This window comes from Vogesella alkaliphila (assembly GCF_014652475.1).
Taxonomy (GTDB): Bacteria; Pseudomonadota; Gammaproteobacteria; order Burkholderiales; family Chromobacteriaceae; genus Vogesella; species Vogesella alkaliphila.
The window spans coordinates 375,148-432,818 of sequence record NZ_BMYW01000002.1 but is presented as its reverse complement, the minus strand read 5'-3'; the positions used below and the strand labels follow the sequence as shown (position 1 = coordinate 432,818).

Here is a 57,671-nt window from a genome sequence, read left to right as displayed (position 1 = left end):
GCGCATTTGTTTAATTCTGGAATTGTTTTGCCGCCAAAAACGGTTGTTAGTTTGAGAGATAATAATATTATTTTTGATAATCCGTTTTTCAATTTGGAACTGCAATTTTTCTTTGCTAGTGGCGCTACTTTAGGTACGCCGGTTTTGTATGATAGTGGAAAGCTTTCTTTGCTTGTTGGTGGTGAAAATTCATGTTTGAATATTGATTCGAAAATTGTTGCTAGGGTTTTGTATAAAAAATTGAATGCAGGTAACTTTGATAGAGATAAATATACTAAATGGGTTGATGCTGTTTTGAGTGGCTTGCGAAAGGGTTTTGATCTGAAGTGATTGCATCTTTATATTTGGCATTATCCCTGATGTTTGGGTGTACGTTTGAAACGTTGGCCGCAAGCGGCTACCGCATTGCTGCCAACGTTGGCTCGTTAACTCCGCATAAATGACGAGCACAAGCCTTGATCCTGGTCGCGATGGCGCCGACCGATCCGTGCTGCAATGGCCGTCTCCGTGCCGCTGACATTGCCGATACAATCATGTCATCGAACATCGCCACCTGCGCCGCTTGCGGCCAACCTTGCAAAGGATCGCCCCATGTTTGAATCCGCCGAGATCGGCCACGCCATCGACAAGAACACCTACAAGGCCGAGGAGGCCGCGCTGCGCGAGGCGCTGCTGGACGTGCAGTACGAGCTGAAGCAGCGCGGCGAATTCCCGCTCTTGCTGCTGATCCACGGCATGGACGGCGCCGGCCGCGGCGAGACGCTGAGCCAGATCAACGAGTGGCTGGACCCGCGCCTGATCCACACCGCGGCCTTCGACAAGCCCAACGACGACGCGCGCGAGCGGCCGTGGATGTGGCGCTACTGGCGCGAGCTGCCGGCCAAGGGCCGCATCGGCATGTTCTTCGGCTCCTACTATTCCGATGCGCTGTTCGACCGCGTCGACGGTAAGACCAACCGTGACGCCTTCGACAGGCAGCTGTTCGACATCCTGCGCTTCGAGCGCATGCTGGCCAACGACGGCGTGCTGGTGCTGAAGTTCTGGCTGCACCTGACCGAGGACAAGCAGAAGAAGCGCCTGAAGACGCTGGAGAAGGACCCGGCCACCGCGTGGCGGGTGAGCGAGGCCGACTGGAAGCACCACGGCCAGTACGGCCGCATCAAGAACAATGCCGAACACATGATGCGGCTGACCAATACCGCCTACGCGCCGTGGCTGGTGGTGGACGGCGAGGATGCCAACTACCGCAGCCTGACCGTCGGCCGCGCGCTGTTGCAGGCGCTGCAGCAGCGGCTGGCGCTGGATCATGCGTGGCAGGCGCGTTCCGACGTGGCCGCGATCACGCCGCCGGCGGACAACAAGCTGCTGCTGGAGTCGCTGCAGCTGGATCAGGAACTGTCCAAGGGCGACTACCAGCGGCAGCTGGAGGTGCTGCAGGGGCGGCTGAACGGGCTGACGCGGCATCCGAAGTTCGCCGAGCACTCGCTGGTGCTGGTCTTCGAGGGCAACGACGCCGCCGGCAAGGGCGGCGCCATCCGCCGCATCACCCAGGCGCTGGACGCGCGGCGTTACCGCATCGTGCCGGTGGCTGCGCCGACCGAGGAGGAACGCGCGCAGCCGTGGCTGTGGCGCTTCTGGCGTCACGTGCCGGGCAAGGGCAAGGTCACCATCTTCGACCGCAGCTGGTACGGCCGCGTGCTGGTGGAGCGGGTGGAGGGCTTCGCCAGCACCGCCGACTGGATGCGCGGCTACTACGAGATCAACGACTTCGAGCACCAGCTGCGCGACAACAACGCCATCGTGCTCAAGTTCTGGCTGGCGATCAGCGCCGACGAGCAGCTGGCGCGCTTCAAGTCGCGCGAGGAAACCGGCTTCAAGCGCTTCAAGATCACCGAGGAAGACTGGCGCAACCGCGACAAGTGGGACGACTACAAGGTGGCGGTGTGCGACATGATCGACCGCACCAGCACCAGCGCCGTGCCGTGGACTCTGGTGCCGGCCAACAACAAGTACTACGCGCGCATCAAGATCCTGAGCACCATCTGCGAGGCGCTGGAGGCCAAGCTGGGCGCCTGAGCGCGCCGTGCGGTATCGTGAGCGGGTTCTAACGTCCGTTACCAGGTTTGCCCATGACTGCCACTGTCAGCGACAGCTTTCTTCCCGACCAGCTTGCGCGCCTGTTCGCGCGGCTGGACCCCGAGCACGGCCCGGCGCTGCAGCCCCTGCTGCAACGGCTGCTGGCGGCGGTGGCCGGCGGCCACGTCTGCCTGGCCGGCCTGTCCGGCGACGACTACGCGCGGCTGCGGCGCAGCCCGCTGGCTGGTCGCGCCGGCGACTACACGCCGCTGGTGCTGGACGAGGGCGGGCGGCTGTACCTCGCGCGGCACTGGCAGGACGAGACGCAGCTGGTGGCGGCGCTGACGCTGCTGGCGCGCGACCCGCAGCCGCTGGGTGGCGATATCGAGCCGGTGCTTGACGCGCTGTTCGGGCCGGCCGCTGCCGGCGACTGGCAAAGGTTGGCCGCGCGGCTGGCCACCGAGCGCCGCTTCATGGTGATCTCCGGTGGCCCCGGCACCGGCAAGACCACCACCGTGGTGCGGCTGCTGGCGGCGCTGGCGGCGTTGTCGCCACGGCCGCTGGTGATGGCGATGGCGGCGCCGACCGGCAAGGCGGCGGCGCGGCTGACCGACTCGGTGCGCGCCGCGCGCGATGCGCTGCCGGTGGCCGACGGGGTGCGCGCGCAGCTGCCGGACAAGGCGCAGACGCTGCACCGCCTGATCGGTCTGATCCCCGGCACCGCGCGGCCGCGTCAGCATGCGGCCAACCCGCTGCCGCTGGACGTGCTGGTGGTGGACGAGGCGTCGATGGTGGATCTCAGCCTGATGGCGCAGACGGTGGCGGCGCTGCCGTCGCACGCGCGGCTGATCCTGCTCGGCGACCGCGACCAGCTGGCCTCGGTGGAGGCCGGCGCGGTGCTGGGCGACATCTGCAGCCGGCAGGCGTGGCGCAGCGACACGGCGCAAAGCCTGCTTGCTGCCGGCGTCAGCCTGCCCGGCGTGATCGACGACAGCGCCATCCTCGCCGACAGCGTGGTGGTGCTGCAGAAAAGCCACCGCTTCGGCGCCGACTCCGGCATCGGCCGCCTGGCGCGCGCGGTCAATGCCGCGGCGCTGGACGAGGTGCACGCGCTGCTGGCGCAGCCCGAGCTGGCCGACATCCGGCTGCAGCCGGCGCTGCCCGACGCCGCCGGCCTGCTGGCACAGCGCGCCGACTACTGGCAGGCGCTGGCGCAGCTGGATGAGGGCGACACCGACTGGGCGCCGCTGTTTGCCGCCTTCCACCGCTTCATGCTGCTGGCGGCGGAGCGGCACACGGTGGCGGCCATCAACGCGCAGCTCGAGGCCGAGCTGGAAAAGCTTGGCCGCAAGGCCGCCGGCAGCGACTGGTATGCCGGTCGCCCGGTGATGGTGACGCGCAACGACTACGGCATCGGCCTGTTCAACGGCGACATAGGCCTCACCGTGGCGCGTGGCGGGCGCTTGCGGGTGGTGTTCCCCACCAGCGACGGCGGCTGGCGCGAGGTGGCACCGGCGCGGCTGCCGGAGCACGACACCGTGTACGCGATGACGGTGCACAAGTCGCAGGGCTCGGAGTTCGCCAGCGTGTGGCTGGCGCTGCCGGCGGCGCCAAGCGCGGTGCTGACCCGCGCGCTGGTGTACACCGCGATTACCCGCGCCCGCGACCTGTTCGTGCTGGCCGGCAACCCGGCGGTGCTGGAGGCCGGCGTGCTCAACGCGCCGCCGCGGCAATCCGGCCTCGCGCAGCGGCTGTGGCCGCAGCCGGGGGCGTGAGCATCGGTCTGTTACAGGCCTGGCAGACTGGCTGCCGGTACCCTGCTGCCGGAGCCTTGCCTGTTGAGCGCGCGCGGCGCGGAACGGCGCCGCCGCATTTTTTGGGGGGAACACCTTGACAGAGTAGGGGGTGTCGTCTACAATCCGCTCCACTTCTTCGGAAGTGACGGAGTGTAGCACAGCCCGGTAGTGCGCCTGCTTTGGGAGCAGGAGGTCCAAGGTTCGAATCCTTGTACTCCGACCAACATGAAAGCCAGTTATCCTCGCGATAACTGGCTTTTGCGTATTCTACGCCCCGCCGGATGAGTCCGGCGGGCCGTGCCGTTTCCGCGCGCCCTCGCCGTGCGCCGGCGCCGCCCGTGTCGCGCCACGCCACCATCGTCCCCGCCGCTGTCAGAACTTCCCCATCGTGCCGCCGTTTAGCTGCGCCCCTCGGACCGTGCCGTGGCGGTATGGCCGCCTGCGCCGGCTTATCCACAGTGACTGGCCTGCGCTGCAAGTTATCCACAATCGACACGCCATGCCCGGCGCGCCAACACGCGCGGGCGGGCGCCAACAGCAAAACACCCCGCACGCGGCGGGGTGTGTGACGGGCTGGCCGCAAGCGGCAGGGCCGGTATTACTTTTCGACGAAGGCGCGTTCGATCGCGTAGTGGCCAGGCTCACCCATGCGTGGCGACTCGACGAAGCCGAGGCCGTCCAGCATCTTGCAGGTGTCTTCCAGCATCGCCGGGCTGCCGCACAGCAGCGCGCGGTCGGTCTGCGGGTTCAGCTGCGGCAGGCCGATGTCGCTGGCCAGCTTGCCGTTGAGGATCAGGTCGGTCAGGCGGCCCTGGTTGCGGAACGGCTCGCGCGTCACGGTCGGGTAGTAGATCAGCTTTTCGCGGATCATCTCGCCCAGGAACTCGTGCTCGGCCAGTTCCTTGGTGATGTAGTCCTGGTAGCCCAGCTCGCTGACCCAGCGTACGCCGTGGATCAGCACGATCTTCTCGTAGCGGTCGTACACGTCCGGATCCTTGATGATGGACATGAACGGGGCGAGGCCGGTGCCGGTGGACAGCAGGTACAGGTTCTTGGCGTCCGGCAGCAGGTTGTCTTGCACCAGGGTGCCGGTCGGCTTGCCGGAGATCACCACCTTGTCGCCCGGCTGGATGTTCTGCAGGCGCGAGGTCAGCGGGCCGTTCGGCACCTTGATCGAATAGAACTCAAGGTGCTCTTCCCAGTTGGCGCTGGCCACCGAGTAGGCACGGATCAGCGGTTTGCCGTTCACTTCCAGACCGATCATCACGAACTGGCCGTTGATGAAGCGCAGACCCGGATCGCGGGTGCAGGTGAAGCTGAACAGGGTGTCGTTCCAGTGATGGACGGACAGGACGGTTTCGGAGGAAAGAGTAGCCATGAGTGTCGTCTTTATCAAACGGGCAAATTCAACAAGCGCGTATTCTAACCCGACTTCCAAATAACTGCTTGGATGTAAAGGTTCTGTCTTTATTGCTTTTTTGATTTATATCAGGGGATAGAATGATAGCCGTTCTCGAATGGCCCGCCGTGGCGGGCTGGCCGGCGCGGATGGCGGCGTCGCTTGCCCTGCCGCCGGCGGCGCGATATGTTGCCATGCAACAACAAGCGGGAGGGATCGGGGCATGAAACTGTGCGTGATAAACGGCGACGGCATCGGTCGCGAGGTGGTGCCGCAGGCGGTACGGGTGTTGCGCCGGCTGCTGCCGGATCTGCAGATCGTCGAGGCCGAGGCCGGCTGGGACACCTTCCGGCAGCAGGGCACGGCGCTGCCGGCGGCGACGCTGGCGGCGGCGCGTGAGTGCGGCGCGGTGCTGTTCGGCGCAGTCAGCTCGCCGGCGTATCCGGTGGCCGGCTACCGCTCGCCCATCGTGCAGCTGCGGCGCGAGCTGGGCTGCCACGCCAATGTGCGGCCAACCCTGAGCCTGCCCGGCAGCGGCGCGGCCGAGGGCGTCGACCTGCTGATCGTGCGCGAGAACACCGAAGACCTCTACGTCGGCGAGGAGCAGTCCGACGGCGAAACCGCCACCGCCATCAAGCGCATCACCCGTGCCGCCTCGCGCCGCGTCGCCGAGACCGCGTTCCGGCTGGCGCAGGACGGCGGCCGCCGGCGCGTGACCATCGTGCACAAGGCCAACATCATGCCGCTCACCGACGGCCTGTTCCGCGACGCGGCGCGCGACGTGGCGGCGGATTATCCGCAGATCGCGGTGGACGAGCTGCTGGTCGACACCGCCGCGCTGAAGCTGGCGCAGGCGCCGCAAAGTTTCGACGTGCTGCTGGCGCCCAATCTCTACGGCGACATCCTGTCCGATCTGGCGGCGGCGTTCGGCGGCGGGCTGGGCGTGGCGGCATCGCTGAACCTGGGCGCCGAGGCGGCGATCGCCGAGCCGGTGCACGGCTCGGCGCCGGACATCGCCGGGCGCGGCATCGCCAACCCGGTGGCAGCGCTGCTGTCGCTGGCGCTGCTGCTGCGCCACTGGTGGGCGCGGCCAACGTTGGCCGCAACGCTGGAGCTGGCGGTGCGGCGCACGCTGGCCGACAGCATCGCCACGCCCGACCTCGGCGGGGATGCGGGTACGGCGGCGTTTTGCGATGCGGTGCTGCGACGGCTGGATCTGGATCGGCTGGATCTGGATTAACTACAGCGGGACAGGCTGCGACAAGATGCCGCATTCCGCCGCCGCCGGCCCTTGGCTATAGTCGGGCGTGGCGGGGAGGCGTCTTCGCCAGGCGAACTGGAACCGGCCGTCCGCAGCAGCGGGCGGCCTTTTCTTTACGTGCGGGCGCGCAAACAAAAAAGCCCTGACGCGGTTGCGCAGGGCTTTGATGAGTCTTGTGGTGGGGGGAGAAGGATTCGAACCTTCGAAGGCTGAGCCGTCAGATTTACAGTCTGATCCCTTTGACCGCTCGGGAATCCCCCCGACAAGAGCCGCGCATATTAGCCGCCTGTTTTGCGCCTGTCAAGCGGGGACCCGGCAAAAGGCGCGGCCGGCCGCTGCGACAAATCGTCGCAGCCTGCCGTGGCGGGCGACGGCGATGCTAAAGTAGCCGCCATGATGACTTCCACCTTCCCGCTGCTGTTTGCGGCCAACCTTGGGCCGGTGGCGCAGGCGGTGCGGCGTTTGCGCTGGCTGATGCTGGGCGCGGCGCTGCTGACCCTGCTGCTGGCCGCGGTGCTGGCGCTGCGGCTGCCGTGGCTGCTGCTGGCGCAGGCGCTGGCGACGCTGGCGCTGCTCAACTTCGCGCTGCGGCACTGGCCGCTGCCGCCACGGCGGCAGCTGGCGCTGGGCCTGTTCGGCGACGTGCTGGTGCTCTCCGAGGTGCTGGCCTTCAGCGGCGGCGCCGCCAATCCGCTGGCCTCGCTGTACCTGCCGCCGGTGCTGCTGGCGGCGCTGCTGTTGCCGCCGCGCCAGGCGTGGCTGCTGGCGCTGTCGAGCCTGGCGAGCTACGCGCTGCTGTTTGGCTGGCACCTGCCGTGGCCGCTGGCCGGCGACGATGCCGCCTACGCCTTCCGCCTGCATCTGGTCGGCATGTGGCTGACCTTTGCCGTGTCGGTGCTGCTGCTGACCGGCTTCGTGTCGTCGCTGGCGCGGCAGCTGGCGCAGCGCGAGGCGGCGCTGGCGCAGGCGCGCGAGGCGCAGCTGCGCGACGAGCAGCTGGTGGCGCTGGGCGTGCAGGCGGCCGGCACCGCGCACAGCCTGTCGACGCCGCTCAACACGCTGACCCTGCTGTGCGACGAGCTGTGCGCCAGCCACGCCGCCGATGCCGATCTGCAGCCCGACCTGCAGCTGATGCGGCAGCAGCTGGCGCTGTGCCGCCAGTCGCTGGTGCAGCTGAAGGCCGGCGCCGAGAGCCGGCCGCCACCGCAGCCGATAGGCGACGCGCTGGCGCAGCAGTTGCAGGGCTGGCAGGCGACGCGGCCGGGGGTGCGGCTGCAGCGCGACGGCCTGCTGCACGGCGGGCCGGCGATGGCGCCGGACCCGCGCTTCTGGCCGGCGCTGTTCAACCTGCTCAACAACGCGGCGGAGGCCGGCGGCGGCGAGGTGGAGCTGGACGCCGCCATCGTCGCCGGCCAGCTGCAACTGCGCATCCGCAACCGTCGCGGCCGCCTCAGCGCCGCGCAGCTGGCGCGGGCCGGGCTGGCGCCGCTGGACAGCGACAAGCCGGCCGGCCTCGGCATCGGCGTGATGCTGTCGCACGTGACGCTGTCGCACCTGGGCGGCGAATTGCGACTGGAAAACGATGCCGCCGGCGGCGTGTGCGCCACGCTGCGGCTGCCGCTGGAGGGCGACGCATGATGGACATCCTGCTGGTGGAGGACGACGCGGCCTTCGCCGCGATGCTGGCGCGCAGCCTGCAGCGCCGCGGCCATGCGGTACGCCATGCGGCCAACGTGGCGGCGGCGCTGCAGGAAGTGGCCCGCGCGCCGCAGGCGATCATCCTCGACCTCAATCTTGGCGGCGACAGCGGCCTGCGCCTGCTGCCGCAACTGCTGGCTGCGGCGCCGCAGGCGCGGCTGCTGGTGCTGACCGGCTACGCCAGCATCGCCACCGCGGTGGAGGCGGTGAAGCTGGGCGCGGTCAACTACCTGGCCAAGCCGGCCGGCGCCGACGAGATCCTCGCCGCGCTAGGCGCGCCGGCGGCGAACCCGGAGTGCGCACTGCCCGCCGCACCGATGTCGCTGAAGCGCGTCAGCTGGGAGCACCTGCAACGGGTGCTGGCCGAACACGACGGCAATGTCTCGGCCACCGCCCGCGCGCTGAACATGCACCGCCGCAGCGTGCAGCGCATGCTGGCCAAGCGTCCGGTGCGCGATTGAGGTGCCGGTCTCGCGGGGTGCGAAAACGGCGTGTCCGCGGCTAAGCCCCTGATAAAGCAGTGGACAAATTAGAGCAATTGCCTTAAATTGTGCGCTGCACTCAAGCCGAAAGGTTTTTGTGGTGTTAGCCCCTCGAAGCATCCGTCGGCCCCGTGCCGGTGTGGTGTTTCTTCCTCGTGTTGGCCCCTGTGGAAACCCTCAGGGGATTTTTTTTGCCTGCTCGCCGTGACCTGCCGGCAGCGGCGCCGGATACGACAATGCGGCCAACCTTGAGACAAGGTTGGCCGCATCGTTTTGGGGACGGACGGTTGCAAGGGCGCTGCTTAGACCTGCAGCAGCCGCAGCACGTGCTGGCCCTGGCTGTTGGCCTGCGCCAGCATCGCGGTGCCGGCCTGCTGCAGCACGCTTTGCCGCGTCTGGTTGGCGGTTTCCTGCGCGTAGTCGGCGTCCATGATGCGCGAGCGCGCGGTGCTGGCGTTCTCGGTCGAGCTCTGCAGGTTCTGGCTGGCACTGTCCAGCCGCGACATCATGCCGCCGATCTTGGCCCGCTCCTGCGAGACGTAGTCCAGTGCCTGGTCGAGGTGGAAGATGGCGAACTTGGCCAGCTTGTCGAGATCGAGATCCTGTAGCCCGAGCGAGGCCACGTTCACCGCGCCGACCGAGCCTTGCAGCGTGTCGCCGGCATTGCTGCCGCTCTGTACGGTGAAGAAGTTCTGCCCGGTGGCGCCGGCAATGTCGGGGAAGTCCAGCTTGAAGCCCTGCAGCACGTTGGCGCCGGACAGCGAGGCGTTGTTGTCGTCCAGCGCGGTTTCTGCGGTCAATATCGTGCCGCCGTCGGCATCGGCGCCGCCGACCGCGCCGGTGTCGGCATTGCTCAGGTCCATACCGCCGATGAAGGCCGCGCCGTTGGTGTTCCATGAGGCGATGAAGGCGGCGCTAGTGGCCAGGTTGCCCTTGGTGGCGCTGTTGATGGCGGCATCGAGGGTGGCGCCGCCATTCAGCGCCTGCATCACGTCCTTGATGCCGCTGCCGCCGGCCTGTTTCACCTGCTGGTGCAGGTAGCGGGTGGCGGCGTAGGCGGCGGAATAGTGCGCCGAGTCGCTGGCCCAGGCGCCGAGCGCGTTGCTGCTGACCAGGTTGGCGGCCCCGCCGGCCGCCGCCACGTCGCCGGCCAGCCGCTCGTCGGCACCATGGATGAATTCGGCGGTGCCCTCCATGAACCAGGTGGGCAGCGTGGTGATGTTCATGCTGCGCCCCATCACCGCGTGCACCATCTCGTGGGCGATCACGCGGTCGTTGTAGAACGGGGCGCTGCCACCGTTGGGCAGGTTGGCCGGGGTGAAGTCGGCCATCTCGACATTGAGCGCCACGCCCAGCATCCTGCCGCCGCCGTCGGTGCCGGTGTAGCTGACCGAGGCCAGCGTGCCGCCCGGGGTGCCCGGATCCAGGTTCACCGTCATGGTGGCGCCGTCGCCCTGGATGCCGTAGAACTGCTTGATGCGGCGCTCCGAGGCCTCCAGCCAGCCCAGCTGCAGGCCGTCCATCACCGCGCGCTTGTCGGCATCGCCGCCGAGGCTGGTGGTGGATTGCGAAAACACCTGCTGGCCGTTGAATTCGGTCTCGCGCCCGATCTGGTCTATGCCCTGCAACAGCTGGTTGGCTTCCGCCTGCAGTGCCTGCCGGTCGGGGCTGCTCAGCGTGCCGTTGGCGGCCTGCACCGACAGCTCGCGCATGCGCTGCAGCATGTCGCTGACCTTGGCCAGCGCGCCTTCGGTGACCTGCAGCATCGAGGCGTTGTCGGTGAGGTTGCGCAGGCCCTGGCGCTCGCCGCGGATTTTCGCATCCATGCGGCTGGCGCTGGCCTGGCCGGCGGCGTCGTCCATCGCGCTGTTGATGCGCAAGCCGGAAGACAGCCGCGCGAGGGTCCGCGTCAGGCTGTTGCTCGACTTTTCCAGTTGTCGCTGCGCCTGCATGGCCAGCGTATTGGTATTGATTTGCACGAAGCGCGATCTCGCAGAACGATGCGGGTGGCAAGGGATGATCCCTTATCGGCGCGGCGCGCGTGTTCTTGAGGGCTTTTGTTGCCGGATTATGGTGGTTTTGTATTGCCATGCCATTGTTTTTTATAGAAATACAAATGCATGACCGATGCGCTTGCTGCCAACCTTGGGACAAGGTTGGCAGCATCGTTCAGGGCGGGGACTGGTGCGTTACAGCCACTTGCCCGGGTTCATGAGGTGTTGCGGATCGAGTGCCTGTTTCACCGCGCGCATCACCGCCAGCGCCGCCGGGTCCTTGTAGCGCTGCAGCCAGTGGCCCTTGAGCTGGCCGACGCCGTGCTCGGCCGCCAGCGTGCCGCGCAGGCGGTGGACCTGTTCGTAGACGATGGCGTTGACCGCGTCCTCGTCGGCAAACAGCTCGGCATTGCCGGGGCGGGTGTGGCTGATGTTGTAGTGCAGGTTGCCGTCGCCGGCGTGGCCGAAGGCGACGATGCGCACGCCGGGGAAGGCGGCCTGCAGCGCCGTGCCGCAGGCGTCGAGAAAGGCCGGGATCGCCGAGGTCGGCACGCCGATGTCGTGCTTGATGCTGGGGCCGTCGCGCTTTTGCAGCGCCGACATCTGTTCGCGCAGCTGCCACAGCCGCGCGCGTTCGCTGTCGTTCTGCGCCAGCACGCCGTCGCCGAGGCCGCGCGCGGCCAGCCACTGCAGCAGCCGCTCCTGCAGGCTGGTGTTGTCGCCGCTGTCGGACAGCTCGACCAGCAGCGCCCACGGCGCCCGGAACGGCAGCGCGCCCGGCTGGTACTTGTCGACCAGCTGCTGGCACACCTCGGACATCATCTCGAAGCTGGTCAGCCGGTCGCCGAACGCCGCCTGCAGCGCGTTGAGGGTGGCGATGGCTTCGTCGGCGCCGGCGACGCCGAGCAGCGCGGTGGCGTGCGCGGTGGGCTGCGGGAACAGCTTCAGCGTGGCGGCGGTGATCAGCCCGAGCTGGCCCTCGGCGCCGATGAACAGCTGCTTCACGTCCAGGCCGCTGGTGTCCTTGCGCAGCGCGGTCAGCGCGTCCAGCAGCTGGCCGTCCGGCAGCACCACCTCCAGCCCCAGCGTCAGCTCGCGCATGGTGCCGAAGCGCAGCACGGCGAGGCCGCCGGCGTTGGTGGACAGGTTGCCGCCGATCTGGCAGCTGCCCTCGCTCGCCAGCGACAGCGGGAACAGCAGCCCGGCATCGGCCGCCGCCGCCTGCACCGCCGCCAGCGTGCAGCCGGCCTCGACGGTGATGGTCTGGTTGGCCGCGTCGACGGCACGGATGCGGTTCAGGCGCCGAAAGGCGATCAGCAGCTGCCGGCCGCTGCCGTCCGGCGTCGCCGCGCCGCAGGTGGAGGTGTTGCCGCCCTGCGGCACGATGGCGATGCGGTGGGCGGCGCAGAAGCGCACCAGCGCCGCCACCTCGTCGCGGCTGGCCGGCAGCGCCACCGCCAGTGGCGCCCCGTGGTAGCGGCCGCGGTAATCGGTAATGAAGGGCGCGATGTCGTGCGGTGCGGTCAGCAAGTTGGCGGCGCCGACAATGGCGGCCAGTGGCGCAAGCAGATCGGTCATGGGGTGGTTTCCGGTTCGGCGCTGGTGTCGGAGTCGCAGCCGGCGCCGATCGCCAGATAGCGTCGCGCCAGTCGCGCGAACAGCGGCACGGCGACGGCGGGCAGCCAGCGCAGGTAGTGGGTGGGGGCGGCGAGCAGGCCGCAGTGGTAGCGCGCGGCCGCCGCCTGCCAGTGCAGCGCCGGGCAGGCGCTGCCACGGTGGCGCAGCAGCAGGGTCGACAGCGGGCAGGGCGCGGCCGCGCAGCACACGCCGCAGCCGTTGCAGGCGGCGCCGAGCGCCGGTTTGGCCGGCGCGGCGCGGGCCAGCCAGATGCGCTGCGGCGCGCTCATGTCAGTTCTCCGGCGCCATCAGCGCATCCGGATGCTGCCAGCCGGGCTGGGCGGCGATGCGCGCCAGCCAAGCGCCGACCTGCGGCCAAGCTTGCAGGTCGATGCCGGCGTCGGCGGCCCACCACAGGTAGGCGCTGGCCGACAGGTCGGCAACCGACAGGCCGCCGGCGAGCAGGTAGTCCTGCGTCGCCAGTTGCGCGTCCAGCACGTCGAGGTCGGCACGGCAGCGCTGTTCCAGCCAGGCTTCGACTGCCGCCGGCTGCGACTCGAAGCGGCGCGCATAGCGCAGATTGGGCAGCGACAGGCCGATGCGGTTGCTCTCCCAGCTCAGCCATTCGCGCAGCGCCTGGCGCTCGCCGGGCTGGCCGGCGAGCACGCCCTGGCTCTCTGCTAGCCATTGCAGGATGGCGTTGGACTGCACCATCGCCACGCCGTCGACCACCAGTGCCGGCACCTCGTCCCAGCGGCTGGCGGCGCGGAATTCGGCCGGGCGCGCGGCGCGCGGCGTGGACAGCGCAACGTTGCGGTATTGGTGTGCGACCTTGCCCAGCACCAGCGCCAGCCTGATTTTGTAGCTGTGGCCGGACAGACGGTTGCCGTAGAGGACGAGACTGTTCATCGGGGAAATCCTGTGCCAGACGGGCGCGGCCCGCTCAAGCCCTTGATGATACGCGCAAGCGGCGGCTTAACCCAGCCAGTCGCCCTGCAGCAGGCGGTAGCCCCAGGCCAGGATTTCGGCGCCGGCCCACCACAGCAGCGCGACGTAGGCCCACGCCAGCACGGTGACGACGTAGCCGGCCAGCAGCAGCGCGCCGTCGCGCAGCCGCAGTCCCCACGCCAGCAGCGCTACCGCGGCGGCGGGCACCATGTTGTCGAAGGAGATCACCGGCACCGGCACCATCATCGACAGCCCGGCCAGCGCCAGCATGCCGCCATTGAGATGGCGGTAGCGCGGCGAGCTGAGCCGCAACAGTCGCGGCCGGCTGCGTGCCAGCAGGCGCTGGTTGAGCCGGGCCAGCAGCCCTTGCAGGCGCTCGCCCAGCGCCGGCGGCAGGCGGCGTTGCGCCAGCCATGCCGGCAGTGCCACCGGTCGCGCCAGCAGCAGGCCGCCGGCCAGCAGCAGGCACAGCGCGCCGACGCTGGTGGCCATGCCGGGCACGGTCAGCGGCAACAGCAGCGGCAGCGCCAGCAGCCCGAGCCAGCGCAACTGCTGGCGCGGGTGGCGGCCGACGGCCTCGCCCAGGGTGGCGTGCGACAGCGGGGGAGGGAGCGCGCGCGCCCGGCGGGTGCGGGCGGGGCGGGAGCGATGAGGCAGCATGGCGGTCCACGGAATGAAGGCAACAGGCACTATGCGACCGGCGCATGGCGAATTTGTTGCAGGCCGCGGCCGCCACGGGGCTTATTTTTGCCAGTAGGTCTTCACGTTGACGAATTCGTAGAGGCCGAATTCGGACAGCTCGCGGCCGTAGCCGGAGGCCTTGACGCCGCCGAAGGGCAGGCGCAGGTCGGAGCTGGTGTAGCGGTTGATGAACACCGCGCCGGCCTCGATCTCGCGGCCCAGCCGCCACGCCTGCTCGGTGTCGGCGCTGAAGATGGTGGCGCCGAGGCCGAACGGGGTGTCGTTGGCCAGACGGATGGCGTCGTCGACGTTGGCCGCACGCAGGATGCTGGCCACCGGGCCGAACACCTCCTCGTGGTAGATGCGGCAGGCGCTGTTGACGTGGTCCAGCACCGTGGCCGGGTAGTAGAAGCCGGCGCCGTGCGGCATGAGGCCGCCGGCCAGCAGCTGCGCGCCGTGGCCCTGCGCGTCCAGCACCTGCGCGTGCAGCGCCTCGCGCAGGTCGGCGCGGGTCAGCGGCGCCAGCGTGGTGGCGGCGTCGGCCGGATGGCCGGGCACCAGCGCGCGGACGTGTTCGAGAAAGGCGGCGACGAAGGCGTCGGCGATCTCCGGCACCACGATCATGCGCTTGGCGGCGTTGCAGCTCTGGCCGGCGTCGCGAAAGCGCGAGTGCGCGGCCTCGCTGGCGGCGGCCTCGACGTCGGCGTCGGCTAGCACGATGAAGGGGTTGCTGCCACCCAGCTCCAGCACGGTTTTCTTCAGGTGGCGGCCGGCCATGGCGGCGATCTGGCGCCCGGTGGTGGTGGAGCCGGTGAAGGCGACCGCGTCGCAGCCGCGTATCGCGTCGTCGACCGCCTCGTGGTCGATCCACGCCACGTCCAGCACGTCCAGTCCGGCCGCGTGCACGATGTCCAGCAGCAGCGCGCTGCACTGCGGCACCGACGGCGCCGGCTTCACCAGGCAGGCGTTGCCGGCCATCAGCGCCGGCACCGCGAAGCGCAGCACCTGCCACACCGGGTAGTTCCACGGCATGATCGCCAGCACGATGCCCAGCGGCTCGAAGGCGACGCCGCTCTTGCTGGCGCCGGTGGCGATGTCCTTGCTGGCCAGCAGCGTCGGCGCGAGGTCGGCGTAGTAGCGGATCAGTTGCACCGACTTGTCGATCTCGGCCAGGCATTCGCGCTCCAGCTTGCCCACTTCCAGCGACACCAGGGCCGCCAGCGCATGACGGCTGGCCGCCAGCCTGTCGGCCAGCCGCAGCAGGCGCGCGGCGCGATCGGCGGTCGCGAGGTGAGACCACGCGTGCTGCGCGCGGCGCAGCGCGACCAGTTGTGGCGGCAGGGAATCGGCGGACAGGGCGGGGCGGGTGTACACCACCTCGCCGGAGGCGGGGTTGCAGCTGGTAAAGGCGGTCATGACGCGGCGGCTTGGCTACGGGGAAAGAAGGTCACTGTAGCAAAAATCCATCCGCCGCGGCAGGCGGCAAAGCTTGGCCGCAACGGTTGCGGCCAACCTTGGTGCCGGCTTAGCGGCCGGCGGTGTCGGTGCCGGGTACGCCGCGCACCCCGGCCAGCAGCGCGTGCAGCGCGGTATCGTCGCCCCAGTAACCCAGCCGTGCCAGGCAGTCGATGGCGGTCAGCGCGGCGTCGCTCATGAACTGGCCGTTGACCAGGTGCTGTTCCACTTCCGCCAGCGGCATCAGCACGTGCTCGGCCACTTCGCCGTCCTGGTTCTGCGGGATTTCGCCTTCCTTCAGCCACAGGTCGAACACGTAAAGCCATTCGCGGTGCAGGCCGCGCGGCACCGGGCGCTCGGCCAGCAAGAGCGCGGTCTGCGGCAGCAGTTCCAGCCGCGTCGGCGGGATGCCGGCCTCTTCCCAGCCTTCGCGCTCCAGCGCGATCTGGATGCTCTCGCCGGCGGCGATGCCACCGCCCATCAGGTTGTCGAGGCGGTTGGGCGCCACGTCCTTGAACGGGCTGCGGCGGCCGACCCACATGCGGATCTCGCCGTCGGCCATGCGCTGCAGGCCGTTGAGGTGCACCGCGCGGCTGGTCAGCCCCAGCGGACGGAACGCGGCGCGTTCCATCGCGAAGGCCGGCGTGCCGTCGGTGAAGTAGGCGGTGAACTGCTCGTCGCGCCAGCCGTTGAGCCAGCCGGCGTCGCGCCAGCGCAGCGCGGCGGCGGCGAGGGTGGCGCTGCGCGCGGCAAAGTCCGGCTCGTCGTCCAGCGCCTTCAGCACGCCGTTTTCCTCGCGGAAGATCGCTGCCTCCTGCGTCAGCAGGCGTTCGCGCCAGATGTCGTTGACACAGCCGATACGCTGACCTGCGAGTTCGAGGGGGGAATAACCGGTCTTGTCGTAGCACACGATCTGTTCGAGTGCGCCGGTAACGGCTTGCAACTGCATGACATCTCCTGCCTGATCTTCGGGAAGGCGACATCTTACGGAGATTTGCCACGCCGGGCAGGAATTTGCGGCAGGATGGCATCTGGCGCGCGTGCCGGCGTGTGTAGCTGCAACACATCGCGCGATATGACCGCGCACGGGACATGCTCGGGGTATATAAATTCGGCAGACGCCGGGGAGGGGCACAGCGAGGAGGCGGCTTTGACAATCCGCAAAGAACACCGCGGCGGGATGCCGGATAATCCGGCGGATTGGCGCACCCGAGTGGGATCGAACCACTGACCTTCAGCTTCGGAAACTGACACTCTATCCAACTGAGCTACGGGTGCTGCGCAAAAAAGCAGGCGGATCATAGCGCATAGCGGCGCCCAGCGTCCAGTCGTGACTGCCGGTTTCACGGATTTCCGGAAAGTTCCTGGCGCCTTTGCCTTGTGCGGGGGCTTTCCGTATAATTTCCCCAATTTTTGAATGACATTATTACAGCGAGGCTGGAATGAGTAACGAAACCAAAGCGCCAGGCCAGATCGTCACGATCTTGCTCGGTATCGTCGTACTGGTCGTGGTGGGTATCTGGTTGCTGGCGAAACTGGCCACCAGCGGTTTTGATGTCAATGCGGAAGTGATGAGCAAGGAAGCCGTTGCCGCCCGCCTCAAGCCTATCGGCGAATCCGTGGCCAGCGACGCGCCTCCGGGTATGCGCACCGGCCAGCAGGTTTACACCGGCATCTGCATCTCCTGTCACGGCGCCGGCCTGGCTGGCGCACCGAAATTCGGCGACGCCGGCGCCTGGGGCCCGCGCGTGGCACAGGGCTGGGATACCCTGGTCAAGCACGCGCTGGAAGGCTTCAACGCGATGCCGGCTAAGGGCGGCGCGGCCGACCTGACCGACGACGAGCTGAAGCGCGCGGTGGCCTATATGGGTAACGCCGCCGGCGGCCAGTTCACCGAGCCGCCAGTGGGTGGTGCCGAAGCCGGTGCCGCTGCCGATCCGGCGGTCGTGGGCAAGAAAGTGTACGCCAGCGTGTGCATGGCCTGCCACGACAGCGGCGCGGCCGGTGCACCGAAGTTCGGCGACAAGGCTGCTTGGGCGCCACGTCTGGCCAAGGGCCTGGACGGTCTGGTGGCGTCCGCCACCAAGGGCCTGAACGCGATGCCACCGAAGGGCGGCTACAGCGGTTCCGATGCCGAATTCAAGGCCGCCGTGGAATACCTGACCAACGCCGCCAAGTAAGCCGTTGCTTGTCGTCAGAAAAAACGCCGCGCTGTTGCGCGGCGTTTTTCATTGCGGCCAGGGTTGGCCGCAAGGCCGTACTCACTCCTCCGGCTTCTGCACCTTGCTGTCGAGGCTGGCCATCAGGCTGGCGAGCTTGCTCTTGCCCTCGCGCTTGCTGACGATGGGTTCGGCGCCGGGCTTGCCGAAGTGGCGGATGTCGTCGCCGTTGATCTCGCCGATGAAGCGCGACGGCTCGACGAACAGCCACTCGCCGGCGCGGCGGCGCTTCACGCAGTAGGTCAGCGTCAGGCTGCGCTGGGCGCGGGTGATGCCGACGTACATCAGCCGCCGTTCTTCCTCCACCATGCCGTTGTCCACCGATTCGCTGTGCGGCAGGATGCCCTCCTCGCAGCCGATCAGGAACACGTGCGGGTATTCCAGCCCTTTCGATGCGTGCAGGGTCGACATCTTCACCGCGTCGACCTCGCCCTCGTCGCGGCCTTCCAGCATGGTAATCAGTGCGATGGTCTGCGACAGCTCGATCAGGTTCTTGCCATCGGCCTCGCCCTTCTTCTGCAGCCACGCCACCAGGTCCATCACGTTTTTCCACTTCACCTCGGCGGCGCGCTGGCTGTCCTCGCTGTCGTACAGCCAGGCCTCGAAGCCGACCGCCTTCAGCATCTCCATCACCAGCTCGCCGGCCGGTTCGCGCGTGGCGCGGTATTCCAGGTTGACGATGAAGCGGCAGAAGTCCTGCAGCGGCGCCAGCTGTGCGGCACCGACCTGCTGCTGGAAGCCTTCCTCGTGCGCGGCGGCGAACAGGCTGTTGCCGCGCTGGCCGGCCCAGGCGCCGAGCCGCTCCAGCGTGGTGGCGCCGACGCCGCGCTTGGGTGTGGTCAGCGCGCGGATGAAGGCCGGGTCGTCGTCGGGGTTGGCGATCAGGCGCAGGTAGGACAGCACGTCCTTGATCTCCGGCTTGTCGAAGAAGCTCTGCCCGCCGGCCATCTGGTAGGGGATGCGCTGGTTGCGCAGCGCCTGCTCGAAGATGCGCGCCTGGTAGTTGCCGCGGTAGAGGATGGCGTAGTCCTTGAACTCGGTGCGGTGCTCGAACTTGTGCGCCAGCAGGCGCTGCACCACCACGTCGGCCTCGTGCTCCTCGTCCTTGCACTGCACCACGTGGATGGGTTCGCCCAGGCCCAGCTCGCTCCACAGCTGCTTCTCGAACAGCTTGGGGTTGTTGGCGATCACCGAGTTGGCCGCACGCAGGATGCGCGCGGTGGAGCGGTAGTTCTGCTCCAGCTTGATCACCTTGAGTTTTGGGAAGTCGTGCTGCAGCAGGCGCAGGTTTTCCATATTGGCGCCGCGCCAGGCGTAGATGGACTGGTCGTCGTCGCCCACCGCGGTGAACATGCCGCGCGCGCCGGTGAGCAGCTTCACCAGCTGGTACTGGCAGGTGTTGGTGTCCTGGTATTCGTCGATCAGCAGGTAGCGCAGCTTGTGCTGCCACTTCTGCAGCACCTCGGCGTTGCCCAGGAACAGCTCGACCGGGAAGCGGATCAGGTCGTCGAAGTCCATCGCCTGGTAGGCGGTGAGCGTGGCCTGGTAGCTGGCGTAGGTCATCGCGCAGATGCGGTCGAACTCGTTGTCGGCCTGCACGATGGCGGCGTCGGGGCCGAGCAGCTCGTTCTTCCACAGCGAGATGCGGCTCTGCACCTTGCGCACCTCGTCCTTGTGCGTGGTCTTGAGCACGTCGGAGATGATCTTGGCGGCGTCGTAGCTGTCGAGGATGGAGAACTGCGGCTTGTAGCCCAGGTGCGGTGCCTCCTGGCGCAGCAATTGCATGCCCAGCGAGTGGAAGGTGGACACGGTGATGCCCTTCAGCTCGCGGCTGCTCATCAGCTTGCCGACGCGCTCCAGCATCTCGCGCGCCGCCTTGTTGGTGAAGGTGATGGCGGCGATGTTGCGCGCGTCGTAGCCGCCCTCGCGGATCAGGTACTCGATCTTCTGGGTGATCACCCGCGTCTTGCCGGAGCCGGCGCCGGCCAGTACCAGCAGCGGGCCGTCCAGCGACATGATGGCGGCGCGTTGCGGCGGATTCAGTTGCAGCAGGGACATGGGATGTCGTCAATCTTTCATGGGCAACGCGCATTGTAGAGCCAGCGGCACGATACGGCCATGCGCTTTCCTTTATCATTGGCGGCCGGCCCGCCGCCGCTTGCTGTGCCGGCGGGCGCGGCGGTGCGGCACGGCTCAGGCCAAGGTTGGCCGCATTCATCAACAGGACAACAACACATGGCCACCTACGCGATTGGCGATTTGCAGGGCTGCTTCACGCCCTTTATGGCGCTCTTGCGCCAGATTGAATTCAACCCCGGCCGCGACACGCTGTGGCTGACCGGCGACCTGGTCAACCGCGGCCCGGAGTCGCTGGCGGTGCTGCGCTGGGTGTTCGAGCACCAGGACTGCACGCAGATGGTGCTCGGCAACCACGACCTGCACCTGCTGGCGGTGGCCGAGGGCTACGGCAAGATCCACAGCGACGACACCATCGACGACGTGCTGGACGCCGCCGACAGCAAGCTGCTGCTGGACTGGCTGCGCTGCCAGCCGCTGATGATCTACGAGCAGGGCTACGCGATGGTGCACGCCGGCCTGCTGCCGGAGTGGAGCATCAACAAGGCGCTGCGGCTGGCGGAGGAGGTCGAGGACGAGCTGTCGGGCAAGGACTACCGCAAGCTGTTCGCCAAGCTGTACGGCAACAAGCCCTCGCGCTGGCACGGCGAGCTGAAGGGCATGGACCGCTGGCGGCTGATCATCAACGCGATGACGCGGATGCGCTTCATCAACAGCGACGGCGAGCTGGACCTGTCCTACAAGGGCGAGCTGGACGGCGCGCCGGCGCACCTGCAGCCGTGGTTCGCGGTGGAGGGGCGGCGCAGCATGGACACGCCCATCGTCTGCGGCCACTGGTCGGCGCTGGGGCTGATGCTGAGCGAGGACGTGCTGGCCATCGACAGCGGCTGCCTGTGGGGCGGCAGCCTCACCGCGGTGCGGCTGGAAGACCGCGCCCAGTTCTCGCTGCCGTGCCCGCCGTACCGCGAGATCGGCAAGGTCAAGTAAGCCCAAGATAAGGCGCGGCGGCTGCGGCCAACGTTGGCCGCAAGCAAAAAGCCCCTGTCTCGCGACAGGGGCTTTGTGTTTGGCGGTGAACGCGATCAGCTCAGCTCTTGCGACACTTCGCGGATCAGGTGCGGGGCCTGTACCGGGGCGCCGTGGTTGATCGGCGTCGGGTTGGCCAGCTCGCGGGCCATCTGTTCTGCATCCAGCGAGTTTTCCCACTTGGCGACCACCACGGTGGCCACCGCGTTGCCGATCAGGTTGGTGATGGCGCGGGCTTCGGACATGAAGCGGTCGATACCGAGGATCAGCGCGAGGCCGGCGACCGGGATTTCCGGTACCACCGCCAGCGTGGCGGCCAGGGTGATGAAGCCGGAGCCGGTGACGCCGGCGGCGCCCTTGGAGGTCAGCAGCAGCACGCCGAGGATGGTCAGCTCCTGGGTCAGGGTCAGGTCGATATTGCAGGCCTGGGCGATGAAGATCGCCGCCATGGTCAGGTAGATCGAGGTGCCGTCCAGGTTGAAGGAGTAACCGGTCGGTACCACCAGGCCCACCACCGGCTTGGCGCAGCCCAGCTGTTCCAGCTTGCTCATCAGGCGCGGCAGCGCGGATTCGGAGGACGAGGTGCCCAGTACGATCAGCAGCTCTTCCTTGATGTACTTGATCAGCTTCCACACGCTGAAACCGTAGCAGCGGGCGATGGTGCCCAGCACCAGGCCGACGAACAGCACGCAGGTCAGGTAGAAGGTCCCCATCAGCGAGGCCAGCTGCACCAGGCTGCCGACGCCGTACTTGCCGATGGTGAAGGCCATCGCGCCGAAGGCGCCGATCGGGGCCAGCTTCATGATGAAGCCGATCATCGCGAACAGCACGTGCGACACTTTTTCAAAGAAGCCCAGCACCGGTTTGCCCTGCTCGCCCATCAGCGACAGGCCGGCGCCGAACAGCACCGAGAACAGCAGGACCTGCAGGATCTCGCCTTCGGCAAAGGCGCCGATCGCGCTTTGCGGAATCACGTGCAGGATGAAGTCCACCGTGCTCTGGCCGGCGGCCTTTTCGGTGTACTTGGCGATGGCACCGGCGTCCAGCGTGCTCGGGTCCACGTTCATGCCGGCACCCGGCTGCACGTAGTTCACCACCAGCAGGCCGATGGCCAGCGCCAGCGTGGTCACCACCTCGAAGTACAGCAAGGCCTTGCCGCCGACGCGGCCAACCTTCTTCATGTCTTCCATGCCGGCAATGCCGACCACGATGGTGCAGAAGATGATCGGCGCGATCATCATTTTCACCAGCTTGATGAAGCCGTCGCCCAGCGGCTTCAGCTTGGCGCCGAGTTCCGGCATCAGGTGCCCGAGGGTCACCCCCAGTACGATGGCGACAATGACCTGGAAATACAGGCTCTTGTAAAAGGGTTTGTTCTGCATGGTGCACTCTCCTGTGTCTGGCGACGTGATGGCCGCTCACGCTGTGTTGGCGTCTTGGCGAGGATCATGCGGCAGGCGGGCAGGGCGCCAACATTGGGTATTTCCCCATCGCGGAAAACCCTATTGGGGAATCTCCGTATTGGCTTTCTCCGTCTAGCAGGCTGGCATTGTTGCTGCGCAGCATCGGCACCCCCATGCCGGCGGCGTGAAGGGTGGCCGGAGTAGGGGCGGGGCGGCTAGTCGGCGGCGGCAACGGCGTCTGGCGGCAGCTGCAGCGCGTCGCGGATGGCGTCGCGCGCGGTTTCCGACAGCTGGAAGCGGCTGGCCAGCGCGGTGTCGTAGGGCGGGATGGCGGCGGTGTAGCTCAGCTCCACCACCATGGCGCGGCTGGCCAGGATCAGGCACAGGCTCTGCCAGAAGCTGGTGTCGCCGGCGTAGGCGGCGGCGGCGCAGTGGTGGCCGCCGGGAGTCAGGTAGCGGATCGCCACCGGCTGCACCGTGGCGTGCGCCAGGCGCGAGGCCTCGAACAGCGAGGCCTTGAACGGCAGCAGGCGGCGGCCGTCGGAGGTGGTGGCCTCCGGGAACACCGCCATGCAGCCGCCGTCCTGCAAGGCCTTGGCCAGCTGCTCGTTGACGCGGCTGGCGTCGCGGCGGTTGTTGCGGTCGATGAACAGGGTGCCGGCGTTCTTGATCAGGAAACCGGCCAGCGGCCAGTCGCGCAGCTCCTTCTTGGCCACAAAGCGCGACACGGTGACGCTGTTGAGCGCGAAGATGTCCAGCCACGACACGTGGTTGGCGACCACCAGGGTGTTGGCCGGGTACACCGCCGGCGGCGTGCCGTGGACGCGCACCTTGATCGCCAGGATGTGCAGCAGGTGGCGCGACCAGCGTTGGGTGATCACTGCGCGGGCCGGTTGCGTCAGGTGCGGATAGCGGGTGGCGATCACCAGCAGGCCGCGCAGCAAGTGCATGCCGAGGCGGCCGAGGCGGAGCAGGCGGGTAGGCCAGGAGGTGGGACGATGCACGATGGGCTTTATCAGTCAGGCGACGCGGCGCAATTTAACACGGCTGGCAATGCGGGCAAAAGCAGGAGCTGCGCTGTCCCTGGCGCAGCTCGCGGATCAGGCTGCCGCAGACGTGGCAGGGCAGGTCGCGGCGGCCGTAGACCATATAGCTTTGCTGGAAGTAGCCCGGTTTCCCTTTGGCGTCGACAAAGTCGCGCAGCGTGCTGCCGCCGGCGTCGATGGCGCGCGCCAGCACCGCCTTGATCTCGGCGGCCAGCCGCGCGCACTCCTCGCCGCTGAGGCCGTTGGCGGCGCGGGCCGGGTGGATGCCGGCGTGGAACAGCGCCTCGTTGGCGTAGATGTTGCCGACGCCGACCACCACGTGGTTGTCCATGATCGCCAGCTTGATGGCGCTGCCGCGGCGCCGGAGCGCCTGCTGCAGCACCGCGCCGTCGAAGGCGTAGGACAGCGGCTCCGGCCCCAGCCGTGCCAGCAGCGGATGCGCAAGGGCCGGACCCTGCTGCCACAGGATGGCGCCAAAGCGGCGCGGATCGCGATAGCGCAGAACCGTTTGCCCCAGATCGATGTCTACATGGTCATGTTTTTCCGGCGGCGTGCCCGGCGCCACGAAGCGCAGGCTGCCGGACATGCCCAGATGCAGGATCAGCGTGCCGTGTTCGAAGTCGACGAGCAGGTACTTGGCGCGGCGGCTGATGCCGAGCACGCGGCGACCGGCAAGGTTGGCCGCAAGGTCCGGCGGCACCGGCCAGCGCAGGCGCGCCTCGCGCACGGTCACGCCACGGATGGTGGCGTGCAGCAGCAGAGGCGTGATGCCGCGACAGGTGGTTTCGACTTCTGGCAATTCCGGCATTGCAGTTTTCCTTGCCGTGGGCATGATTAAACGAATGGGCGTGGTATTCTACCCGTCTGAACCGATGTTTAGGCCAAGCATGAACGCACTACTCCGTATCGCCGCAGCACTCGCTCCCCTTGCCCTGGCCGCCTGCGCCAGCGTCCCGCCCGCTCCCCCCGCGCCGTCCGTCAGCGCGGAAGCGGTGGTCGAGGATCTCGCCGACGAGGCGGTCGAAGAGGAAACAGTCGACAACCCGCGCATCCCCAAGCTGGAGCTGAGCGAGGAGTGGCTGTACGGCCTGCTGGCCGGCGAGATCGTGGTGCAGCGCGGCGGCGCCGGTGTCGCCGCGGAAACCTATCTGCAACTGGCGCGCGAAACCCGCGACCCGCGCGTGGCGCAGCGCGCCTCCGAATTCGCGATGTTCTCCGGCAACGTGCGCCAGGCCTCCGAGGCGCTGGCCCTGTGGATCGAGCTGGACCCGGATGCCGATTCGGCGCGTGAACAGCTGCTGATCGCGCTGCTGCGCGCCGGCAAGCTGGCGGAAAGCCAGCCGCTGGTGGAAGGCATGCTGGCGCGGCAACCGGCGCGCGCCGGTGCCATCTTCGTGCAGCTGGCGCGCCTGCTGGCCCGCCAGCCGGACCGGGGCGCCGCGGCGAAACTGGTCAGCGACCTGGCCGAGCGCTATCCGGAGCTGCCGGAGGCGCGCTTCGCCCACCTGGCGGTCGCCGCCGAGGCCGGCGAGCAGGCCGAGGTCGACAAGGAGTTCGCCCGTCTCGCCCAAATCGCCCCGACGTGGGATCTGCCGCTGCTGTGGCAGGTCGACCGCCTGCGCCGCCACTCGGTCCCCTCCGCCATCGACTTCCTGCAGGCGCAGCTGCAGCTGCGTCCCGCCGCCAGCCTGGAGCTGAACCTGACCATGGTGCGGCTGCTGGCCAGCGAGAAGCGCTACACCGACGCGCAGCGCCACGCCGAAAAGGCGCTGCAACAGTACCCGAAACAGGCGGAACTGCTGAACATGGTCGGCCTGCTGGCGTTCCAGAACGGCAACCTGCCGCTGGCGCGCCGTCAGCTGGAGGCCGCGCTGCAAGCCGGTTACGCCGATGCCGACTCCCTGCGCTACACCCTGGGCCAGCTGGCGGACGAACAGAAACAGCCGCAACAGGCGCGCCACTGGTACCAGCAGGTGGGGCAGGGCGAGAACTACCTGCCGGCACGGCTGCGCCTGGCGCAGCTGGACGCCGCGGACGGCAACTGGCAGCAGGCGATCAACGACCTGCAGCCGCTGGCCGGCGACGGCAGCCAGCTGGTGCGGGTGGTCGCGCTGCAGGCGCAGATCGCCAAGAATGCCGGCGACCGCGCGCAGGCGATGACGCTGCTGAACCAGGGCCTGCAACGCCAGCCGCGGGCCACCGAACTGCTGTACGACCGCGCACTGCTGTCGGAGCTGGACGGGCAGTTCCCGCTGGCGGAAAAGGACCTGCTGCAGGTGCTGGAGCTGGTGCCGGACCACGTGCACGCGCTGAATGCGTTGGGCTACGCGCTCAGCAACCACACCACGCGCTACCGCGAGGCGCTGGCCTACGTGGAGAAGGCGCACCAGGCGGCGCCGGACGACCCGATGATCCTCGACAGCCTGGGCTGGGTGTACTACAAGCTCGGCAAGCTGGAGCAGGCGCTGCAATACCTGCAGGCCTCCTACGCCAGCATGCCGGACGCCGAAGTGGCCGCCCATCTGGGCGAGGTGCTGTGGCAGTCCGGGCGCCTCGACGAGGCGCGCAAGCTGTGGGCCGAGGCGCACAAGAAGGAGCCGGATCACCCGGTGCTGCGTGAAACCCTGCAACGCCTGCTGCCATGATCGCGCGCTGGCTATTACTGCTGCTGCCGCTGTGGCTGTTCGCTGGCTGTGCCTCGTTCAAGGAAGTGCCGTCCAGTGCGGCACCGTTGCAGCCTCAGGTGCAGGACCAGCCCTTCGACGTCGCCGGCCGGCTGGCGGTGAATCTGGACGGCAAGGGCCACGTCGCCGGCTTTGACTGGCAGCACACCGCGGACGACGACCAGCTGGCGATCAAGACGCCGGTGGGCAATACCGTCGCCAGCCTGCACCGTGACAGCCACGGCGTCACCCTGCTGGCCGACGGCCAGCAGCAGTTCGCCAGCGACGTCGAGACGCTGACCGAACGCCAGCTGGGCTGGCCGCTGCCGCTGGCCAACCTGGTGTGGTGGGTGCGTGGCCACCCGGCGCCGCAGTTTCCCTACACCACCACCCCGGAAGGCCATCTGCAGCAGCAGGGCTGGCTGATCCGCATCCACCGCGATGCGGCCAACCTTGGCCAGCCGCGCCGCGTCGAGCTGGAGCGCGAGGGCCTGACCATCCGCCTGGTGCTGTCCGACTGGCGCCAGTTTGTTCCCCTGCAACCCGATACTGCCCTTCCCGCTCCATGACCGAACCTGTGTTCCATACCTTTCCGGCGCCGGCCAAGCTCAACCTCAACCTGCTGATCACCGGCAAGCGTGACGACGGCTATCACCTGCTGGACAGCGATTTCCGCTTCATCGACCTGTGCGACAGCATCGACATCGCGCTGCGCGACGACGGCGACATCGTGCTGCTGAATCCCATTCCCGGCGTGCCGGCGGACAGCGATCTCACCGTGCGGGCGGCGCGGCTGTTGCAGCAGGCCAGTGGCAGCACGCAGGGCGCCAACCTGCGTCTGCACAAGCGCATCCCGATGGGCGGCGGCCTCGGCGGCGGCTCCTCCGATGCGGCGACCGTGCTGCTGGCGCTCAACCAGCTGTGGGGCTGCGGCCTGTCGCGCGAGGCGCTGATGCAGCTGGGCGTGCAACTGGGGGCCGACGTGCCGGTGTTCATCTTCGGGCGCAATGCGCGCGCCACCGGCATCGGCGAAGAGCTGAGCGAAATCAGCCTGCCGGAAACCTGGTATGTGGTGTTGCACCCAACAGTGCATGTGCCGACGGTGGCGGTTTTCAAGGAATTTTCACGCCAGGTGTTGACAGGGCAGGCCAGTTTCTCCACAATGCGAACCCTAGCAACGACGCCGCAAAAACAGAACGATTTGCAAGGCGTTGTTTGCCAAATGTATCCAGCGGTAAATGAAGCCTTGAGCGCATTAAGAGAATGTGGCTCGCCGTTGATGACCGGTTCCGGAGCCTGCGTGTTTCTGGAATGCGGCAACGAAGATCAAGCAAAAACAGTATATCGTTCCCTGTCGTCACGATTCAGCGGCTTTGTTGCCAAGGGGTTGGCAGCGCATCCGATGTTTGACGGGGAATAGCAGTGCTACTGGGGAGTCGCCAAGTTGGTTAAGGCACCGGATTTTGATTCCGGCATGCGAAGGTTCGAATCCTTCCTCCTCAGCCAAAACCCTGCACAATTTAAAGAATACTGGGGAGTCGCCAAGTTGGTTAAGGCACCGGATTTTGATTCCGGCATGCGAAGGTTCGAATCCTTCCTCCTCAGCCAGGCTTACGAGAGTAAACTAAGAAAAAAAGCGTGTAAGGCTCCTTACACGCTTTTTCTTTATCTACCGATTTAAGGCAATTCTTTTATTATGGCTGCATACGATAGTTTGATGGTCTTCACCGGTACCGCAAATCCGGAACTTGCACAAAACGTGGTCAAGCACCTCGACATTTCCCTCGGCCGCGCCGATGTGGGCAAGTTCAGCGATGGTGAAGTCGCGGTGGAGCTGCTGGAAAACGTGCGCGGTCGCGACGTGTTCATCCTGCAGTCGACCTGTGCGCCGACCAACGACAACCTGATGGAGATCCTGACCATGGCCGACGCGCTGAAACGCGCCTCCGCCGGTCGTATCACCGCCGCGATTCCGTACTTCGGTTACGCGCGCCAGGATCGTCGTCCGCGCTCCGCCCGTGTGCCGATCACCGCCAAACTGGTGGCCAACATGCTGACCAGCGCCGGTATCGACCGCGTGCTGACCGTCGACCTGCACGCCGACCAGATCCAGGGCTTCTTCGACATGCCGGTGGACAACGTGTACGCGACCCCGGTGCTGCTGAAGGACATCCGTTCGCAGCGCATCGAAGACCTGATCGTGGTCAGCCCGGACGTCGGCGGCGTGGTACGTGCCCGTGCAGTGGCCAAGGCGCTGAATACCGATCTCGCGATCATCGACAAGCGTCGTCCGAAAGCCAACGTGGCCGAAGTGATGAACATCATCGGTGACGTGCAGGGCCGTACCTGCCTGATCGTCGACGACATGATCGACACCGCGAACACCCTGTGCAAGGCCGCTTCCGCACTGAAAGAGCGCGGTGCCGAGCGCGTGCTGGCCTACGCCTCGCACGCCATCTTCTCCGGCCAGGCCGTGGATCGCATCAACAATTCGGACATCGACCAAGTCGTGATCACCGATACCATTCCGCTGTCGGCGCAAGCCAAGCAGAGCAGCCGCATCCGCGTGGTATCGATTGGTGGCCTGATCGCAGAAACCCTGCGTCGCATCAACAACGAAGAATCGGTGTCCTACCTCTTCAACGAGGACCTGGTTTCGTCGGGCGCCTGCCTGCCGTAAACGTTCAGCCCACTGGTCGCGGCGGGCTGGAGATTTAAATCAAGCTGCAAAGCTAACTGGAGTTATTCAAATGGCAATCGAAGTTATCGCTACCAAGCGCGTTCTGGAAGGTACTGGTGCGAGCCGCCGCCTGCGTCGCGCTGGTCAAACCCCTGCTGTCGTTTACGGCGCAGGCAAGGAAGCCGTGTCCATCACCCTGGACCACAACACCATGTACTACGCGCTGAAAACCGAAGCCTTCCACAACGAAGTGCTGGATCTGGTGATCGACGGTCAGAAAGAGCAAGTCAAGGTTGCTGCTTTCCAGAACCACCCGTTCAAGCAACTGGTGCTGCACATCGACTTCGCTCGCGTGTAATGCTTAAGCGCCTCACCGTTTGACGGTGCGGTACGAGGCCCGCTGCTGATACTCTCTGCAGCGGGTTTTTCATTGTTGGGATCAAGAGAATGTCGGCAATCCGTCTGGTGGTGGGGCTGGGGAATCCCGGGCCGGAATACGAAAGAACGCGCCATAACGCAGGCTTCTGGCTGGTGGACGAGCTGGCCTGGCAGCACAAGGCGCCGCTGCGTGGCGAGGGCAAGTATTTCGGCGAGGTGTCGCGCGCCACGCTGGCCGCAGGCGACCTGTGGCTGCTCAAGCCGATGACCTACATGAACCTGTCCGGCCAGGCGGTGGGCGCGCTGGCGCGCTTCTACAAGATCGCGCCGGAAGAAATCCTGGTGGTGCACGACGAGCTGGACCTGCCGCCGGGCGCGGCGCGGCTGAAGCAGGGCGGCGGCCACGGCGGCCACAACGGCCTGAAGGACATCATCGCCAAGCTGGGTTCGCCCAACTTCTGGCGCCTGCGCCTGGGTATCGGCCATCCCGGCGATCGCAACGAGGTCGCCAACTTCGTGCTGAAAAAGGCGCGCGCCGAAGAGCAGCAGGCGATCGACGACGCCATCGCCAAGGCGCTGCAGGTGATGCCGGACGTGCTGGCCGGCAACAGCGCGGCGGCGATGAAGACGCTGCACACCGCCGCCAAGTAAAGGTTGGCCGCAGGCTGCGGCCAGGCCCGAGTGCACAAAAAATGATCGGCCAGGTGGTACAATGCCACCGGTCAATGCCTGCGGCGCCCAGCGCGCAGGCCGGAAAATTCGAGGAATTCCCATGAGTCTGAAATGCGGTATCGTCGGTCTGCCCAACGTCGGCAAGTCCACCCTGTTCAATGCACTGACCAAGGCCGGTATCGAAGCGGCCAACTATCCGTTCTGCACCATCGAGCCTAACGTCGGCATCGTGGAAGTGCCGGACCCGCGCCTGGACGAGCTGTGCAAGATCGTCAACCCGCAGAAGACCCAGCCGGCCATCGTCGAATTCGTCGACATCGCCGGTCTGGTGGCGGGCGCCTCCAAGGGCGAGGGCCTGGGCAACAAGTTCCTGGCCAACATCCGCGAGACCGACGCCATCGTCAACGTGGTGCGCTGCTTCGACGACGACAACGTGGTGCACGTTGCCGGCCGTGTCGATCCGATCGCCGACCTGGAAACCATCGGCACAGAACTGGCACTGGCCGACATGTCGGCGGTGGAAAAGGCCATCGTCCGTGACGGCAAGAAGGCCCGCGCCGGCGACAAGGACGCGCAGAAGCTGGTGGCGCTGCTGGAAAAACTGATGCCGCACCTGAACGAAGGCAAGCCGGTACGCAGCATGAAGCTGGACGCGGACGAGCTGGCCCTGCTCAAGCCGCTGTGCCTGCTGACCGTCAAGCCGGCGATGTACGTCGCCAACGTGGCGGAAGACGGCTTCGACAACAACCCGCACCTGGACAAGCTGAAGGCGCTGGCCGAAGCCGAAGGCGCACCGGTGGTGGCGCTGTGCGCCGCCATCGAGAGCGAGATCGCCGATCTCGACGACGCCGACAAGGCGGAATTCCTCGCCGACATGGGCCTGGAAGAGCCGGGCCTCAACCGCCTGATCCGCACCGGCTACAAGCTCTTGGGCCTGCAGACCTACTTCACCGCCGGGGTGAAGGAAGTGCGCGCCTGGACCATCCACGTCGGCGACACCGCGCCGCAGGCGGCCGGCGTGATCCACACCGACTTCGAACGCGGCTTCATCCGTGCGCAGACCATCTCCTTTGCCGATTTCGTCGCCTACGGCGGCGAGGCCAAGGCCAAGGAGGCCGGCAAGATGCGCGCTGAAGGCAAGGACTACGTGGTGCAGGACGGCGACGTGCTGAACTTCCTGTTCAACGTCTAAGCCCGTTCCCGGCCGCGACGGCATCAGCAAGCCCGGCATGGCCGGGCTTTTTCTTTGCCTGCGGGGTGGGCCGGCTTGCCAGGGACTGGCAATACTTCCGCGCCAGCGCGCGGGATATTGCGTACAATCGCGCTCTGGATTGCCGCTGACCCGGCGCCGCTGTTATCCGCTTTTGGTGATTTCCTTATGCGTTTTCATTCGCTGCCAAGGCTGGAGCAAAGCGGTCGGCTTTGTTATAGTTCTTTCTGTTTTATTGATTTTGAAATCAATATCAAAAAGGAATAAAAAATGAAAAAAGTTCTGCTTACCCTGACGCTGCTGGGCGCTGCGGCCAACGTTTACGCGGCCGACCTGCTGGACACCGTGCAGCAGCGCGGCACGCTGAAGATCGCGCTGGAAGGCACCTACCCGCCGTTCAACTTCAAGGACAAGGACCAGAAGCTGACCGGTTTCGAGGTGGAGCTGGGCTCGGCGCTGGCGCAGAAGCTGAAGCTGAAGCCGGAATTCATCACCGGCGAGTGGAGCGGCCTGCTGGCCGGCCTGCAGGGTGGCAAGTTCGACGTGGTGATGAACCAGGTGTCGATCACCGACAAGCGCAAGGAAGTGTTCGACTTCTCGCAGCCGTACACCATCTCCAGCGCGCAGCTGATCGTGCGCAAGAACGAGAAGCGCAACTTCAAGAGCCTGGCCGACCTCGCCGGCAAGAAGATGGGCGTGACCCAGGGCAGCAACTACGCCGAGATGGTGAAGGCGCAGGGCGCTATCGAGTCCAAGTTCTACCCGTCGGCACCGGAAATCTTCCAGGATCTGGCCACCGGCCGCATCGATGCCGGCATCAACGACAGCCTGCTGATCCCGTTCGCGATCAAGGAAGCCAAGCTGCCGCTGAAGGCGGGCGCCGCGGTGGGCAGCGCGACGCAGATGGGCATCCCGTTCGCCAAGGGCAATCCGAAGTTCAAGGTGGCGCTGGACGGCGCGCTGAATGCCTTGCACAAGGACGGCAGCTTCAAGAAAATCTCGGTGAAGTGGTTCGGCATCGACGTATCGAAGGCACCGGGCGCACGCTGAGCGCTGCGGCCAAGCTTGACGCCTCCGCCAGTTGCGGAGGCGTTTGTATTTGAAGGATGAATGATGGAATGGCTTGAGTTGGCAATGACCGCCGTCCCGGTGCTGATGACCGGGGTCGGCTACACCTTGCTGTTCGCGGTCTCGGCGATGGTGCTGGGCCTGACGCTGGGCTTCGCCGTGGCGCTGCTGCGCATCGCGCAGGTGCCGCTGCTGTCGCAGCTGGCGGCGCTGTACGTCAGCCTGATGCGCGGCACGCCGCTGCTGGTGCAGATTTTTGTCATCTACTACGGCCTGCCCAGCGTCGGCATCGAGTTCGAGCCGGTCACCGCCGGCATTCTGGCGCTGACGCTGAACGTGGCCGCCTACCTGTCGGAGAGCCTGCGCGGCGCGATGGCCGGCGTCGAGCGCGGGCAGTGGGACGCGGCGCTGTCGCTGGGCCTGGGCTGGTGGCCTGCGGTGCGCTACGTCATCGCGCCGCAGGCGGTGCGGCTGGCGGTGCCCAGCCTCGCCAACAGCCTGATCTCGCTGATCAAGGACACCTCGCTGGTGTCGGTGATCACCGTCTCCGAGCTGATGATGGTGACCAAGGACCTGATCGCGCAGACTTTCCAGCCGCTGCCGCTGTACCTGATGGCGGCGGCGATCTACTGGGTGCTGAGCGCGCTGTTCGAACAGCTGCAGCAACGGGTGGAGCGCCACTTCGGCCGCGCCCACGCCCGCTGACGCGCCCCATGCGGCCATGAGCGAAACGAGGGAGACCATGAAATTTGCCACCAAGGCGATCCACGCCGGTTTTGACTACCACCAGCACAACCGCGCGGTGATGCCGCCGATCTACCAGACCTCCGCCTTTGCCCACGACGCGGTGGGCGAGTCGCTGGAATTCGCCTACGCCCGTACCGGCACCCCGACGCGGGCGGTGCTGGAGGCCAATTTCGCGGCGCTGGAAGACGCGGCGCACGGCCTCGCCTTCGCCAGCGGCATGGCGGCGATCGACGCGGTGATGCGCGCCACGCTGGGGCCCGGCGACGAGGTGATCGCGGTGGCCGACCTGTACGGCGGCGCCTACCGCATCCTCGACAAGGTGATGGCGGCGCAGGGCATCAAGGTGACCTTTGCCGACCTGTCCGATGCGGCCAACCTTGAGGCCGTCATCGGCAGCAGCACCCGGCTTGTGTGGCTGGAGACGCCGACCAACCCGCTGCTGGGCATGGTCGACATCGCCGCGCTGGCGGCGATCGCCCACAGCCACGGGGCGGTGGTGGCGGTGGACAACACCTTCGCCACGCCCTACCTGCAGAACCCGCTGAACCAGGGCGCCGACATCGTGGTGCACTCCGCCACCAAGTACCTCGGCGGCCACTCCGACGTGCTGCTGGGGCTGGTGGCGGTCAACGACGCGGCGCTGTTCAAGGCGATCAAGTTCATCCAGAACGCCGCCGGCGCGGTGCCGGGGCCGCAGGACTGTTTCCTGACCCTGCGCGGCATCAAGACGCTGGCGCTGCGCATGGAGCGGCACTGCGACAACGCGGAGAAGGTCGCCGCCTTCCTGCAGGGCCATCCGGCGATCGACAGGGTGTTCTTCCCCGGCCTGCCCGACCACCCTGGCCACGAGCTGGCCAAACGCCAGATGCGCCGCTTCGGCGGCATCGTCACCGTCTACCTGAAGGAAGACCGCCGCGAGGCCGCCAGCCGCGTCGCCAGCCGGCTGCAGCTGTTCCTGCTCGCCGAGTCGCTGGGCGGGGTGGAGTCGCTGGTCAACCACAGCTATACCATGTCGCACGGCGGCATGCCGCCGGCGCAGAAGGCGGCGCTGGGCATCCGCGAGGGCCAGCTGCGCTTGTCGATCGGCATCGAGGACATCGCCGACATCCTGGCCGACCTGGCGCAGGCGCTGGCGGACTGAGCCACCGCTCGCATTGCAAAGCACAAGGCCACGCCCATGGGCGTGGCCTTGTGCTGTGCGGCTGCGGCCAACGTTGGCCGCAGGGTGCTTACTTGAACAGCGCGGCGTTGGCTTCAATCGCGGCCAGTGCGCACTGCTCGTCCAGGTGGCCGCCCGGTGCGCCGCCGATGCCAATGGCGCCGATCACCTCGTTACCGGCCTTCAGCGGCACGCCGCCGCCCAGCAGCAGGAAGCCCGGGATGTCGGTCAGGTTGGCCGCGCCCGGATTCTTCTGCGCGTTTTCCATCATCGCCTGGGTCGGGGCCTTGGCGGAGGCGGAGGTGTAGGCCTTGGCACGGCTGGCCTCGATGGTGTGCGGGCCGGCGTTGTCGGCGCGGGCGAAGGCCTTCAGGTTGCCGGCGCGGTCGACCACGCTGACACCGACGTTCCAGCCCTTGGCCTGGCACTGGGCCACGGCGTCGGTGGCCAGCTTGCCGGCATCGGCCAGCGAGATATTGCGTTCGGTCAGCGGGGCGGCCTGGGCCAGGGTGGCGGTGGCGAGCAGCAGGGCGGTGCAGGTGGTGCGGATCATGGTGAAGCTCCTGTTCGTTGTGGGGCGAGGGATGGCTTCATCTTAGGCAAACATGGGCGATGGCAACATTCGGTCGATTACGCCGCCGCCTCCGTAGCACTACGGAGGGGGCGTCAGGCGCCATCCGGCAGCAGCGCCAGGTAGTGGCGGATCAGCTGCGCCAGGGTGTCGACCTCCAGCTTGGCGAACACGTTGGCGCGGTAGGTCTCCACCGTGCGCGGCGACAGCACCAGCTCGCGCGCGATCTCCTTGTTGCTCAGGCCGTCGGCGATGCGCTGCAGCACTTCCAGCTCGCGCGCGGATAGCCGTGCCAGTTTCTGCCGTGCGGCCAACGTGGCCGCCTGCCGTTCGCGGCTGCCGATGTGCTGGCGCACCGCCTTTTGCACGGCGTCGAGGAACAGGTCGTCGTCCACCGGCTTCTGCAGGAACTCCACCGCGCCGCTCTTGAACGCGCGGCGGCACAGGTCGACGTTGCCGTGGCCGGTCAGCATGATCACCGGCAGGTCGCTGCCGGCGGCGAGGGTGTCGAGCACATCCAGGCCGCTGATGCCGGGCATGCGGATGTCCAGCACCACGCAGCCGATGCCGTGGCGGTCGTGCTGCGCGAGGAACTGCTGCGGGCTGGCAAAGCCCTCGGCGCGCAGGCCGACGCTTTTCAGCAGCAGCGCCAGCGCCTCGCGCACCGCGTCGTCGTCGTCGACCAGGTAGATCAGCGGGGAGTGCTGCTGGTTCATGGTGTTTCCTCATCGGCCAGCGGCAGGCTCAGCGTGAAGCAGGCGCCGCCGGCGGGCAGGTTGGCCGCGGTGAGCCGGCCGTGCAGGCTGTGCGCCAGGGTCTCGCACAGGCTGAGGCCCAGCCCCATGCCGCCGGGCTTGGTGCTGAAGAAGGGCTGGAACAGCTGCGGCAGGTCGGCCTCGGCGATGCCGGGGCCGCTGTCGCGGACTTGCAGCCGGTAGCGGCCGGCGTCGATGTCGGCGCGGATGTCGACGCTGCCGGGCCGGCCGGCCAGCGCGTCGACGGCGTTCTGCAGCAGGTTGTGCACGATCTGCTCCAGCGCCACGCCGTCGGCCAGTGGCCGCCGTCCGGCGCTGGCGTCATGGCAGTGCAGGCGGATGCCCTGCGCCGCCAGCTCGGCCTGGCGCAGGTGCTGTACCGAGGCCAGCAGCGCGGCGCTGTCGACGCCAGCCAGCGGCCGCGGTGCCTGCTGTGTCACCAGCGCGCGCAGGCGGGCGATGATGTCGCCGGCGCGCTTGGCCTGCGCCGCGCTGCTGGCCAGCGCCTGGCGCACCGTGTCGCGCTCGTCGTCGTCGTCCAGCAGCCGCTGGCAGGCGCGCAGGTTGGCGAGGATGGCGGTCAGCGGCTGGTTCAGCTCGTGCGCCATGCCGGCGGCCATCTCGCCCAGGGTGCTGAGGCGGCTGACGGCGGCCAGGCGTGCCTGTTCCCGCTCGCGTTGCGCCTGTCGCTGCGCCTGGCGGCGGCTGTGCTGCCACGCCAGCAGCAGCGCCAGCGCCGCGCTCGTGGCCAGCCAGCTCAGCCACGGCCACTGCGCGATGCCGTAACGCTGCCGGCTGTGAAAGGTGAACGGCTGCGCGCTGGTCGGCAGCGGCTTGGCTAGCGCCATCGGCCAGCCCCAGGCCGGCATCGGCTGGTTCAGCAGCACGCTGGTGCCGCCGGGCAGTTGCAGCTGCACCCGCTGCAGCGTGGCCGGCCATTCGCCGGGCGCCAGCAGGCGGCGGCTGTCGAGCAGCAGGCTCCAGCCGGACGGCGCCACCAGCCAGTATTGCGCGGCGCCGGCGGCCTGGGTCTGGATGCGGCGCTGTTGCCGCGCCCGTGCCAGCGTGGCGGCCAGCGGTGGCAGTGTGTTGCCGCTGCCCAGCCAGCGGCCGTCCTGCAGCAGGCCCAGCGCCCGCAGCTGCGGCATCGCCGGGCGCAGGCCGGCCAGCAGCTCCGCCGCGGGCGGCGGCCGTTGCTGCAGCGCGAGGGTGGCCAGCACCGCCTCGTGCTGCACCATCTTCTGGCTGAGCAGGCGGTGGGCGATGCTGCTGTTTTGCTGGAACTGGCTGCGCTGCTGGCTGAGGCCGGCCAGCAGCAGCACGCCGCCGGCGAGCAGGCTCAGCAGCAGCCAGCTGGCGGGCAGCAGATAGGGGCGCAGGGGTGTCATGCCGGCATTATGGCATTGCCGCGGGCGGCCGGCTTTCCGTAGCGCTACGGAGCCGGGGCGGGCGGGCACTGCTGGCGGCTGGCTTGTTTCGCTTGCCCAGGTGGGCTACAACGCAGCAAGATGCGGGCTTTTCCTGCTCCGGAGGGCTTATGCGGCTTGCGAATGCACTGTTGCTGGCCTGTTGCTGCCTGCTGTCGCTGCCGACGGGGGCCCAGGCCATGCTCAAGGTGGTGACCGAAGACGCGCCGCCGTTCAATTTCATCGTCGGCCAGCGCCTGCAGGGGCCGGCGCCGCGCTTTGTCGAGCGCTTGCTGCGCCATGCCGGGCTGCCGTTCCAGCATCATGTCTATCCGTGGGCGCGCAGCATGGCGCTGGCCAGCCACCAGCCCAACGTGCTGATCTATTCGCTGGCGCGCACCCCGGCGCGCGAGGCGCAGTTCCACTGGCTGGGGTGGCTGGGGGCGGAGCGGGTGGCGCTGTATGCGCTGGCGAGCCGCCGCGAGTTGCACGCCGGCACGCTGGCGGAGGCGGGCAAGCTGCGCATCGGCATCAGCAACCAGGACGTGCGCGGCCAGTGGCTGCGCGAACAGGGCTTTGCCGAGGTCAGCGCCAACCGCCACGCCGGGCTGGACGTCGCCGACAACATGGAAACCAATCTGCGCCGGCTGCAGCTGGGCTGGATCGATGCGGTGCCGCTTTCCGAGGGCAGCCTGCAGGCCTACTGCCGCCGCGAGCTGCTGGACTGCCGCCAGTTCCGCCAGCTGCTGCCCTTGCCGCTGACCATGGAGCTGTACCTGGCCGCCAGCCTCGGCACGCCGCCGGCGACGCTGGCGCGGCTGCGCCACAGCTACCAGGCGCTGCGGCGCGACGGCAGCTTTGCCCGCGCCTTTCGCGACTACCAGTAAGCCCACCGTGCGGGCATGAAAAATGCGGCCAACCTTTCACAAGGTTGGCCGCATGCTTTGTTGCCGCGCGGGATCAGGCTTTCACGCAGTCCACGAAGTAGGTCTTCTTGCCGTCGCGCACCTCGGCGATCAGGCCGTGCACGTCGGTCTCGAAGCCGGGGAAGCTGCGGTTGAACTGCTCGGTGAAGCGCAGGTAGTCGACGATGGTCTTGTTGAACACCTCACCCGGGATCAGCAGCGGGATGCCCGGCGGATACGGGGTCAGCAGTACCGCGGTGACACGGCCTTCCAGCTGGTCGACCGGCACGCGCTCGACCTCGCGGTGCGCCATCTTGGCAAACGCGTCCGACGGCTTCATGCCCGGCACCATTTCCGACAGGTAGATCTCGGTGGTCAGCCGCGCCACGTTGTGCTCGTGGTAGGCGCGGTGGATCTTCAGGCACAGGTCCTTGAGGCCGACGCGCTCGTACTGCGGATGGCTGGCGACGAAGTCCGGCATGCAGCGCCACAGCGGCTGGTTCTTGTCGAAGTCGTCCTTGAACTGTTGCAGCGCGGCCAGCAGCGTGTTCCAGCGGCCCTTGGTGATGCCGATGGTGAACATGATGAAGAAGCTGTACAGGCCGGTCTTTTCCACGACCACGCCGTGTTCGGCCAGGTACTTGGTGACCATCGACGCCGGGATGCCCAGCTCTTCGAAGCTGCCGTCCACGTTCAGGCCCGGGGTCAGGATGGTGGCCTTGATCGGGTCCAGCAGGTTGAAGCCGTCCTCGATGCCGGCAAAGCCGTGCCAGGCTTCGCCGTTCTTCAGTTCCCAGTCCTGCGGGTCGCAGATGCCGTCTTCCGACAGCTTCTCCGGGCCCCACACGCGGAACCACCAGTCCTCGCCGTACTCCTCGTCCACCTTGCGCATCGAGCGGCGGAATTCCAGCGCCTCGGCCAGCGATTCCTCGACCAGCGCCTGGCCGCCCGGCTGCTCCATCATCGCCGCCGCCACGTCGCAGCTGGCGATGATCGCGTACTGCGGGCTGGTGGAGGTGTGCATCAGGTAGGCTTCGTTGAAGCTGTGGGTGTCCAGCTGGCGGTTCTGCGGGTCCTGCACCAGGATCTGCGACGCCTGCGAGATGCCGGCCAGCAGCTTGTGCGTGGACTGGGTGGAGAAGATCATCGACTCCTTGCAGCGCGGGCGGCCCTCGCCGATGGCGTGGAAGTCGCCGTAGAAGTCGTGGAAGCTGGCGTGCGGCAGCCAGGCTTCGTCGAAGTGCAGGGTGTCGACCTCGCCATCCAGAATGCCCTTGATCTCCTCGACGTTGTACATGATGCCGTCGTAGGTGGACTGGGTGATGGTCAGGATGCGCGGCTTGGCGTTCGGGTTCTTTTCCAGCGCCTCGCGCGCGAACGGGTTGGCCGCGATCTTGGCGCGGATCGCGTCCAGCGAGAATTCCGCCTTCGGGATCGGGCCGATGATGCCGTAGTGGTTGCGCGTCGGCATCAGGAACACCGGAATGGCGCCGGTCATCATGATCGCGTGCAGGTTGGACTTGTGGCAGTTGCGGTCTACCAGCACGATGTCGCCGGCGGCGACGGTGCTGTGCCATACGATCTTGTTCGAGGTCGAGGTGCCGTTGGTGACGAAGAAGCAGTGGTCGGAGCTGAAGATGCGCGCTGCGTTGCGTTCCGAGGCCGCCACCGGGCCGGTGTGGTCCAGCAGCTGACCCAGTTCTTCCACCGCGTTGCACACGTCGGCGCGCAGCATGTTCTCGCCGAAGAACTGGTGGAACATCTGGCCGACCGGCGATTTCAGGAAGGCCACGCCGCCGGAGTGGCCGGGGCAGTGCCAGGAGTAGGAGCCGTCCTGCGCGTAGTTGACCAGCGCGCGGAAGAACGGCGGCGCCAGGGTGTCGAGGTAGCTCTTGGCCTCGCGGATGATGTGGCGTGCCACGAACTCCGGCGTGTCCTCGTGCATGTGGATGAAGCCGTGCAGCTCGCGCAGGATGTCGTTGGGGATGTGGCGCGCGGTGCGCGTCTCGCCGTACAGGTAGACCGGGATATCCGGGTTGCGGCGGCGGATTTCGGCGACAAAGCCGTACAGGCCGCCCAGTGCCGAGGTGGCATCCTCGTCGGTCTGGAATTCCTCGTCGTCGATCGACAGGATGAAGCCGGCGGCGCGGCTTTGCTGCTGCGCGAACGAAGTCAGGTCGCCGTAGCTGGTGTAGCCGATCACGTCCATGCCTTCGGCCTGGATGGCGTTGGCCAGCTCGCGGATGCCGGAGCCGCTGGTGTTCTCGCTACGGAAATCTTCGTCGATGATGACGATCGGGAAGTGAAAACGCATACCTGAGTCCTTAGTTGCTTTAACTCGGACACTGCCGTGATGCGCAAGGCGGCTGCAGACGAAGGCTTGGGCTTCCCGCGTGGGCAGGAGGAGTCCCGGGCACCTGTAACGCCTGTTACGGCCTTCGCGGCATGGCCGGAAGTGTCACTCGGTGCGCGTTGGGGCACAGTTCTGTACGTACGACGTGATGCCGCCGCCCTGGATGGCTGGCCTTGAGGCGCGTGGTTTTTCCGTCTTGCCGCCACGATGGAAATCGGGCGCAAGGCCGGAGCAAAGGGGCGCTTTGCACCGCGGTCCGCACTGGGCAAAGCCTTGCTTTGCCTTCACGTCTGCCGGCTTAGGGTGTTGTCGTCCGGGTGGCCCCGCAAGGTTGGCCGCAACGGAAAACACCTTCGAATAACCCAAGAAAGCGCGCATTGTAGCGGCAATGGCGGTGCAGATGTTGCACAGCAGTATCACGCCCCCGCCGCCGCTGTCATTTCGTCGTAATACGACTCCGGGCAAGGCCGGCCGGGGCGCGGCGGATGATCGCAAAATCAAGGCTTAACATCATCGTCCGGCGGCGGCTTGTCCGGCCTGGCGGGGGCGGCGGAGTGTTGTTTTTTTTGCCAGCGGCGGCGGTACAGCGTGGCGGCGCGCAGCAGCACCGAGACGCCGGCAAAACCGAGCAGCAGCGCCAGCGGCAGCGCCGCCAGCCAAGGAAACAGCAGCACCAGCAGCGCGAGGCCCAGCAGGGTCAGCGCGATGCTGAGGAAGGAGGCGGCCTCGCTCTGCTCCACGCTGCGGGTGCCGCGCACCGCGGCGCCGACGGCATCGCCGATGCGCAGCGCCTGGCGCGCGGCGGCGGCAGCCCCGACCACCGCCTGCTGCCGCACCGGCAGACGCCGCCGCGCGCCGCGCGCGTGTTTCAGCGCCGGGCGCAGGTGCTGGCCGCTGAGCACGATCTCGGTGGCGTGGTCCAGGTCGTGCAGGAAGCGGGTTTCCATCTGCCGCGCCAGCGCCTCGTCCTCGATCGCCAGGTCCAGCTCGCGGTTGGCCAGCCAGCTGGAGACGTTGAGATTGGTGGAGCCGATGCGCGCCCAGCGGCTGTCGGCGACCGCGGTCTTGGCGTGGATCATGGTGCCGTCCCACTCGAACACCCGCACTCCGGCGCTGAGCAGTGGCCGGTACAGCGTGCGCGACACGGTGGCGATCCAGCCGATGTCGCTGGCGCGCGGCACCAAGAGGCGCACGTCGACGCCGTCGCGCGCCGCCTGCTGCAAGGCGGTGAGGTAGGTGCTGGTGCCCATGAAGTAGGCGTCGGTCAGCCACAGCCGCCGCCGCGCAAAGCCGGCGATCAGCAGATCCAGCCGCATCAGGTTGGCGGTGGCCGGGGTGGTGGCGATCAGGCGCGCGGCGACCTCGCCGTGGCTGCTGCGGTCGGTGACGACGGCCGGTAGCGCGCCGTCGCCGGCGTGCTGCCAGCTGTCGGCAAAGGCGGTGACGGCATCGTCCAGCAGCGGCCCCTGCAGCCGCAGCCCGGTATCGCGCCAGTCCTTCCAGCGCGAGCTGGCGCACAGCCCGCCGATGAAGGCGGTGTGGCCGTCGACCACGATCAGCTTGCGGTGATCGCGGCCCAGCAGGCGCAAGCCCTTGCCGAAGGACGGCGGCTGCCACACCCGCACCTCGGCACCGGCCTGCTGCAGCGGCTTGAAAAAGCCGCGGTAGTGTTCGCGCCAGCAGCCCAGCCAGTCGTAGAGCAGGTACACCCTGACGCCTTGCCGTGCCTTGTCCTGCAGCGCGCCGCGCAGCCGGCGGCCGAAGTCGTCGTCGGCGAACAGGTACATCTCGACCAGGATGCAGTGCTCGGCCTGAGCGATGGCGTCCAGCCAGGCGGCAAAGTTGGCCGCGGCGTCGAACAGCAGTTCGACGCGGTTGCCGGCCACCAGCGGGGCGCCGGCCGAGCGCGCCAGTGCCTGTTCGGCCAGCTGGCGGAACAGGCTGGTGGTGGGGGCGGGGCGACCGTCGCGCATGCTCATTGCCTATCCTGTTTTGTATACATTACACAGTAGTTTGTAGGGTGTCAGACGTGGCTTGTTCTGGTCGTGTTTTTGAATGTTGATGTCTCTTAAACATAAACTTTTGTGGTGTTTGCGTTGTATTTTTTTTGCATAAAAACAACGCAAGTTGTTGATTTTATGTTGATAATGCGTCGCACAAAAAGCGGTTGCAGGTCAGCTATCTTGACCTTAGAATCAATCCATTCGCTACACATTATAATCAGGGACCTAGAATGGACAGACAGCGTTGGTTGGAGGGCACCTTATACAGCCCCGACTTCGAGCAAGACAGCTGTGGTTTCGGCTTGATCGCGCAACTGGACGACAAGCCGTCGCACTGGCTGGTGAATACCGCCATTTCCTCGCTGGCCAAGCTGACGCACCGCGGTGCCGTCGCCGCCGACGGCAAATCCGGTGACGGCTGTGGCCTGCTGTTTCGCAAGCCGGACGGCTTCCTGCGCGAAGTGGCCGCCGAAGCCGGCATCACCCTCAAGGCAGTGTACGCCGCCGGCCTGGTGTTTGCGCACCCGCAAGAGGGCGAGCGCAGCCGCAACCGGCTGAAGGAGTATCTGGAGCAGCAGGGGCTGGAAGTCGCCGGCTTCCGCATGGTGCCGATCGACCTCGCCGCCTGTGGCGAGCAGGCGCTGGCGTCGCTGCCGAGCTTCCATCAGGTGTTCGTCAACTGCCCGTTCGGCATGGACGAGCTGACTTTCCAGCGTCGCCTGTACATGGGCCGCCGCCAGGCGGAAAAGGCCAACAAGGCCGATGACCCGTACTTCTACCTGCCGACGCTGTCGCCGCACACGCTGTCGTACAAGGGTCTGGTGACGCCGGATAACCTGCACAAGTTCTACCTCGACCTGTCCGACCCGCGCTTCGAGTCCAGCCTGGCGGTGTTCCACCAGCGCTTCTCCACCAACACCTGGCCACAGTGGAAACTGGCGCAGCCGTTCCGCTTCCTCGCCCACAACGGCGAGATCAACACCGTGCAGGGCAACCGCCACTGGGCGCGAGCGCGCGAGCGCATCATGTCCTCGCCGCACATCGACATGGACGCCATCCGCCCGATCGTGCAGACCGACGGCTCCGACTCCATGTCGCTGGACAATATGCTGGAAGGCCTGCTGATGGGCGGCATTCCGCTGTTCCGCGCGCTGCGCCTGCTGGTGCCGCCGGCATGGCAGAACGTCGACTCCACCGACAAGGACCTGCGCGCGTTCTACGAGTTCAACTCCATGCACATGGAGCCGTGGGACGGCCCGGCCGGCATCGTGCTGACCGACGGCCGCTACGCCGGCTGCATGCTGGACCGCAACGGCCTGCGCCCGGCGCGCTGGGTACTGACCAAGGACAACATCCTCACCATCGCCTCCGAAGTGGGCGTGTGGGACTACAAGCCGGAAGACGTGGTGAAGAAGGGGCGCGTGAAGCCGGGCCAGCTGTTCGCCGCCGACCTGCAGACCGGCGAGATCCTGTATCCGGAAGACATCGACGCGCAGCTGAAATCCGCCAAGCCGTACCGGCAGTGGATCAAGGACGCCGGTTCGCGCCTGGAGCTGTCCATCGAGGACGACGCCGGCCTGGAAGCGTGGCCGAAAGAGCAGCTGCTGACCTACCAGAAGCTGTTCAACATCAGCTTCGAAGAGCGCGACCAGATCCTGCGCGTGCTGGCCGAGGACGGCCAGGAAGCCGTCGGCTCCATGGGTGACGATACCCCGATGGCGGTGCTCTCCCAGAAGGTGCGCTCGCCGTTCGACTACCTGCGCCAGCAGTTCGCGCAGGTGACCAACCCGCCGATCGACCCGATCCGCGAAGCGATCGTGATGTCGCTGAACACCGTGTTCGGCCCCGAGCGCAACATGTTCGAGGAGACCGCCGAGCACGCGAAGCGCCTGGAAGTGCGCAGCCCGGTGCTGTCGCGCGAGAAATTCCTGCGCATCACCACCCGTCCGGAAGCCTACCTGAAGGCCACCACCTTCGACCTGTGCTACGACCCGGCGGAAATCGGCCTGGAAGACGCCATCCGCAAGCTGTGCACCCACGTGGTGGAAGCGGTACAGGAAGGCACCGTGATCGTGGTGCTGTCCGACCGCACCATTGCGGCCAACCGTCTGCCCATCCACGCGCTGTTCGCCACCGGTGCCGTGCACCATGCGCTGATCGACGCCGGCCTGCGCTGCAAGTCCAACATCCTGCTGGAAACCGGTACCGTGCGCGACCCGCACCAGATGGCCGCACTGATCGGCTACGGTGCCACTGCGGTGTACCCGTACCTCGCCTACCAGAGCATTGTCGACCTGGTGGCCACCGGCGACGTCAACCTGCGCGTGAACGAGGCGCTGCAGCACTACCGCAAGGGCATCAACAAGGGTCTGATGAAGGTGCTGTCCAAGATGGGTATCTCCACCATCGCCAGCTATCGCGGTGCCCAGCTGTTCGAAGGCATCGGCCTGCACGAAAGCGTGGTGGCACTGTGCCTGAAGGGCACCGTGTCGCGCATCTCCGGCGCCGGCTTCGACGACTTCGAGGACGACCAGAAAAAACTGTCAAAACTCGCCTTCAACCCGATGCGTCCGGTGACCCAGGGCGGCCTGCTCAAGTACGTGCACGGCGAGGAGTACCACGCCTACAACCCGGACGTGGTGATGACGCTGCAGAAGGCGGTGCAGAACACCGACTACGACGCCTACAAGCAGTATGCCGAGCTGGTCAACAACCGTCCGGTGGCGATGTTCCGCGACCTGATGACGCTGAACTTCGACGGCATCACCCCGATCTCCATCGACGAGGTGGAACCGGTGGAAAGCATCCTCAAGCGTTTCGACTCCGCCGGCATGTCGCTGGGCGCGCTGTCTCCGGAAGCGCACGAGGCGATGGCGACCGCGATGAACCGCCTCGGCGGCCGTTCCAACTCCGGCGAGGGCGGCGAAGACCCGTCGCGTTACGGCACCGAGAAGATGTCCAAGATCAAGCAGGTTGCCTCCGGTCGTTTCGGTGTCACCCCGCACTATCTGGTCAACGCCGAAGTGCTGCAGATCAAGGTGGCGCAGGGTGCCAAGCCGGGTGAAGGTGGCCAGCTGCCGGGCGACAAGGTCTCCCCGTTGATCGCCAAGCTGCGTTGCTCCAAGCCGGGCATCTCGCTGATCTCGCCTCCGCCGCACCACGACATCTACTCCATCGAAGACCTGGCGCAGCTGATCTTCGACCTGAAGCAGGTCAACCCGACCGCGCTGGTGTCGGTGAAACTGGTGGCCGAGCCGGGTGTGGGCACCATTGCCGCCGGCGTGGCCAAGGCCTATGCCGACCTGATCACCATCTCCGGTTACGACGGTGGTACCGGTGCCAGCCCGCTCGCGTCGGTGAAGTACGCCGGCAGCCCTTGGGAGCTGGGCCTGACCGAGGCGCAGCAGGTACTGCGTGCCAACGGCCTGCGTGGCCGCGTGCGGGTACAGACCGATGGCGGCCTGAAGACCGGCCTCGACGTGATCAAGGCCGCGATCATGGGCGCCGAGAGCTTCGGCTTCGGTACCGGCCCGATGGTGGCGCTGGGCTGCAAGTTCCTGCGCATCTGCCATCTGAACAACTGCGCCACCGGTGTGGCCACCCAGGAAATCAAGCTGCGCTCGAAGTACTTCATCGGCCTGCCGGAAATGGTGATGAACTACTTCCTGTTCATCGCGCAGGAAACCCGCGAGTGGATGGCCAAGCTCGGCGCCCGCAACATGGAAGAGCTGATCGGTCGCATGGAACTGCTCAACCTGGAGGCCGGCGTGACCGACCGCCAGCACAAGCTGAACCTGGCACCGCTGCTGTCGCAGGGCACGGTACCGGATGACGTGCCGCGCTTCTGCGTCACCGATTCCAACCCGTCCTTCGACAAGGGCGAGCTGGCCGAGCAGATCCTCAAGGACGCGCTGCCGGCTATCCACAATAAGCAGATGCTGGAGCTGCGTTACGACATCGAGAACATCCACCGCTCCATCGGTGCGCGCCTGTCCGGCGAGATCGCCCGCGTGCACGGTGCCGCCGGCCTGCCGTTCGGCTGCCTGAAGGTGAAGTTCAGCGGCTCCGCCGGCCAGAGTTTCGGCGTGTGGAACGCGCCGGGCCTGCACCTGGAGCTGGAAGGCGACGCCAACGACTACGTGGGCAAGGGCATGGCCGGTGGCCGCGTGGTGATCTACCCGCCGAAGGACGCCGCCTACAAGCCGGACGAGTCCATCATCATCGGTAACACCTGCCTGTACGGCGCCACCGGCGGCCAGCTGTTCGCGGCCGGCGTCGCCGGCGAGCGCTTCGGGGTGCGCAACTCCGGCGCGCTGGCGGTGATCGAGGGCGCGGGCGACCACTGCTGCGAATACATGACCGGCGGCAGCGTGATCGTGCTGGGCGAGACTGGCTACAACTTCGGTGCCGGCATGACCGGTGGCTTCGCCTTCGTGTTCGACCGTGCCGAGAAGTTTGCCTACCGCTACAACAACGAGCTGATCGACATCAACCTGATCAACGGCGAGGCGATGGGCATGTACCGCGCCTACCTGCTGGAGAAGATCGCCAAGCATGTCGAGTTGACCGGTTCCGAAACCGGGCGCGCGATGCTAGAGAACTTCGACGACTACGTCGACTATTTCTGGCTGGTGAAACCGAAGGCGGCCAAGCTCGAGAGCCTGCTGAAAGACTAAGGGACGGGCGGCCTGTCCGCCCCCGAACAAGAAAGGAACGCCTTGCGGCCAACGTTGGCCGCAAGGACGGAGGAATGATCATGGGTGACGTTTTCCAGTTCATGAAGCTCTCGCGCAACCCCGGCGACAAGGTCGAAGCCGCGGTGCGCAAGATCGAATTCAAAGAGATTTACACCCCGCTGCACGCGGTGGACGCCGGCGACCAGGCCGGGCGCTGCCTGTCCTGTGGCAACCCCTACTGTGAGTGGGAGTGCCCGGTGCACAACTACATCCCCAACTGGCTGAAGCTGGTGAAGGAGGGCAAGCTGTTCGAGGCGGCCGAGATGTCGCACAAGACCAACTCCCTGCCGGAAATCTGCGGCCGCGTCTGCCCGCAGGACCGCCTGTGCGAAGGCGCCTGCACCCTGGAGCAGGGCGGCTTCGGCGCCGTCACCATCGGCAGCGTGGAGAAGTACATCACCGACGAGGCATTCAAGGCCGGCTGGCGTCCGGACATGTCCAAGGTGGTGTGGACCGACAAGAAGGTCGCCATCATCGGCGCCGGCCCGGCCGGCCTCGCCTGTGCCGACGTGCTGGTGCGCAACGGCGTCAAGCCGGTGGTGTTCGACCGCTACGAGGAAATCGGCGGCCTGATCACCTTCGGCATCCCGGAGTTCAAGCTGGAAAAGAGCGTGATCAAGACCCGCCGCCTGATCATGGAAGAGATGGGCGTCACCTTCCGTCTCAACACCGAGATCGGCGTGCACGTCACCATCGACGAGCTGCTGGAAGAGTACGACGCGGTGTTCATGGGCATGGGCGCCTACAAGTTCATGAAGGGCGGCTTCGACGGTGAGTATCTGCCTGGTGTGCTGGAAGCGCTGCCGTTCCTGATCAACAACGTGCGCCACAGCATGGGCACCCTGCCGGAAGGCGAGGCGCACCTGTCGATGCAGGGCAAGCGCGTGGTGGTACTGGGTGGTGGCGACACCGCGATGGACTGCAACCGCACGGCCATCCGCCAGGGCGCCAAGAGCGTGATCTGCGCCTACCGCCGCGACGAGGCCAACATGCCGGGCTCCAAGCGCGAAGTCGGCAATGCCAAGGAAGAGGGCGTCGAGTTCCTGTGGAACCGACAGCCGCTGGGCATCGGCGAAGGCGCCGACGGTAGCCTGCGCCTGCACCTGGCGGAAACCCGTCTGGGGGCGCCGGACGAGAAGGGCCGCCGTGCTGCCGAGGTGGTCGAAGGCTCGGAACAAGTCATCGAGTGCGACCACGTCGTGATCGCCTTCGGTTTCCAGACCGAGGCGGCAGACTGGTTCGGCCATACCGGTATCAAGACCGACAAGCGCGGCCGCACCGTGGCACCGGAAAAGCAGCCGTTCAAGCACCAGACCAGCAACCCGAAGATCTTCGCCGGCGGCGACCAGGTGCGCGGCGCCGATCTGGTCGTGCGGGCAGTGTTCGAGGGGCGCCAGGCGGCGGAGGGGATGCTGAGCTACCTGCAGGAGTGGTAAGCCAAGAAGTTGTTCTATTTTGTTTGGAGACCCGTCGTTAGACGGGTTTTTTGCTGAGTTATTATGGGTTAGGGCAGGGGGTAAAATTGGTATTGCTCAATGTATCCTGCAAGGCCATTAAAGAGTAGTATTTAATTTGCCTATAATTTTCGTGTAATATGACGTTGACTATACTATAACTCCCTGATTTTGCTTAAAATGGGGGTTGTTAGTCTGGTCTTGACCATGTCTAGTATTCAGTGTCTGCAAGAAACGGAGCTTTTAAGATGAAAAAATCCCTGATGTTGGTTCTCATTTCTGGTCTGCTCGCAGGCCAATCCTTTGCGGCTGAACCCGCTGCGGCGACCTCTGCGGCTGGTTCTTCTGCAGCTGGTACCACTTCTGCCGCTGCGGCTGGTGCCGCGGGTACTACTGCTGGCATCGCTGGACTGTCGGTAGGTACGATCGCTGCTATCGGTGCTGCTGTGGCCGCTGCTGTGGCGGTATCGTCGAATTCCGATTCGTCGACCTCCCACTCTGCGACCTCGCACAACTAAGCAGCCTTACTCTTGTAAGACGAGCCAGATGCTGTTTGACTTGGCATCTGGCTTTTATTGTCTTTGCATCATAAAAGCCCACTGTGTCAAAATTTCTTGTCCTGTTTTGTCGTAGTTCCCCATTTCTGGTCTGTAGCCTTGCGTTTGGCGCTTCCAACCTTTCGGGCCAAGAGGGCTATATTAATATGCCTAACGCATATGTTGGCGCGGATGGGACATGGAGTATTGGCTATAGCTTCGACAAGCCCTATAGCTCACTCTGGACGTCGGCAACATTGCTGCCCGCCTTGCAGGGGACGGCGCGCTATGTCGGGATCGCGGGTATCAGCGGGTTTGATAATCCGGAGTACGGTGGTGATTATGGTCGCTATAAAGACAAGGTATTTGATGTCAAGCTCCAACTGTTACCCGAGAGTGACTATTTCCCCGCCATTGCTGTCGGCCGTACCGATTTGTTTGGTACTGGCCTGTTTCGTGGAGAGTACATCGCCGCCAGTAAACAGCTGGGGGATGTGGAAGCCACGGTGGGTTATGGCAAAAATCGTATAGACGGTCACTTCGCCGGAGCTCGCTGGACACCTTCCCAGCATCGCAACTGGTCTCTGCTGGCAGAGTACGATGCCAACAATTATCAAGAAGATTTTCGTGCCAGCGAGACCTTTGCTCGCGGGCGCAAGGCAGGTCTCAAGACGGGGGTGGAGTACCGCTGGGGCTGGCTATCCATGCAGGCTGCGTACCAGCAAAGCCATAGCAGCCTCAATGCCATGGTGAACATTCCACTCAATGAGCGCGAGTTTGTTCCCAAGATATCTGAACCGGGCTATTACGCACCCTCCGAGCTTCCAGTTCGTCCTACTGGGGAGGAGTGGCGCTCGAATCCAGAGCACGCAAAAGCATTGCAACAAGCTTTGCAAAAACAGAACTACACTTTGGTTAGCATGGCGTATCGCCGTGGCACACTCATATTGAATCTGGGTAATAGCCGTATTTCCGAGGTGGGGCGTGCTGTTGGACGTGCGGTACGCACCGCGCTCTACTTTGCACCGCTAGAAACGCGCACCATCAAGGTCACCTATACCGAGCTTGATCTACCTGTGGCCACCTACGAGTTCTTCGATATGGCTACCTTGCGTGACTATCTGGCTGGCAAGATCCACCGCGAACGGTTTAACGAATTCGTCCTTGTCCGATCCGGAGGGCCTCAGGATCGAATCGAGCATGGTCACGACAATGCCTCCCTGGCAACAGGACTGTCCGAAGAAGCTAATCTCTCCGTCTTGCTATCGGAAGATGGGGACATCGTGCAATTACGGAAACAGGATTCGCTGCTTAACCGATTCAAGATTGCTCCAAAACTGGGCTTCTACTTCAACGACCCTAGTGGCGCCCTGCATTACGACCTCAGCATGGCCAGTAATATCGATCGGCGGTTGGGCGAGGGGCTTTACTTGAATACCAGCGTGGGCGCAACGGTGCTGGAAGATGTCAGCGATGTAAAACAATCCTCAAACAGCTTGTTGCCGCATGTCCGCTCAGACGTCGCCGAATACAAACGTGGCGGCAAGGTCAAATTGTTCAAGGCTGTGCTCAATCAGTACTACAAGCCTGCCCCCGATTGGTATGCCCGTGCCTCGGTCGGCCTCTATGAAGAAATGTTTGCAGGGGCGGGGGGGCAGCTTTTATTTGCCCCGTCTGGTTTGCGCTGGGCGGCAGACATCAGCATGGATGCGGTTCGGCAACGAGATTTCAAGGGATGGTTCGGTATGAGGGATTACCAAACTATCACTTCCCTAGCCTCGTTACACTATAGACTGCCATATGGTGTAACCGCCACGGCTCGCGCAGGGCGCTTTTTGGCCAAGGATAACGGGATTCGTCTGGAGTTCAAGCGCCGCTTTCGCTCCAATGTGGAAATCGGAGCTTGGTATACCCGCACGGATGGTAAAGATATTACTAGTCCGGGAACCCCTTCTTCTCCCTATAACGACAAAGGGATTTTTATTTCGATTCCTCTCGATTCGATGCTGACTGTCGATTCGCGTTCGAAAGGCAGTTTTTCGATCTCGCCATGGACTCGCGATGTAGGGCAAATGGTGGCAAGTCCGGGAGATTTGTACGGTTTGATCGAGGATGACCGAGAGCAAGTCCAAGCCTTCGATGGCCTTGGCAACTTTGCTGAACACTCCTCCGAGAGTGGACGGCCGGAAGTGGATCAGCCCATCGAGCGCTTTACGCCGTGGCCCAATATCAAGTTGCGGCTGGAGGATTCGGCTCGGGTCTTTCCCGAGCTGCCTCCATTGGTCAAAGGTGGGCTGTTGGCTGGCGGGGCGATTGCCCTGGCTTCACTGAGCGATAAAAGATGGGATAGCCTGATTAGTCAACGTCAGGACAACCGAGGATTCAAAGCGTGGAACAGCTTTGGTAACGCGGCTCCATGGCTTGCCGTAGGTGGTGTCGGCATGGCTTTGGCCTTGGGGGATGAACGCTTGCAAAATACTAGCTTCATCAGCCTGCAATCGGCGTTAGCAGCTGGTGCGAGTAGCATGCTGTTGAAGCAGGCCGTCGGACGTAGTCGGCCAGAAGGTGATAATGGCTACTGGGGGCGTATTTCTGGTAGTAAATCTCGTCAGGACAGTTCTTTTCCTTCCAATCATGCTGCTATCACTTTTGCGACACTGACGCCGTTTGCCAGCGAATACGATGCACCATGGTTGTATGGGGTCGCAACCGCCGCCGCCTTGGGGCGTACAGCCGGTAGAAAGCACTGGCTCTCTGACACTGTGGCCGGTGGTTTGCTAGGCCATGTAGTGGGTCAATGGCTGTGGACGGCACAGCATCAAAATAGTCGTTACCAGACCGTATTTGATTTTGGTCGGAGTAAGGCTGGGGTGACTATTAACGCCCGTTATTGATCGGCAATTATTTGTTTATTTTATTTTCGACAAGGTTTACAGATGCGCCAACAACGGTTTGCCAGAAAGTGGCTGATTGCAGGTTCCGCCGGACTGTTACTGGTTCAGCCCGTGCTAGCGGCTCAACAGGCCGTAACAAATCCTCAGGTAGTGGCGGCAGTAGGTGGTGAGCAAGGTTTGCCCGTTTTGTCTATTCCAGAGGTTCAGGTAAACAAGCAGCAACCCCAAAAAACTCCTCAATTGAGCCCAGTGGAGGTTATTGCTCGTCAGAAGAGCTCGTTTGCTGATTTTGCCAAACGGGTTTCCGGAGTGGAGTTGCCGGTATTTGGCCAGGAGTTGTTTCAGAGTGCCTTATCAACCTTTGCCCCGCTGGATGCTATCCAGGTCAATGGCGATTATCTGATAGGTCCTGGCGATGAGATTCAGCTTAGAGGTTGGGGGATGGTGGATATCGATATCACCAGCACGGTCGACCGTAATGGCAGCGTTTATCTACCCAGTGTAGGTTCGATCAAGGTAGCAGGCATCAAATATCGCGACTTGCAGGGCTATCTCAAAAAAGCTATTAGCCGAGTGTTTACCAATTTCGATTTGACTGTCAGCGTGGTGCAAACCCGTTCGGTACAAATTTATGTCGTTGGCCATGCTGTGCGTCCGGGCACCTACACGCTCAGTTCAATGAGCACGCTGCTTAATGCGCTCTTTAGCTCGGGGGGGCCTTCCGGCTCAGGTTCGATGCGTGCCATCCAGGTCAAGCGGGGAGGAGAGGTCATCACCATGTTTGACCTTTATGAGATGCTAGCCCGAGGCGACAAGAGCAAGGACATTGCGTTGCAAGATGGCGACGTGATTTACATCCCACCGGTCGGTCCGCAAGTGGCCATGGTGGGGGATGTGAAGCATCCCGCCGTTTTCGAACTGAAAGATAAGACCTCGTTGGCCGATGCCGTAGAATGGGCGGGGGGCTTTTTGTCTTCAGCGCCTCAACGGGAAGTCATCGTTGAGAAAAGCGTCGATAATCGTTACCAGACGGTGGCTGAACTCAGCGGGGCGCCAGGTGATATCCGGGGTAAGCTCGCGACCTTGCCACTGGTATCAGCGGATGTAGTCCGTATAGTGGCTCCGGGCTCTGTTGCGGTAGAGGCCCAGAAGCAGCGTGAATTCGTCAAAGTCGCTGGCGAGGTGCGCAACACGGGCGTGTTCCAGATTCAAAAAGGGGAAACCCTGCGTGAGCTGATGGCTCGCTTGGGTGGGGTAACAGATAATGGCTACCTGTTTGCCATGAGCATCCGCCGTGAAACCGTTCGACTCCAGCAGCAAGTCAAGCTGGACGAAATCGCAGATCGGTTTGAAAAAGAGATCCAGACTGCAGCTACGCAAAAACTGTCAGGGACGACGGACAGGGACTTGGCCGCAACGACCAAGGCAGAACTGGATCGTCAGCAACACTTGGCAGACAAGATGCGCTCGGTAAAAGCCAGTGGGCGCATCGTCCTTGAACTGGATGATGCCAACGCTGGTATCAAGAACCTACCGGATCTGCCGCTGCAGGATGGTGACAGTATCAATGTGCCAAGGATGCCGGGGACGGTTGACGTACTGGGGTCGGTCTACCAGCAAAATACCTTTATCTACAAACCAGGTCGGAATGCCAATGATTATCTGGCTTTGGCGGGGGGGGGCACTCCGGGAGGCGATAAGTCTGAAATGTATGTCATCCGTGCAGATGGCACGATTCGTAGTGTGAACAACGCCGGATGGTTGTCACGGGTGGGAGGGCAACAAATCAATCCAGGAGATACCATTGTTCTGCCGGAGAAAGTCGAGCGTAGCAGCTGGACACAGTCCTTTAAAGAATGGACCACTATCCTGTACCAGTTTGGCTTGGGTGCAGCCGGCCTGAAGGTATTGAAGGATTAAGCGCAACGGCGTAGCTTCGAGCGCCCTCGCCTACCCATTGAACGGAATGACAATACATGTCTGAGAACGTAAAACCGGCAACCGAGCAATCCAGCACCGCGGACGAAATTGATCTGCTCGACGTGCTGATCGTCCTCGCTCGCCACAAGAAATGGATTGCAGGTTGCACTATCGGTATTGGCAGTGCGGCCTTGGTCGCCAGCCTGCTGATGACACCGATCTTCACCTCCACCGCCACGATCATGCCGCCGCAACAGCAGAGTTCCGGTCTTGCCGCCATGATGGGCCAGCTTGGCGCCTTGGCTGGGGCTGCAGGTGGCATTGCCGGGCTGAAAAACCCCAACGACCTGTACGTGGGCATGTTGCAGAGCCAGACAGTAGCAAACAATCTGGTGACCCGTTTCAAACTCATGGAAAAATTTGAAACCCCAACCATGGTCGACACCCGCAGTCAATTGGCTGCGATAAGCAATATTTCGTCTGGCAAGGACGGACTGATCAGCGTCAGTGTCGATGACGATGACCCCAAATTTGCTGCTGAACTGGCCAATGCCTACGTCGATGAACTGATCAAGCTGACACAAACCCTTGCGGTGACAGATGCAGCCCAGCAACGCCTGTTCTATGAGAAACAGCTTCAGGCCACCAAGGACAAACTGGCTCAGGCCGAAGTTGCCCTGAAACGAACCCAGGAAAAAACCGGCCTGTTGCAACCGGACGGCCAAGTGCAGGCCATCATCGCCAATGTCGCACAATTGAAGGCAACGATTGCCGCCAAAGAGGTGGAAATGACTGCCATGCGCAGTTTTGCCACCGAGCAGAACCCCGACTACATCCGCACCCAGCAAGAAATCCAGGGGCTGAAAGCGCAGTTGACCAAGCTGGAGCAAGGCCAACCCGAAGCGGGTGATTTCATGGTGCCCACCGGGAAGGTGCCACAAACGGGACTGGAGTATGTCCGCAAACTGCGCGACGTAAAGTACTACGAAACCATGTTCGAACTATTGGCCAAGCAGTATGAATTGGCGAAGATCAACGAGGCCAAGGACAGTTCGACGGTTCAGGTGCTGGACAAAGCGACACCACCCGACAGGAAATCCAAGCCGAAGCGAGCTCTAATTGTTGCCTTGGGGTTGATAGGTGGCTTGTTCTCTGGTCTGTTTGTTGCATTTTTTAAAGAACAGCGCCATAGAGCCAAATTGGCAGGAACCTCTCGTTGGCAAGAAGTTGCTCACGCGTGGCGGACATAGACTCTTTTATCACGAGCACCATCATGACATACTCAACAGCCTGCTTAGTACAACCTCACAAATTGATAAAATAATTTAAACACTGCAAGCCTAAAATGACTTCTACTTTAGATTTGATCGGTCGCACCGAAAAATTGTTCGTTGCCGATATTCAAAAGCACGAGAAAATTCTATCGGAAATTATCTGCCAGTCACGTTTTCTGGTTCTAGGCGGAGCTGGCTCTATCGGCCAGGCGGTAGTTAAAGAGATTTTTAAGCGTAACCCACAGAAATTGCATGTCGTAGACATTAGCGAAAATAATATGGTTGAGCTGGTTCGCGACACCCGCAGCAATTTCGGCTACATCGATGGTGATTTCCAAACCTTTGCTCTCGATATAGGCTCCGTGGAATATGATGCCTTTATCGAAGCAGATGGCTGCTATGACTATGTGCTCAATCTGTCCGCATTGAAGCATGTCAGGAGTGAAAAAGATCCCTTCACTCTGATGCGGATGATTGACGTCAACGTTTTCAATACGGACAAAACCATCAGGCAGTCTATTGAAAAAGGCACCAAGAAATATTTCTGCGTATCAACCGACAAAGCGGCCAACCCCGTCAACATGATGGGGGCGTCCAAGCGCATCATGGAAATGTTCTTGATGCAGCGCAGCCATGCATTGGAAATTTCGACTGCACGTTTTGCCAATGTTGCATTCTCGGATGGTAGCCTGCTGCACGGTTTCAATCAGCGCCTCATGAAGAAGCAACCGATTGTTGCCCCGAATGACATTCGTCGCTACTTCGTCACTCCCCAAGAGTCCGGCGAGCTGTGCCTGATGTCATGTATTTTCGGTGAAAATCGCGATATTTTCTTCCCGAAACTCAGCGAAGCACTGCATCTGATCACCTTTGGCGAGATTGCCGAAAAATATCTGCGTTCAAGGGGGTACGAGCCACACCTGTGTGCCAGCGAGGACGAGGCGCGTGAACTGGCCAGCGTTTTGCCGGAGCAAGGGAAATGGCCATGCCTATTCACTTCCAGTGACACCACGGGAGAAAAAGATTTTGAAGAATTTTTCACCGAGCATGAGACGCTGGACATGGCACGCTTTGACAACCTGGGCGTGATCAAGAATTCCGGCGACTTCAATGCAGAGAAGATCGCCATGTTCAGAGAGCGCATTACCTGCATGAAGCAAGAAAAACGTTGGACCAAACAGAACATCGTCGATTTGTTCCATGAAATGATTCCGGACTTTGGTCATAAGGAGACCGGAAAATATCTTGACGCTAAGATGTAATTTCAACCATGAACAAAAAACTGACTCGCTTTGTACGTGACATTTACCGGACGGATGATTTTATCCCGCTGCACACTCCGGTTTTTGCTGGCAACGAAAAACAATATGTGCTGGATACGATTGACAGCACATTTGTTTCGAGTGTCGGCAAATATGTGGACGACTTCGAAAGGAGGATGGAGCAGTTCACCGGCAGCCCCAAGGCTGTGGCAACGGTAAACGGCACAGCAGCGCTGCATGCGGCGCTGTACATGGCTGGCGTGCGCGCTGGCGATTGTGTCATTACACAAGCACTGACCTTTGTTGCGACCTGCAATGCTCTGCATCACATGGGAGCCAAACCAGTATTTGTCGATGTATCCCGCATCAGCCTGAGCCTTTGTCCGCAGGCGACCGAATCCTGGCTGAGCGAATATGCACGCCTTGATGGCGAAGGCATCTGCCGTCATGTGCCAAGCGGCCAGATCATCCGCGCAGTAGTGCCGATGCACACATTCGGTCACCCCGCGGAGTTGGATGAGTTGATCGCAGTCTGCCGCCGTTGGAACCTGGTCCTGGTAGAAGACGCCGCAGAAAGTCTGGGCTCTTACTACAAGGGCCGACACACCGGCACATTAGGTGAATACGGCGCCATCAGCTTCAACGGCAACAAGATCATTACCACGGGCGGTGGCGGGATGGTACTGTGCCATTCGGAAGAGGCTGGCCGTCGCACCAAGCACGTTACGACGACGGCCAAACAGCCCCACCCGTACGAGTTCTTCCATGACGAACCCGGTTTCAACTACCGTCTGCCCAATTTGAATGCAGCACTGGGCTGTGCCCAGATGGAGTCGCTCCCTCTCTTTCTGGAGCAAAAGCGCAAGTTGGCAGAATGCTATGCACAACTATTTGCCGGTTCCGACTATCAGTTTGTTACAGAACCGGCCTATGCCAAATCCAACTATTGGCTTAACGCCGTGATCTGTCCCGATACCACAACACGTGATGCTTTGTTGAAAGAAAGCAATACGGCAGGGGTGATGACGCGCCCGATCTGGAAACTAATGCATCGATTGCCGATGTTTGCCGAAGCGCTCCGTGCCCCATTACCCATATCGGAATGGGTAGAGGCTCATCTGGTCAATCTGCCAAGCTCACCGATAGCGCAGGAGTAACACGGTGAAGAAAATCGCCGTCTTTACCGGTACCCGAGCCGAATACGGCCTGCTGTACTGGTTGCTGAAAGACATCCAGACAAATGATGAACTGATGCTACAGCTCATAGTGTCAGGTATGCATCTGTCCCCAGAATTTGGTTTGACATACCAACAAATCGAAGAAGACGGATTCAATATCGATGCCAAGGTGGAAATCCAGCTGTCTTCCGATACCTCGGTAGGCGTAGCCAAAAGCATGGGGCTGGGGGTGCTGGGCCTTGCCGATGCTCTACAGCGTTTACAGCCTGAAGCACTGGTTGTGCTAGGAGACCGCTTCGAAGCGTTGGCTGCGGCACAGACTGCGATGATCATGCGCATCCCCGTCGTCCACCTGCATGGGGGGGAAATTACCGAAGGTGCTTACGACGATGCCATCCGCCACGCGATAACCAAACTCAGCCATCTGCATTGCACTGCGGCAGAACCTTACAGACAGCGTGTCATCCAAATGGGAGAAGCGCCCGGGCAGGTGCACAACGTTGGGGCAATTGGTCTTGACCACCTGCGAAGAACAAAACTGCTGAATATCGCTGAACTGGGACAAGCATTGGGCTTCCCGCTGCAAAAGCCCTATTTCCTGGTGACATACCACCCTGTGACGCTGGCTGATGAGCCGGTCGAGACATCGTTTCAGGCACTGCTTGACGCT

General features: G+C 64.5%; 45 protein-coding genes and 5 tRNA genes (2 of these 50 only partly in view). 31 read left to right on the top strand and 19 right to left on the bottom strand.

What is annotated here, in order from left to right; translation table 11 throughout:
- The 4 genes from IE100_RS05290 to IE100_RS05275 form a co-directional block, all read left to right on the top strand.
- Positions 1-330: the 3' end of a hypothetical protein gene (locus tag IE100_RS05290; protein ID WP_189373055.1), read on the top strand. Its footprint begins 609 nt before the window's first position; the window shows 330 of its 939 coding nt (coding positions 610-939); its start codon lies beyond the left edge, outside the window; it ends in the stop codon at positions 328-330.
- Positions 331-591: 261 nt separating this feature from the next.
- Positions 592-2,076, top strand: coding sequence for a polyphosphate:AMP phosphotransferase (gene pap, locus IE100_RS05285; RefSeq protein WP_189373054.1), 1,485 nt, complete (start codon positions 592-594; stop codon positions 2,074-2,076).
- 53 nt (positions 2,077-2,129) lie between these two features.
- The gene (gene recD / locus IE100_RS05280; protein ID WP_189373053.1) at positions 2,130-3,851 is read left to right on the top strand and encodes an exodeoxyribonuclease V subunit alpha; all 1,722 of its coding nucleotides are present in this window, start codon (positions 2,130-2,132) and stop codon (positions 3,849-3,851) included.
- Positions 3,852-4,018: 167 nt separating this feature from the next.
- Positions 4,019-4,095: transfer RNA gene (locus IE100_RS05275), tRNA-Pro, on the top strand.
- A gap of 375 nt (positions 4,096-4,470) precedes the next feature.
- Here IE100_RS05275 and IE100_RS05270 read toward each other — a convergent pair.
- The gene (locus tag IE100_RS05270) at positions 4,471-5,250 is read right to left on the bottom strand and encodes a ferredoxin--NADP reductase (protein WP_189373052.1); all 780 of its coding nucleotides are present in this window, start codon (positions 5,248-5,250) and stop codon (positions 4,471-4,473) included.
- A 244-nt stretch (positions 5,251-5,494) separates the two neighbouring features.
- Here IE100_RS05270 and IE100_RS05265 point away from each other — a divergent pair, with 244 nt between their 5' ends.
- The gene (locus IE100_RS05265) at positions 5,495-6,511 is read left to right on the top strand and encodes an isocitrate/isopropylmalate dehydrogenase family protein (RefSeq protein ID WP_189373051.1); all 1,017 of its coding nucleotides are present in this window, start codon (positions 5,495-5,497) and stop codon (positions 6,509-6,511) included.
- A 197-nt stretch (positions 6,512-6,708) separates the two neighbouring features.
- On the opposite strand, the gene IE100_RS05260 is transcribed toward IE100_RS05265, so the two are convergent.
- Positions 6,709-6,793: transfer RNA gene (locus IE100_RS05260), tRNA-Tyr, on the bottom strand.
- 132 nt (positions 6,794-6,925) lie between these two features.
- Between IE100_RS05260 and IE100_RS05255 the strand changes: the two genes are divergently transcribed.
- Both IE100_RS05255 and IE100_RS05250 read left to right on the top strand, forming a co-directional pair.
- Positions 6,926-8,170, top strand: coding sequence for a sensor histidine kinase (locus tag IE100_RS05255; protein ID WP_189373050.1), 1,245 nt, complete (start codon positions 6,926-6,928; stop codon positions 8,168-8,170).
- Positions 8,167-8,691: a response regulator transcription factor gene (locus IE100_RS05250; RefSeq protein ID WP_189373049.1), complete on the top strand. Its 525-nt coding sequence runs from the start codon at positions 8,167-8,169 to the stop codon at positions 8,689-8,691. The genes IE100_RS05255 and IE100_RS05250 overlap by 4 nt, the downstream gene beginning before the upstream one ends.
- A 323-nt stretch (positions 8,692-9,014) precedes the next feature.
- On the opposite strand, the gene IE100_RS05245 is transcribed toward IE100_RS05250, so the two are convergent.
- The 8 genes from IE100_RS05245 to IE100_RS05210 all read right to left on the bottom strand — a co-directional run bounded on the left by IE100_RS05245 (position 9,015) and on the right by IE100_RS05210 (position 16,685).
- Positions 9,015-10,691: a flagellinolysin gene (locus IE100_RS05245; RefSeq protein ID WP_229800233.1), complete on the bottom strand. Its 1,677-nt coding sequence runs from the start codon at positions 10,689-10,691 to the stop codon at positions 9,015-9,017.
- A gap of 210 nt (positions 10,692-10,901) precedes the next feature.
- Positions 10,902-12,284 (bottom strand): FAD-binding oxidoreductase, encoded by a 1,383-nt coding sequence (locus tag IE100_RS05240; protein WP_189373048.1) that lies wholly within the window; start codon positions 12,282-12,284, stop codon positions 10,902-10,904.
- Positions 12,281-12,613 (bottom strand): hypothetical protein, encoded by a 333-nt coding sequence (locus IE100_RS05235; RefSeq protein WP_189373047.1) that lies wholly within the window; start codon positions 12,611-12,613, stop codon positions 12,281-12,283. Before IE100_RS05235 ends, IE100_RS05240 begins: the two co-directional genes overlap by 4 nt.
- A gap of 1 nt (position 12,614) precedes the next feature.
- Positions 12,615-13,232, bottom strand: coding sequence for a glutathione S-transferase family protein (locus IE100_RS05230; RefSeq protein WP_189373046.1), 618 nt, complete (start codon positions 13,230-13,232; stop codon positions 12,615-12,617).
- Between the two features lie 66 nt (positions 13,233-13,298).
- Entirely contained in the window at positions 13,299-13,931 is a 633-nt protein-coding gene (locus IE100_RS05225) for an exopolysaccharide biosynthesis protein (RefSeq protein ID WP_189373045.1), read from the bottom strand.
- Between the two features lie 81 nt (positions 13,932-14,012).
- Positions 14,013-15,368: an aldehyde dehydrogenase family protein gene (locus IE100_RS05220; RefSeq protein ID WP_189373044.1), complete on the bottom strand. Its 1,356-nt coding sequence runs from the start codon at positions 15,366-15,368 to the stop codon at positions 14,013-14,015.
- Between the two features lie 109 nt (positions 15,369-15,477).
- Complete coding sequence (locus tag IE100_RS05215) at positions 15,478-16,356, bottom strand: NUDIX hydrolase (protein WP_189373043.1); 879 nt, start codon at positions 16,354-16,356, stop codon at positions 15,478-15,480.
- A gap of 252 nt (positions 16,357-16,608) precedes the next feature.
- Positions 16,609-16,685: transfer RNA gene (locus tag IE100_RS05210), tRNA-Arg, on the bottom strand.
- A 164-nt stretch (positions 16,686-16,849) separates the two neighbouring features.
- Between IE100_RS05210 and IE100_RS05205 the strand changes: the two genes are divergently transcribed.
- Positions 16,850-17,587: a c-type cytochrome gene (locus tag IE100_RS05205; protein WP_189373042.1), complete on the top strand. Its 738-nt coding sequence runs from the start codon at positions 16,850-16,852 to the stop codon at positions 17,585-17,587.
- Between the two features lie 81 nt (positions 17,588-17,668).
- Here IE100_RS05205 and IE100_RS05200 read toward each other — a convergent pair whose 3' ends face one another.
- Entirely contained in the window at positions 17,669-19,684 is a 2,016-nt protein-coding gene (locus IE100_RS05200; protein WP_189373041.1) for a UvrD-helicase domain-containing protein, read from the bottom strand.
- 177 nt (positions 19,685-19,861) lie between these two features.
- Between IE100_RS05200 and IE100_RS05195 the strand changes: the two genes are divergently transcribed.
- A complete protein-coding gene (locus IE100_RS05195) occupies positions 19,862-20,689 on the top strand; it encodes a symmetrical bis(5'-nucleosyl)-tetraphosphatase (protein WP_189373040.1) in 828 nt (275 codons plus the stop codon).
- Positions 20,690-20,784: 95 nt separating this feature from the next.
- Here IE100_RS05195 and IE100_RS05190 read toward each other — a convergent pair whose 3' ends face one another.
- The 3 genes from IE100_RS05190 to mutM form a co-directional block, all read right to left on the bottom strand.
- Positions 20,785-22,110 (bottom strand): dicarboxylate/amino acid:cation symporter, encoded by a 1,326-nt coding sequence (locus tag IE100_RS05190; RefSeq protein WP_189373039.1) that lies wholly within the window; start codon positions 22,108-22,110, stop codon positions 20,785-20,787.
- 236 nt (positions 22,111-22,346) lie between these two features.
- The gene (locus IE100_RS05185) at positions 22,347-23,135 is read right to left on the bottom strand and encodes a lysophospholipid acyltransferase family protein (protein WP_229800232.1); all 789 of its coding nucleotides are present in this window, start codon (positions 23,133-23,135) and stop codon (positions 22,347-22,349) included.
- Between the two features lie 34 nt (positions 23,136-23,169).
- Positions 23,170-23,985, bottom strand: coding sequence for a bifunctional DNA-formamidopyrimidine glycosylase/DNA-(apurinic or apyrimidinic site) lyase (gene mutM, locus IE100_RS05180; RefSeq protein WP_189373038.1), 816 nt, complete (start codon positions 23,983-23,985; stop codon positions 23,170-23,172).
- Positions 23,986-24,064: 79 nt separating this feature from the next.
- On the opposite strand from mutM, the gene IE100_RS05175 reads away from it, so the two are divergent.
- From IE100_RS05175 to IE100_RS05120, 12 genes are all read left to right on the top strand, one after another.
- A complete protein-coding gene (locus IE100_RS05175) occupies positions 24,065-25,822 on the top strand; it encodes a tetratricopeptide repeat protein (RefSeq protein ID WP_189373037.1) in 1,758 nt (585 codons plus the stop codon).
- A complete protein-coding gene (gene lolB / locus IE100_RS05170) occupies positions 25,819-26,409 on the top strand; it encodes a lipoprotein insertase outer membrane protein LolB (RefSeq protein WP_189373036.1) in 591 nt (196 codons plus the stop codon). The genes IE100_RS05175 and lolB overlap by 4 nt, the downstream gene beginning before the upstream one ends.
- Positions 26,406-27,260, top strand: coding sequence for a 4-(cytidine 5'-diphospho)-2-C-methyl-D-erythritol kinase (gene ispE / locus IE100_RS05165; protein WP_189373035.1), 855 nt, complete (start codon positions 26,406-26,408; stop codon positions 27,258-27,260). The genes lolB and ispE overlap by 4 nt, the downstream gene beginning before the upstream one ends.
- Before the next feature lie 9 nt (positions 27,261-27,269).
- Positions 27,270-27,346, top strand: a tRNA-Gln gene (locus IE100_RS05160).
- A gap of 25 nt (positions 27,347-27,371) precedes the next feature.
- A tRNA-Gln gene (locus IE100_RS05155) sits at positions 27,372-27,448 on the top strand.
- 88 nt (positions 27,449-27,536) lie between these two features.
- Positions 27,537-28,520, top strand: coding sequence for a ribose-phosphate pyrophosphokinase (locus IE100_RS05150; protein WP_189351774.1), 984 nt, complete (start codon positions 27,537-27,539; stop codon positions 28,518-28,520).
- A gap of 70 nt (positions 28,521-28,590) precedes the next feature.
- Positions 28,591-28,878 carry a 50S ribosomal protein L25 gene (gene rplY, locus IE100_RS05145; protein WP_189373034.1) on the top strand — a complete coding sequence of 96 codons (288 nt, stop codon included), beginning with the start codon at positions 28,591-28,593 and terminating at the stop codon, positions 28,876-28,878.
- A gap of 89 nt (positions 28,879-28,967) precedes the next feature.
- On the top strand, positions 28,968-29,549 hold the full coding sequence (pth, locus tag IE100_RS05140) for an aminoacyl-tRNA hydrolase (RefSeq protein ID WP_189351772.1): 582 nt from the start codon (positions 28,968-28,970) through the stop codon (positions 29,547-29,549).
- 121 nt (positions 29,550-29,670) lie between these two features.
- A complete protein-coding gene (ychF, locus tag IE100_RS05135) occupies positions 29,671-30,762 on the top strand; it encodes a redox-regulated ATPase YchF (protein WP_189373033.1) in 1,092 nt (363 codons plus the stop codon).
- Between the two features lie 288 nt (positions 30,763-31,050).
- Positions 31,051-31,830: a transporter substrate-binding domain-containing protein gene (locus IE100_RS05130; RefSeq protein WP_189373032.1), complete on the top strand. Its 780-nt coding sequence runs from the start codon at positions 31,051-31,053 to the stop codon at positions 31,828-31,830.
- A gap of 60 nt (positions 31,831-31,890) precedes the next feature.
- A complete protein-coding gene (locus tag IE100_RS05125) occupies positions 31,891-32,553 on the top strand; it encodes an amino acid ABC transporter permease (protein ID WP_268245204.1) in 663 nt (220 codons plus the stop codon).
- A 37-nt stretch (positions 32,554-32,590) separates the two neighbouring features.
- Complete coding sequence (locus tag IE100_RS05120) at positions 32,591-33,736, top strand: trans-sulfuration enzyme family protein (protein ID WP_189373031.1); 1,146 nt, start codon at positions 32,591-32,593, stop codon at positions 33,734-33,736.
- Positions 33,737-33,824: 88 nt separating this feature from the next.
- On the opposite strand, the gene IE100_RS05115 is transcribed toward IE100_RS05120, so the two are convergent.
- From IE100_RS05115 to IE100_RS05105, 3 genes are all read right to left on the bottom strand, one after another.
- Positions 33,825-34,307 carry a GlcG/HbpS family heme-binding protein gene (locus IE100_RS05115; protein WP_189373030.1) on the bottom strand — a complete coding sequence of 161 codons (483 nt, stop codon included), beginning with the start codon at positions 34,305-34,307 and terminating at the stop codon, positions 33,825-33,827.
- A 113-nt stretch (positions 34,308-34,420) separates the two neighbouring features.
- On the bottom strand, positions 34,421-35,041 hold the full coding sequence (locus tag IE100_RS05110; protein ID WP_189373029.1) for a response regulator transcription factor: 621 nt from the start codon (positions 35,039-35,041) through the stop codon (positions 34,421-34,423).
- A complete protein-coding gene (locus tag IE100_RS05105) occupies positions 35,038-36,468 on the bottom strand; it encodes a sensor histidine kinase (RefSeq protein ID WP_189373028.1) in 1,431 nt (476 codons plus the stop codon). Before IE100_RS05105 ends, IE100_RS05110 begins: the two co-directional genes overlap by 4 nt.
- Before the next feature lie 149 nt (positions 36,469-36,617).
- On the opposite strand from IE100_RS05105, the gene IE100_RS05100 reads away from it, so the two are divergent.
- The gene (locus tag IE100_RS05100) at positions 36,618-37,373 is read left to right on the top strand and encodes a substrate-binding periplasmic protein (RefSeq protein ID WP_189373027.1); all 756 of its coding nucleotides are present in this window, start codon (positions 36,618-36,620) and stop codon (positions 37,371-37,373) included.
- A gap of 73 nt (positions 37,374-37,446) precedes the next feature.
- Here IE100_RS05100 and IE100_RS05095 read toward each other — a convergent pair whose 3' ends face one another.
- Positions 37,447-39,705 carry an arginine/lysine/ornithine decarboxylase gene (locus IE100_RS05095; protein ID WP_189373026.1) on the bottom strand — a complete coding sequence of 753 codons (2,259 nt, stop codon included), beginning with the start codon at positions 39,703-39,705 and terminating at the stop codon, positions 37,447-37,449.
- 536 nt (positions 39,706-40,241) lie between these two features.
- A complete protein-coding gene (locus IE100_RS05090) occupies positions 40,242-41,723 on the bottom strand; it encodes a phospholipase D-like domain-containing protein (protein ID WP_229800231.1) in 1,482 nt (493 codons plus the stop codon).
- Between the two features lie 254 nt (positions 41,724-41,977).
- Between IE100_RS05090 and gltB the strand changes: the two genes are divergently transcribed.
- The 9 genes from gltB to neuC all read left to right on the top strand — a co-directional run.
- Entirely contained in the window at positions 41,978-46,423 is a 4,446-nt protein-coding gene (gene gltB / locus IE100_RS05085) for a glutamate synthase large subunit (protein ID WP_189373025.1), read from the top strand.
- Between the two features lie 80 nt (positions 46,424-46,503).
- Positions 46,504-47,919 carry a glutamate synthase small subunit GltD family protein gene (locus IE100_RS05080; protein ID WP_189373024.1) on the top strand — a complete coding sequence of 472 codons (1,416 nt, stop codon included), beginning with the start codon at positions 46,504-46,506 and terminating at the stop codon, positions 47,917-47,919.
- Between the two features lie 266 nt (positions 47,920-48,185).
- Positions 48,186-48,455 carry a hypothetical protein gene (locus IE100_RS05075; RefSeq protein WP_189373023.1) on the top strand — a complete coding sequence of 90 codons (270 nt, stop codon included), beginning with the start codon at positions 48,186-48,188 and terminating at the stop codon, positions 48,453-48,455.
- Between the two features lie 83 nt (positions 48,456-48,538).
- Positions 48,539-51,367, top strand: coding sequence for a YjbH domain-containing protein (locus tag IE100_RS05070; protein ID WP_268245203.1), 2,829 nt, complete (start codon positions 48,539-48,541; stop codon positions 51,365-51,367).
- A gap of 42 nt (positions 51,368-51,409) precedes the next feature.
- Positions 51,410-53,287, top strand: coding sequence for an SLBB domain-containing protein (locus IE100_RS05065; RefSeq protein ID WP_189373021.1), 1,878 nt, complete (start codon positions 51,410-51,412; stop codon positions 53,285-53,287).
- A gap of 56 nt (positions 53,288-53,343) precedes the next feature.
- Positions 53,344-54,537 carry a GumC family protein gene (locus IE100_RS05060; protein WP_189373020.1) on the top strand — a complete coding sequence of 398 codons (1,194 nt, stop codon included), beginning with the start codon at positions 53,344-53,346 and terminating at the stop codon, positions 54,535-54,537.
- A gap of 95 nt (positions 54,538-54,632) precedes the next feature.
- Positions 54,633-55,823, top strand: a complete 1,191-nt coding sequence (locus IE100_RS05055) for a UDP-N-acetylglucosamine 4,6-dehydratase (protein WP_189373019.1) — start codon at positions 54,633-54,635, stop codon at positions 55,821-55,823.
- A gap of 8 nt (positions 55,824-55,831) precedes the next feature.
- Positions 55,832-56,980, top strand: a complete 1,149-nt coding sequence (locus IE100_RS05050) for a LegC family aminotransferase (RefSeq protein ID WP_189373018.1) — start codon at positions 55,832-55,834, stop codon at positions 56,978-56,980.
- 4 nt (positions 56,981-56,984) lie between these two features.
- Positions 56,985-57,671: the 5' portion of a UDP-N-acetylglucosamine 2-epimerase gene (gene neuC / locus IE100_RS05045; protein WP_189373017.1), read on the top strand. The gene runs 477 nt beyond the window's last position; only the first 687 of its 1,164 coding nucleotides appear in the window; the start codon lies at positions 56,985-56,987; the stop codon falls past the right edge of the window.

Bases quoted from the DNA above. Each gene is read 5' to 3' on its own strand.
- IE100_RS05225 (WP_189373045.1), bottom strand. From the start codon at position 13,931: ATGCTGCCTCATCGCTCCCGCCCCGCCCGCACCCGCCGGGCGCGCGCG.
- IE100_RS05205 (WP_189373042.1), top strand. From the start codon at position 16,850: ATGAGTAACGAAACCAAAGCGCCAGGCCAGATCGTCACGATCTTGCTC.
- IE100_RS05075 (WP_189373023.1), top strand. From the start codon at position 48,186: ATGAAAAAATCCCTGATGTTGGTTCTCATTTCTGGTCTGCTCGCAGGC.
- pap (WP_189373054.1), top strand. From the start codon at position 592: ATGTTTGAATCCGCCGAGATCGGCCACGCCATCGACAAGAACACCTAC.
- pth (WP_189351772.1), top strand. From the start codon at position 28,968: ATGTCGGCAATCCGTCTGGTGGTGGGGCTGGGGAATCCCGGGCCGGAA.
- IE100_RS05090 (WP_229800231.1), bottom strand. From the start codon at position 41,723: ATGAGCATGCGCGACGGTCGCCCCGCCCCCACCACCAGCCTGTTCCGC.
- IE100_RS05220 (WP_189373044.1), bottom strand. From the start codon at position 15,368: ATGACCGCCTTTACCAGCTGCAACCCCGCCTCCGGCGAGGTGGTGTAC.
- IE100_RS05175 (WP_189373037.1), top strand. From the start codon at position 24,065: ATGAACGCACTACTCCGTATCGCCGCAGCACTCGCTCCCCTTGCCCTG.
- IE100_RS05230 (WP_189373046.1), bottom strand. From the start codon at position 13,232: ATGAACAGTCTCGTCCTCTACGGCAACCGTCTGTCCGGCCACAGCTAC.
- IE100_RS05050 (WP_189373018.1), top strand. From the start codon at position 55,832: ATGAACAAAAAACTGACTCGCTTTGTACGTGACATTTACCGGACGGAT.
- IE100_RS05060 (WP_189373020.1), top strand. From the start codon at position 53,344: ATGTCTGAGAACGTAAAACCGGCAACCGAGCAATCCAGCACCGCGGAC.
- IE100_RS05080 (WP_189373024.1), top strand. From the start codon at position 46,504: ATGGGTGACGTTTTCCAGTTCATGAAGCTCTCGCGCAACCCCGGCGAC.
- IE100_RS05115 (WP_189373030.1), bottom strand. From the start codon at position 34,307: ATGATCCGCACCACCTGCACCGCCCTGCTGCTCGCCACCGCCACCCTG.
- IE100_RS05250 (WP_189373049.1), top strand. From the start codon at position 8,167: ATGATGGACATCCTGCTGGTGGAGGACGACGCGGCCTTCGCCGCGATG.
- IE100_RS05125 (WP_268245204.1), top strand. From the start codon at position 31,891: ATGATGGAATGGCTTGAGTTGGCAATGACCGCCGTCCCGGTGCTGATG.
- IE100_RS05110 (WP_189373029.1), bottom strand. From the start codon at position 35,041: ATGAACCAGCAGCACTCCCCGCTGATCTACCTGGTCGACGACGACGAC.
- ychF (WP_189373033.1), top strand. From the start codon at position 29,671: ATGAGTCTGAAATGCGGTATCGTCGGTCTGCCCAACGTCGGCAAGTCC.
- recD (WP_189373053.1), top strand. From the start codon at position 2,130: ATGACTGCCACTGTCAGCGACAGCTTTCTTCCCGACCAGCTTGCGCGC.
- IE100_RS05235 (WP_189373047.1), bottom strand. From the start codon at position 12,613: ATGAGCGCGCCGCAGCGCATCTGGCTGGCCCGCGCCGCGCCGGCCAAA.
- IE100_RS05065 (WP_189373021.1), top strand. From the start codon at position 51,410: ATGCGCCAACAACGGTTTGCCAGAAAGTGGCTGATTGCAGGTTCCGCC.
- IE100_RS05150 (WP_189351774.1), top strand. From the start codon at position 27,537: ATGGCTGCATACGATAGTTTGATGGTCTTCACCGGTACCGCAAATCCG.
- IE100_RS05240 (WP_189373048.1), bottom strand. From the start codon at position 12,284: ATGACCGATCTGCTTGCGCCACTGGCCGCCATTGTCGGCGCCGCCAAC.
- IE100_RS05055 (WP_189373019.1), top strand. From the start codon at position 54,633: ATGACTTCTACTTTAGATTTGATCGGTCGCACCGAAAAATTGTTCGTT.
- gltB (WP_189373025.1), top strand. From the start codon at position 41,978: ATGGACAGACAGCGTTGGTTGGAGGGCACCTTATACAGCCCCGACTTC.
- IE100_RS05190 (WP_189373039.1), bottom strand. From the start codon at position 22,110: ATGCAGAACAAACCCTTTTACAAGAGCCTGTATTTCCAGGTCATTGTC.
- IE100_RS05120 (WP_189373031.1), top strand. From the start codon at position 32,591: ATGAAATTTGCCACCAAGGCGATCCACGCCGGTTTTGACTACCACCAG.
- rplY (WP_189373034.1), top strand. From the start codon at position 28,591: ATGGCAATCGAAGTTATCGCTACCAAGCGCGTTCTGGAAGGTACTGGT.
- IE100_RS05215 (WP_189373043.1), bottom strand. From the start codon at position 16,356: ATGCAGTTGCAAGCCGTTACCGGCGCACTCGAACAGATCGTGTGCTAC.
- IE100_RS05200 (WP_189373041.1), bottom strand. From the start codon at position 19,684: ATGTCCCTGCTGCAACTGAATCCGCCGCAACGCGCCGCCATCATGTCG.
- IE100_RS05195 (WP_189373040.1), top strand. From the start codon at position 19,862: ATGGCCACCTACGCGATTGGCGATTTGCAGGGCTGCTTCACGCCCTTT.
- IE100_RS05105 (WP_189373028.1), bottom strand. From the start codon at position 36,468: ATGACACCCCTGCGCCCCTATCTGCTGCCCGCCAGCTGGCTGCTGCTG.
- IE100_RS05270 (WP_189373052.1), bottom strand. From the start codon at position 5,250: ATGGCTACTCTTTCCTCCGAAACCGTCCTGTCCGTCCATCACTGGAAC.
- IE100_RS05255 (WP_189373050.1), top strand. From the start codon at position 6,926: ATGATGACTTCCACCTTCCCGCTGCTGTTTGCGGCCAACCTTGGGCCG.
- IE100_RS05265 (WP_189373051.1), top strand. From the start codon at position 5,495: ATGAAACTGTGCGTGATAAACGGCGACGGCATCGGTCGCGAGGTGGTG.
- IE100_RS05095 (WP_189373026.1), bottom strand. From the start codon at position 39,705: ATGCGTTTTCACTTCCCGATCGTCATCATCGACGAAGATTTCCGTAGC.
- lolB (WP_189373036.1), top strand. From the start codon at position 25,819: ATGATCGCGCGCTGGCTATTACTGCTGCTGCCGCTGTGGCTGTTCGCT.
- IE100_RS05100 (WP_189373027.1), top strand. From the start codon at position 36,618: ATGCGGCTTGCGAATGCACTGTTGCTGGCCTGTTGCTGCCTGCTGTCG.
- ispE (WP_189373035.1), top strand. From the start codon at position 26,406: ATGACCGAACCTGTGTTCCATACCTTTCCGGCGCCGGCCAAGCTCAAC.
- mutM (WP_189373038.1), bottom strand. From the start codon at position 23,985: ATGCCGGAATTGCCAGAAGTCGAAACCACCTGTCGCGGCATCACGCCT.
- IE100_RS05130 (WP_189373032.1), top strand. From the start codon at position 31,051: ATGAAAAAAGTTCTGCTTACCCTGACGCTGCTGGGCGCTGCGGCCAAC.